Origin of the sequence: Paenibacillus sp. M2 (genome assembly GCF_046713495.1) — a bacterium.
In the GTDB taxonomy this organism is placed as follows: domain Bacteria; phylum Bacillota; class Bacilli; order Paenibacillales; family Paenibacillaceae; genus Paenibacillus; species Paenibacillus amylolyticus_B.
Window position 1 is genome coordinate 5,584,166 of sequence record NZ_CP169648.1, and the last position, 57,671, is coordinate 5,641,836.

The following is a 57,671-nucleotide window of genomic DNA, read 5'->3' on the forward strand; positions in this document are numbered from 1 at the left end:
AGTGCACTGGACTGTTGTCCAAAGGTTGGCTCCGGTAACGCTTTCCGATCAATCTTTCCATTGGGTGTAAGTGGAAATTCAGACAACTGGATTAAATTCTGAGGAACCATGTAATCCGGAAGTGCTTTTGCCAAAAGACGCTTCATCTCCAGTTCGTCATAACTGCGCTCCGCTGAGTAATAGGCTACCAGTACCTTTGTTCCTTGCATGTCCACTTTATCTATAACGACAGCCTGCTTCACGCTAGGAACTGTAGATAATCGGCTTTCAATTTCTCCAAGTTCAACCCGATACCCCCTGATTTTCACTTGGGAATCCCGTCTGCCAAGGAATTCAATGTATCCTTCTCTTCGCAAGACTCCAAAATCACCTGTGCGGTATAAACGTCCCAATTCCGGATGATTAAAAAATGCATTGTCGGTCCTCACCGGATCATTAAAGTATCCTTCAGCCAATCCTGCTCCACCGATGCAGAGCTCACCAATGACATCGACTGGGCTCAGGCTACCCGTGTAATCAAGCGTATAGAATGTCTGATTCGCAAGTGGTCTTCCATAAGGAATGCTCTTCCAATCAGACTTGACAGTATCAATGGGATAATAGATAGACCAAATGGATGCCTCTGTCGCACCTCCCAAGCTGATAACCTGTGCCGAAGGAAAACGCCCATGTACTTGCTCTGGCAATTTCTTCGGTATCCAGTCCCCACTGAGCAGGATGAGTCTTAATTGTTCATTGGTTTGGTCGGTTACGTAATCTGCCATCAGTTGCATAATGGCTGGAACTGAATTCCAGATGGTTACTTTATGCTGTTGTATCGCGTCGTACATGTCATGAATATCACGTTGGTCAGCAATGATCACAAGTGCTGCACCCGTCGCAAGTGCACCGAAAATATCATAGACTGACAGATCAAAGCACATTGAAGAGATACCAAGCATCCGATCTTGATCCGTCACTTCAAACTTCATATTGATATCCCGAATGGTATTCATTGCCGGGCCATGGGCAGTAGCTACCCCTTTTGGAGTTCCCGTGCTGCCAGACGTATAAATAATGTAGGCAAGATCGTCAGGTGCTGCATTATTTTCCAGTGGCTCCACCGGCAATTCAGCCAGTCCCTCAAACGTATAAAGTTTGGGTAATAACAGCATTTTGCAGTTACTATTTTGTAAAATGTATTGCTGACGATCTTCGGGATAATCGGGATCAACAGGCACGTATACCGCTCCTGCTTTGAGAATGCCGATGGTATTCACAATTGTCTCCATACCACGTTTGGCTAACAACCCCACCCGGTCTCCCCGTGTTATTCCTTGTTGCGTCAAGTAATGAGCGAGCTGATTGGAACGTTCATCCAGCTGTTGATAAGTCAATTGCTGATTACCGTAAATCAATGCTGTCTGGTAAGGAGTCTTGGTCGCCTGCTCCATAAAAGACCCATGCAGTGTAGATATAGGAAATGATTGTGCTGTTGCATTAAATGCATTCCAGATGGCCTTATCCTGTTCAGGCAATTCTGGTAAAAACTCGATATTCTCTTGCTCACACAGATGAGTAATTATCGCTGTATAATCATCAAACATGGCGGAAAGTGTATCGTAATGAAAAAGATCCTGAATATAGTCCCAGTTAATGGTCAGTCTCCCGTCAGTCTCCATTACCTGATTATCAAGGTAGACTTGGGAGGTCTGACTGATACCCATTTTCAGATCTCCGATATGCTGCCAGCTTCCGATGGCATCCACAAATAATGTGCTGGTATACACAATCGGCATAATGGCGGAAGTACCCGCTTCTCGATGACGGGCCAGTTCTCGAATGAATTCCACGCCGTCATAATGTCGATGTTCCAACATATTGAGCATGCCACTCTGCACGTCTCTTGCTTGTTCCCAAAAAGGTTTGTTTTTTTGTTCGTTAATTTCGAGCAACATGATGGATGTAAAATCACCGATAATTTGATTGGTTTCTTCATGAAATGGAAAGCGGTTGAACGCCGCCAGATTGATGGCAAGTCGATCCTGATTGCTCCAACGGGCCAAAACTCGAGCAAAGGCAGTACATAGAAGCGCGGAAGGTGTTACATTTTTTTGCTGCGCCTTATGCTTTAGTTGCTCCCACAGATCTTGTTCCAATACCCAGCTTAGCCGTGAAAATTGCGGTTTCTTGATATGTCTGGGCTCCTGCTTCAGTGGAAGTGCTGGAGCGGAAGGGAATGTGTCTAACTGATCCATCCAGTACTTCTTGTCACGTGCGTACATCTCACCCTTTTTCAGTTCTCCGTATGCCATCATATAATCCTTGAACGAAAACTTGAGTGCAGGAAGTTCCTTTTCCGGCTCACGGCAATAATGCACCAGGTCCTCTCCAAGGATCTGGATACTCGCACTGTCACAGATCAGCAGATCATAACCAAATAATAGGTAATGCCGTGTATCATCTATTTTAAAAGCTTTGAATTCAAACAGCGGCCATTGGCTCGGCTCAAACACATGATGGGACATTCGATCCCGTTCCACCTCAATGTGTTTCCACTTTTCCTGCTCATTCAGATGGCACACATCAACGATTTCCAGTTGATAGTCTGGTACCTGTGGCAATATTCGTTGTATGCCCTCCGGCAATATGACCGCTCGCAGCATTGGATGACGCTGAATCACTTTTTGCAATGCTGTCTGGAAATGCGTCATGTTCAATTTGGTTTCCAATTCCAGATAATAGTGAGTGGATGTCCCCCCCATCTCAAACCGCTCGTCTCGACCTAACAGATAAGCCATCTGTACTTCTGTCAAAGGGAAGTCCTCATACAGGGTCGCCGGTTCCGGCTCTTGCTGGGGATACTCGGATATCGCACCAGCTTCCTTGAGTGCACCAATCAGATGAACTGCAAGCTTCGCCAGATTCATACCTTCAAAGAACGTGTGGTAGTTTAGGTGAACATGGTAGCGTACCCGTATTTCAGTAATAATGCGCATCATTGATATTGAATCAACGCCGAGTTCAAACAAGTTGTCGTATACATCTAACCCGGTAAACCCGAGAACATGTCCCACCAGTTGGGCAAGTTCCTTCTCCTTAGTTGTATATATACCGTTATCTCGTCCGTGCAGTTCAACCTTTTGTTCATATTCAGTTCTCGTCAGCTGGTTGTTATGATAATTCAAATGATTACGTTCCTGTTGAATTCGAGCTGTCATGGCTTCCGAAAATTGAATAACCCTTGATGACTCTATCAACGGTAGGAGTTCACTCGCATAATTGGGCTCACCGATCAACACTCGGCGTATACGACGGCTCAATACCATGTCAAAAGCACTGATCGCTTGATGAGTCGCTAACGTCTTGAATGCTGTATCCACATTCAGACCAAATCTGGCAGCCATCCCGATTTCCTTCCAGGCCGGCCAGTTAATGGTTAGCGTTCGGCCCGATCCATTTGCGCGGTAAGACGCAAAGCTATCCAGAAAACAGTTTGCAGCAACATAATCGCTCTGTCCCGGTTCTCCTAACATGGATATGCCAGAAGAAAACATAACGAAGAAATCGAGTGGTTCCTGCGCTGTTATTTGATTCAGAACCCAGGTTCCCTGAACCTTCGGTCTCAGAACCTCTTGGAATGCAGTCTCTTCCTTACGGATAATCAAGCCATCATTGGCAACACCAGCGCTATTAATTACCCCATGGATTTGTCCATATTTTGTTCTCAACCTCTGCACAACCTGAGTCATCTGCTCCAGATCGGAGATGTCTGCACTGATTAATTCAACACTTGATCCTCCGGCTTCAAGCTCCATAATGGTTTTCATTCGTTCAATCATTTCTATGGATATTATCTTTGGATCTTCTTCTTGAATAAGCTTGTCCCACACAGTGCGATCAGGCATCGCCGTACGACTGATTAGTGCCAGACGAATGCAGCGTTCATCAGCCAGATGCTTCGCGAATTGCAAACCAATTCCGCCTGTTCCACCAGCAATAAGATATAAACCGTTCTCACGAATAGTCACTTCCTCATGACTGGCTTCCAGAATATTGGCAATATCCAATTCTTCTACGTATGACTGATTATGTCGATACGCCACTTGGAAACGGTCATGGGAGCCATTCAATTCTGCATAGATCGTATCCGCATCGGTATCTGAATCCACATCAATGAATCGGCAGGATATCTCCGGATACTCCTGTTCAATGACTTTTGCGAATCCGTTAAGCGTTGCATTCTCCGGTCTTACCTGACCTTCATAACCCGTAACTGCATTTGCTAGAGAGGATATGAATTGAAGCTGCAGTCCCTCTGTCATATGATGATGTAGAAGGGCACGGGTCAAGTAGAATGCACTCTGAATTCCACGGTCCTGGCTTAACTTCAATTGTTCCTCGCTTTGTAAATAATCATCTGAATCATTCTCTGCCAGAGTAAACCCGTGAATGATACGGGTTAGCCCCTGACCCTTCATATCATCCAATAACTGAATGTAGTCACTTTCATCGCCACGAATCACATAGTGCGAATCATCATACTTCTCGTAACGATCCCCCCAGGCTACCTGAATGACTCGTGCTTCGGGCTCACGCTCCAATCGGACCGTCAAGGCAGCATTGACTTGATCGTTTCCGCGGAAGAGAAGTACGGTGCCTTTCATTTGTGAGACGACAGAATCTCGAGATACGGGCATATATCGTTGCCATACAGCTTGATAAAACATGCCCTCTGCCTGTACCTTTTCTGATCTTCTGTTACGTTTTGGAATGTCGATCCAACATCTGTGCGTCTGAAATGCGTAGGATGGCAAACTGACCTTGAATACACTCTGATTCGCATAGAGCGCTTCCCAGTCAGCATCGCCCCCAGAGACATAGAATGAAGCAGCCTGATGTAACGCATTGACGTCTTGCTGCCCACTGTTCATGAATTTTCCAAGAGCTTGTCCCAGCGATACGCTCATCTCACGCCTGGATGAGAGCGACATTCTGAATTCCTGATCCGCTGCCTCCTCATCTTGAACCAGCTTGTGAAAACCGGTGTAGATGTGCGAACCATGTGAAGTACCAAATAGCTGCTTTGAACGCTCCAGCTGGATAAGTTTCTGATGCAAATCGATGTTGCTGTCCATTATGATTGCTACCCGATATGGGAATTTCCCTCTTCCCGTGTTGGCGGTATAACATATATCTTGTAATGTTGGCAGTTCATCTTTTTCAAGAAAATAGATATACTTACTGATCATCTGACGCAGCGATTCCTCAGACTTGGCGGACAACGTCAGAATGGATGGCTCTGTTACAGAAGTGTTCGCTTTATGCTCTGCATTTGCCCGATCCGGCGCTTCCTCAAGCACAAGATGGCAGTTGGTTCCCCCAATTCCAAAAGAACTGATACCACACCGTCTTGGGGTTGTTCCATCCGTGGTCCACTCTCGCAGTGTAGTATTCACGTAAACGGGTGATCCACTGAAGTCAATCGCTCTATTTGGCTTTTCAAAGTTCAAGGTTGGAGGGAGTTTTTTATTTTTCAGCGCCAGAATTGCTTTAATTAAGCCAGCAGTTCCAGCCGCTTCGTACAGATGACCGATATTGGTTTTAACCGAACCAATCGCACAAAATTGTTTCTTGGAAGTATATTTCTTAAACGCGTTCTGAATTCCCTTAATCTCAATGGGATCTCCCAATTCTGTCCCCGTCCCATGCGGTTCGAAGTACGAGATCGTTTCGGGATCGATGTTACCGTCCTCCCACGCTTTTACAATCAACTCAGCCTGAGTGGACGGATTTGGTACAGTCAATCCGCCAGAACTTCCATCCTGATTGACGGCCAAACCTTTAATTACCGCATAGATCTGATCACCATCACGCATTGCAGCATCTAGTGGTTTCAGCAATAAAGCAGTGACTCCTTCGCCCATTCCCGCCCCATTTGCAGAATCATCAAATGTTTTGGTCCGATAGTCTGGAGATTCCATCCCGATTTTCTCATTCTGATTCTCGCGTGTCATGAGATGAAGTTTCACACCGCCCGCGATTGCCATATCACATTCCTTGTTCCGTATGGCCTGACATGCCATGGCGACAGCTACGAGCGAAGAGGAACACGCTGTATCAACAACAATACTCGGTCCCTTCAGATTCAGAAGATACGAGATTCGATTGGATAATATGGAAGCCAAATTTCCAACGATGGACAGTGCACTCGTCTGCATCGTTTCGGTAATATATCGCATATACATATCTTTGATATTGTTGGAAAAACCTACATAGACACCTGTATTGGTGCCCGATAATTTATCGTTACCGTATCCTGCATCCTCCATGGCATCCCATGCCGTCTCCATAAACAAACGCTGATTAACATCCGTTAAACTGGCTTCTTTGGGAGGTAAACGAAAGAATTCATGGTCGAATTGGTCAATATTGTCCAGGTATGCCGCTTCGTAATATTGAATATCTCCCTCAGGTATATCCATATAAGAGAGAATAGCGTCCATATCCGATTTTCGTGTCTTGGGAATGGGACGTATACAATCTACACCACTCTGGATATTATCCCAGTAGTCATCCAGTGTTTCCATATTGGGCAACTTGGCTGAAATACCGATGATGGCGATATCCTTGACGGGTTTCTTTTCCCCTTCTTTTAGCATTTTCACGATCTGAGCCGCCGTTGTTTTGTTCATCTTCTGGTCCTTGACACTCTCTACCAGGAGCTTCAGAATTTTCTCCACGCTTCACGTCCCCCTACATCTTTTGAAGGTTGATGATTGCTTCATCCAGATCCATTGCTCCACGTTCGATCTCATCGAACAGATTCTCAAGATCTGTATCCCGTTCCTCTTCGAAAGTTTCCTTATGAGGAGACTGGTGAGGCTTCTGCTTTTCTGTGGTGCTCATATAAGTAGTTAGTCTGGAGATACTTGGATATTCGAACAGATCGGTCAGTATGAGTTTTCCAGGGTAAGTTTTGTCCAATTTCAAGAAAATCTGCTTAATCATAATAGAGTCTGCACCGAGTTCGAAAAAGCTGTCATGTACATTCATCTCTTTAATGCCTAAATATGGTCCAACTATATTCGCAATAGTCCGGTCCATCTCCACGGAAGGTTCCAATTCAAGTTCATACTCTTCCGCTCGGATCTGAACAGTAGAAGCGGATTCCTTCTTCATTGATATTTGCTTTGCACTCTCCGGTTTTCTCATCAATTTTTGTAACCTTTGTCCGATGTTGGCATCAAGATGAAAGTGGTAGTTATTCAAAATGTTTAAATAGGGTGAATTCCAGTTCATTTCCCCCACCAGCAGACGGTCGGTCTGTTTTCCCATTATTTCGAACAATCGATCCAATGCCCACTCTTTGGGCATCGCTTTGAATAAGGTGTCAAAATCAAACCCGGCTCTGGAAGCCATGCCTACCTCTTTCCAGGTAGTCCAATTCAGCGTTATTGTACGCATCCCTTTGCGGTTCCGCATCGGGGCATAGGCATCCTGATATGCATTCGCGGCGGCATAAGCAGCCTGTCCAGTAGAACCAAATAACGTAGCGACGGACGAGAACATGACTAGAAAATCTGGCTGATCTTCGGCTGTTAACTGATCCAGCAGAGGAGTCCCCTTCACTTTCGGAGCCAGCATTGCTGTAAACTCTTCCTCAGTCATCTGGTCAGCTTGTTGTGTACTCCCAACGCCTGCTGCATGGATGATGCCACGTATACATCCAAATCGACTTCTTAATTGATCAATGGCATGACTTAACTGATCTGGATCGGCAACATCAGCTCCAAGATACATCATCTGTCCGGCCCGTTTCTCCATATCAAGCAACCGAAGAAGCTTACTTTTTAGAGCTGGTGAAGTATTTTTTGCATTTAGAATGATGTCCCAATTGTGACGTTTGGGCAGTGGCGTTCTTGCAATTAAAGCCAGATTCATACGTCCTAATGACAGTAAGCGTTCAGCAATCTCCATCCCCAGACCACCAAGTCCACCTGTAATAATATATACGCCGTCTTCTTTCCAGTTCATCTCAGCATCAGGCATGGAACAGACATCAGCAGGTGCGAATTCAGCTTGATATGCTTGTCCTTTTCTAATCGCCAAAGACTTCTTCTCCAACGGCCCCAAAATGTAACGCATATACTGAGAGGTATCCCAATCTTGGTCAACATCTATACAGAAGCATTCGAGATTCTGAATCTCACGCTGTACTGTCTGTCCGAAAGCCAGCATCGCCGAATTCTCCGGATACAGAACTTTCTCGTCACCCGTCACTTCATTAGCAAAGCTTGTCACCAAAATCATCTCAACCGGCTCTGCAATGACGTGTGAGCATGCCTTGGTAAGTCTCCATACAGACATAAGACCTTTGCCCAGCCTGTTTTCCTTAGTTTCTACATGGTCAAGTGATGCTATATGCACGATCCGATAGGGCCCTCCAAAGGACACTTCCTGCAAAAGTTTGATATAATCACTCTCGTTATTCCGAATTACATATGTCTGTGCATCCTGTTGAAGGTAAGATGTTCCCAATATCACTTCGATAACTGCTACTCCAGCTTCACGAATTTGGTTCACCAACTGGGTTGCATGTAGCTGTGTATCATCTCGTATTAATAAAACACGTTCAACATTATGGATGCTGGATGAGTTAGTCTTGCCGATCTCGCTCCAAGGCTTCCATGACAATGAATAATACATTGCTTCTTCCTGAGTCTGTACCGAATTATCGGTATTAGTATCGATCCAGCACTTACTCTCCTCAAATGAATATGTGGGCAAGCTCAACTTGTTATAGGTCACATCTGGATAGATTCTTGACCAATTGATTTGAGCTCCACCTTGATAATGTGTGCACAACTCCTCTAGCACGGTTGCTCTATCGTATCCTTCGATATGCCACTTCGTGATAAGTTCTTCCGAAGTGAATATCTGATTACTTTTCCTGAATGTATCTTGTTCATATTTACCGGTCTTGGGTTCTGCAAGAAAGGCGTTTAAATGCTGCAGCAATTGATCCAACGAACTGACCACCCACACCGCTCGGTGTGCATGATGCTGTCTTCCAGTAGCTGCTGTGCAGCATACATCCCTCACATCGGCCTTCGGGTTCTCATTGATCCACTTCACATATGATTGCACCTGACGGGAGAGATTTCCGGATGATACACTTGAGATCAAAAAGGGATAATGGTCATCGCGCACCAATTCCACTGATATGTTCGGAGCTTCTTCCAGTACGACATGGCAATTGGTGCCGCTTAACCCAAATGAACTGACTCCACATCTTCGAGGAGTGGCCGCTCCTTCCCACTCTCTTGAAATGACATTGACATAGACTGGTGATTTATCAAATTCAAATTTTGGGTTTGGCTTATTAAAATGAAGTGTAGAGGGAATACGCTTGGATCTGAGTGCCATAATCGCCTTCAACAGACCCGCTAACCCTGCACTGTCGTACAAATGGCCCACATTGGACTTAACCGATCCTATCGCACAGAATTGTTTTTTGTCCGTAAATCTGCGAAAAGCCGATTGGATTCCTTCCAGTTCAATCGGGTCCCCAATGAGCGTACCTGTTCCATGTGCTTCCAGATAGGAAAGACTCTCTGGATGAATTCCAGCATCACGCCAAGCATGCGTCAGTACTTTTTCATGAGCTACCGCATTGGGCGTTGTGATCCCTGCCGAATACCCATTCTGATTCACGGCTGTGCCTTTTATGACTGCATACACATGATCATGATCCCGCAATGCCTGTTCCACAGGTTTTAGTACAACACTTACTACACCCTCACCCATTCCCGATCCATCCGCATCTTCATCAAAGGTTCTTGTTGTCCCATCACTGGATTCAATACCGATTTTGTAATACTCTTTATCCAGTGGAATCATATTCAGCCTGATCCCTCCAGCGATAGCCATATCACAACTTCCTTCACGTAACGCACGTACTGCCATATCCAGAGCAACCAGCGAAGAGGAACATGCTGTGTCTACAACCATAGCCGGCCCCGTCAGATTAAGTAGATACGCAATTCTTGCAGGAATGATGGACGAAAGATTACCTACGGTGGCGATTGGTAACATGTCCGGACTTAATTCCTCGACCATCTGTTTGTACTTGTAACCTTCTTGATCTCCGATTACACCCACGTACACCCCTGTTGAACTTCCAGCCAAACGGTCACCACCATAACCTGCATCTTCAACCGCACGCCATACCGTTTGCAAAAACAATCGTTGGACCGGACTCATCAGCTTGGCTTCCTGTGCACTCATACGAAAGAAGGAATAATCAAATTCATCGATTTCGTCCAGATAAGCTCCGTTCAAATAACGTACATGCTCCAATGAACCTTGCTTGTGAAGCAAGTATTGATCCAACTGGGCCTTTCGATGATTGGGCAATTCACGTATACAATCAATTCCGTAATCAAGCATCTTCCAAAATTCATCCAGCGACTCTCCGGTCGGCAACTTCGCACCGATACCTATAACAGCTATATCATGTCTATTGTCTGTTGTTATATCCAGTTCAATAGCAGTGTCCTGGTCATCTTCTTCCCATTGCTCTCTGTCGAACAACTGATCAAGCATGGCCGTCCCCCTATGAAATTTCATTTCATTTCCGGTTGTACCAATAGTTGAAGTCCTCTCACATAATTGGCAATAAGACGTTTCACACGGCTCTGTTTTAATTTACGTCCATTAAAACGACAATTGCACTGCAGAATATCATCACCTTCGTCAGACACTAGGATAATCAGATCGTAATAGTTCAGTATATCGTCCGATGCCTTGAACAGATGCTGTTCACCATATAAAGGAATAATTGCCCACTCCGTGCTGCTTGTTCTGATCTGGCTCATCTGCTCGACAGGAAACGCTCGATCCGAAGGCATGGTTATGATCTGTTGATGAACATTTTGAAAGAGCTCTTTCATTGTCTTGTATTGATCGAAATTCAATCGTACAGGTGTAATCATTCTCGCTGTACCATAGGATACGTGCATATCAATAGCGGGTTTTTCTGACAAAGTGTGTAACAAGTAAGCATACATAGCTGATGCCAATACATGAATACTGATCGCTTCAGATTGTGCAATCAGTCGCATATCCTGTACCAATGAAGCTGGGAGAGTGAATTGATACGACAAGGCTTCGTAACCTCGATCCGCATGGAAGAAGCTCCGATCCATCCGTACAGGCTCCAGTTCCACTCTGTCTTGTCTGATCAGATTCCCCCATGAGACAATAGAGGTATGTGAATACAAGCTGGAAATTGCCATTTTGCCTGGAAATGCTTCATCGATTGCCTGATGAATCTGCGTTACTTTTAGCGAATCGAATCCAGCTTCAGCCAGGTTGTCCGTTACTCCGACATTCCTAAGTCCCGCTACGGATTCAACAATCTCAATCAGCTTTTGTTCGATATGATCACGAGCTGGTTGTACTTCTTTGATCTCATGCTTATGACTTAACATGCTCTGAATGGATTGTTCCATTTCACTAAATTCTCCTGCTTCGTACCGCTCCTGAAGCCTGTAACGTTGAAATTTTCCACTCGTCGTTTTAGGAATTTGCTTAATGGGTAGCACGGACTTGAGTTCAATCCCCATCCGCTGTTGAATATGTGCTTTTGCTTCTCCAACTCTTGGAATAAAAGATGGCAAGTCCTTTTTATACAGTACAAACATTACAACGCTTTCCGATCCTGTAAGCGGATTGTAGACACCACATACAGCGACTTTCCCCAGATCAAATTGCTCCAGTTCCTCCGTTACACGTTCAATATCATGCGGATATACGTTTTGACCATTGATGAAGATAATGTCCTTGGTTCTGCCCGTAATGACTATTGCGCCATCATTCATAAATCCAATATCTCCAGTACGAATCCATCCATCGGCTGTACTTGCTTTTTCCGTAGCTGCTGCATTGTTGTAATAACCGCTTGTTACACTCAATCCTTTAATTTGAATACTGCCCAGCACCAATTCCTCGACCGGCTTATCATCATCATCACATATTCGTACATCACAGTATTGAACCGGCTTGCCTACTTCGACAAAAGAAACAGCATGCTCCGAGCCCGGTTCAACTTCTATGAAGGATTTCCCGGTCTCCAAATATCGTCTGTCCAGTACATAACAAGTCAAATCACCGACGTTACCAAAGGAAACACCAACGGTTGCTTCGGCCAAACCGTACGCCGTCAGCATTGTATTGGAGGCCAGTCCATAAGGACTCATCGCCTCCAAAAAATTGAAACATAGTGCCGGAGATATCGGCTCAGCACCGTTCATAATAAAACGTACCGAAGACAAATCCGTTGATGAAAAGGTTAGTGGATTATATGAATCCAGAAAATATTTATAAGCAAAATTTGGAGCATATAGTTGGGTGACACGGTGTTCAGAAGTTTTGGTTAACCATAATGTAGGGTGACGGATGAATAAGGAAGTCGGCATAATAAATTGTTGCAGACCTTGGAAGGTACTTGTAAGATGAAACGCAATCAGACCCATATCATGGGTCAGGGGTAACCAACTCAAAGAACGGTCATTAGAGGAGATTTGGGTTGCTATATTCATAGATTGTATATTTATCATGACATTGCGGTGTGTAATTACTACACCCTTGGTTTGTCCTGTAGAACCTGACGAAAATTGGATAAAGGCTATGTCATCCGGCTGGATGTTAGCTTCAATTCCCTCAACAATAGGTTCTTCTCGTACGTTCGAGATGCCCTGTACTATAAAGATTCGGGCATGCATTTCGCGGACAACCTCTTCCAATCCATTCTTCCGGGCAAACTTGTCCAAACTTTCCGTGAGATCCTGATCAGCAGCAATAAACGGATGGTTCAACGTTTTCCACACATTGTAAAGCTTCATTCTTTGCTCCTGATTTCCGCCTACGGTTATCGGAACCGGTATGATTTTTCCAAGCGTGCAAGCCCAAAAGGTGACAATAAACTCTTCTTCCGAATTCAGTTGGAAGATCAATTCATTACCCGGCTGCATCCCAAATGCCTGAAGTTCTCCTAACCGGATTTTGGCTGATTGCAGAAGGGATTGGTACGATACAACCTTCTCTTCTTTGCTGCCATTCAGAAAAGTAATACCTCTGCCTGTGACTGAACCAAGGGAGTTAAATAATTGAGCCAAGTTATCCATGCTCATAACTGGAACACACTCCTTGTCAACTAGATTACGTAAGGTTGCAGTTTTTCATTTATAATTCTCGTTGTTTCCTGAATATTTTCCTGGATATAGAAGTGTCCTCCATCTAATTTAACAATGTCACATTGTGAACCAGCATACTTTTTCCATCCGATCAGATCGCTAGATTTCACTCGAGTGTCGCTTCGGCCAGTTAACACGGTAATATCACTCTGAACCTTGAAAGGCTTAGGTTGAAAACGATAGAGTTCGACAATCCTGAAATCGGCTCTGAGTACAGGGGCAAATAACGAAAAGAGCTCTTTATTAGTAAAGACCTCATCCGACGTTCCACCCATGTTCTGAATCGTCTCTCTGAACTCTTCGTCTGGTAATGCGTGAATATTCTCATCCTTGAAAATATGGGGTGCACGATTGCCTGAAAGCATCATATGTTCAGGCAATTGTTTCGTTGACTGTGCAAGTCGGTAATATAGTTCGAGCGCCATCCAGCTTCCCATGCTATGTCCGAAAATAGCATAAGGCCCATGAATTAGCGAGGAAACCGCAGGGTAGATATCTTCAATCGCTTCTTCAAAGCTTTCATAGAACGGTTCTCCCACTCGAGCGCCTCTTCCTTTTAATTCGATCGGTATTACGTCAATAAAAGGGCTTAAAGATGATTTCCAGCGATGAAAAATCATGGCTGATCCACCTGCATGAGGCAAACAAAAAAGTTGAATTTTCTTCATTAGCCCTATCATTCCTCGTATTCTTATTTTTATCGTAATTTATCATTTTACGTAAAAAAATACAATATTTTCTGTGTTATTGAATACATTATGTAGATTGAATAGATAGGGGGAAATCTCCCTTGTTGCTTCTGAATTGATTGCGATGTTCGGTTGGACTTTTGCCCACTTTTTTCTTGTACATTGCACTAAATTGTGTACTAGAACTGTACCCTAGCTTCGTCGTAATTTCAGAGATTGGAAGATCCGTCTTGGTTACGTACTCCTGTGCCTTATCCACCCGAATCTGCTGTAGGTACTTCAGTGGCGAAACATTGAAAACCTTAGAAAACAGATTACACAGATACACTGGATTATAACCAACCATATCCGCCAGAAATTGCAGAGTAATTGGCTGCTCATAATTGTTTTGGATATACTTGCATATCATGACCAAGTTCCGTTTGACCGAGTCCTCCCGATCCGTTTCCGGTCGCATCAAATTAGCCAGATTCGTTTGATAGTAACTGGAGTATACTTCAAGAAAATCTCTTTCAGCTATTTCGATGTCTTCTCTACTCTCTACCGTTCGGTTCAACAGACTTACAGCAAGATCATAGTGTTTACTACCATTCTCACTTAATATGTGACAGCTTGGCAGTCTCTCAAGCAGATCCGATCCAAAAATAATACCTCTCATTTTCAGAACAGGTTTATCGTAGTTTTGCAGTCTTATTTTATTTGCCAGCAGCACAGCCCCTGCCTTAACCTGCACCGTTTTGCTAAACACACTGATTTCCAAGGCATCCATAACCTCAAATATGGCAATCTGTCTTCTGAGAGACAAGTCAAATAGATGTTTTTTTTCACGGACGACCATATCATAAGAAACAACAGAACGTAGTTGGAAATCCATTATCGTTAACCTCCTGATTGTTTTTCGGACGGTTTTGACAAGTACGGTGTTATACATTCATTCCTAATCTTGATCTAAGTTGTGTTGAATTTTTTAAGCTGATTACGAATGTAATCCAATAAATCCTTTTTTTCCTCAGGTGGTATCCACTCCGTTAGTCTGGCTGCAGCAATGGGAAGAACCCATCGATGTATCTCGCGAATGTCCATGCCCGAGAGAGACAAGTAATACTCGATATACGCTTTACTCATCCTGCTTTTGATTATCTTCAGCAGAACTTTCATCATCAATGGAGCGCCTTTGGGCAAATTTCCGTATTTTAATAATACTAGCGTCCTTGCCACATCTGCTGCTGGACAGCCCGATGCGCCTGTCATCCAGTCTATGATCCAGGATTCTTTGCCTGTAATCACATTATTAGGATGGAAATCCCCATGACATAGAGATCTGCCTTCCGGCAAACTATGTACATAGTCCATAATCTGTTGTTTCTCAATGTCCGATAGATCGCTTGCGTTTGATATATTCTTCTCTAATACAGTCTTATGCTTTTGTTGAATCTGTTCACCCGATTGCTGGTGTATTTGATGATGAAGTGCTGCCATCTGCCTTGCTCTGCGCTCAATAGACCATGGTTTAATAATCATCTCTTCCAAAAGTGTCCTTCCACTGGCCAACTCAAATATGATACCTTTACGATTATTGATCGTCACCATATCGATTGTTTGTGGGCATTTAACTCCAAGTTCCAAAACGATTCGAGTATTATCAAACTCATGCTGAATCGCTTCCGCAGAGAAATCTTCTCTGAAAAGTTTCAAAATTGAAGTTTCACCATGTCTGAATATTTCCGCTGTCTGTCCCTGCCCAATCCGTCTCAATCCTAATCAACTCCGTATCTTTCCTAAATCAATTATGGTAAAACATCAAAGAACCTAATGATCAAGCCCTTTTTTCATAGCATAATGAATGATCCTGCCTAATGCAAAAAAAGGGCTCTTCCTTAGGTCCTGCAATGCAAAATCTAAACGTTTCGATTCGCGCTATCCTTAACTTTTTCTGCTTTATTTGAACGTCTCATTTCACGGCGGTGTGTTACAACCTCCTGTGTTGCGATTAAAATCTCATGCATTTGAGTCGTACCTTCGATAATTTCATTGATCCGGGCATCCCGATAATATCTCTCTACGGGATAGTCTCGATGGCAACCATTGGCACCATGAATCTGCACCGCATCACTGGCAACTTTGTTCACCATGGTTGAAGCAAAGTATTTGGCAGTCCAAGTTTCCATAATGCTCTCTGGATCACCCACATCTCTTAAATATCCTGCTCTGTAACACAGCATCCGTGCCGCTTTCATATTCACTGACATTTCAGTGATCATTTTTTGTATCATTTGATTCTCTCGTATAGCTCTTCCGAATTGGATTCTGGAATTGGCATAATGTACCGATGCATCCAGACATGCCTTGGCTAAACCTACACAGCCACAAGCGATCGTGTATCTTCCATAATCCAGACAAGGTAAAGCAACATGTGATAACCCTGTACCGACTTGACCCAGGAGGTTTTCCTTCGGAATACGACAAGAATCCATTTTCAGTTCAGCAATCATCGATGCTCTCGCTCCAAGCAACCCGCTCATAGGTTCAACGCTGAACCCAATGGAATCTCTCTCCACGATAAACGCTGTCGGCTTGTTCTCACATTGGGCAAGAATCAAAAATACGTCTGCGAGCTGCCCCATGGTTATCCATTTTTTATGACCGTTAAGTATGTATTCATCTCCGTCTAATACGGCCGTTGTTTCAATACTTTTGGCATCGCTTCCAACACTCGGTTCTGTCAATCCGAATGAACCCAAAGTTGTTCCCGTAGCTAATGCAGGCAACCAGTACTGTCTTTGTTGCTCCGTTCCCCAACGCAAGATGGCTAAACCCACCATCCCCTGAACGGTTAACAAACTTCTTACAGAGGAGCACCCACGTCCAACCTCTTCGTTAAGAATCCCGATAGTGATATTGTCCAGTTCCATCCCGCCATATTCTTTTGGCAACATGGAGCCCAGATAACCAGCCTCTGTTATTTTCGCAAGGAGTTCCGGGTGAATTCGTTCTTCGCTGTCATTTAAACTAGCATATGGAATAATCTCGCTGTCTACAAAATCCTTGAATTGTTCCTGCCACATCAATTGCTCCGCATTCAGTTCAACTTTCATCACATATCACTCCTGATTTTGAGGTTATAAGTCCAATAAACGGAACTCGATGCTGTGATTGTCTGATATGAGCTTGTGTCGTCATTTTCCTTTTATGACTCATTGGGAATCTCATAATTGATGCACTTACGCAAACTGTCTTTCAAATGTTGCAATGTTGTGAAGTTCTCCAATTCAAGATACTCATCGTCCATCTCAATATTGAATTCGTTCTCCAAGGCAATGATCAGTTTGATAAATGAAATGGAGTTTAATCCAAGAACTCTTAAATCCTCATCTAACGCACCTACATCCAGCTTTTGTTCAGAAAACATTTCCACGACCTGATAGAAGTGAATATCAAACTGATCATAAGCCACAGGATATTCTTGCAAAAAAGATTCCTCCTCCATGTGAGACATGTAATCTTTGAAAATCCATTTTTGTGACACCATTTCTGTGATCAGATTCTGTTCGAACGTTTGCCTAAGAGTATAGGAATCGGAACAAGAAAAGTCCTACATTTTGTAAATATTCCATATATTCTCTGACTTCGATACTATCATAATCTTCCTGAGTCAAGCAATCACTATTGCCATGTATTCACAAATATTTAATAGGTTTCCACCTTCGAGATGATATCCCTATCTTGCAACAAGGATTCATTCTCTCAAAGGTGCTTTGACATAAACACATCGACCTCATCTTCACTGTCCAATATAAATCCAAATCGTTCATACAATCGCCGAGCAGGGCTTCCCTGCAAAACATTTAAAATAATCCGTTTCCCCTGAACTTCATCCTGTTCCAGCAGCATGTTCAGTACCTGAGTTCCAATTCTTTGGCCTTGATAATCGGGATGTATATAGAAATGTTCCAATAGATATGCCTCAGACTTGGGCTTCAACGCTACACAACCTACCATTAAACCCTTCACTTCAATAATCTGTGTATGGGCAGGATTGAATGTATTCCGGAAACGTTCACGCACCTTCACATCATCGTACCTTCCCAGCCTGGTTAGATCATCGTACAGTACCAAGGCTCGCAAATCAGCGAGTTGCTCTTGGTCTGCCTGTACAGCTTGACGCATTGTTATTGGGTTCATTTGTTGAATTCCTTTCCATTAGAGACACGTTAATTTTTGAATGTCTTATCGCACTTTAGGGGTAGAACACTAAAAATCATACCTTTGGCAGCTCACTTGAGCAACATCGGATTTTAGAATACACTATTTTTTTCAAACCTATTAAACTCCTCAAAAAATAAAAAAGCCCAAAAAGGACGGTGCAGTCTTGCTTATACAAATAAGCGAACCCGCAGCCATCCCTTCTGGGATGTAGATTATTATAGAAAACTAGGAAACATGTGAAGCTTGTGCTGCATGTTGCAATGCTTCCAGTCCCAATGCTAGCGCACCACACAAACCTGCATGCTGGCCCAATCCGGGCTGGACGATATATTGGTCAATATGTTGTGTGATTGGGGCTGCATTCACATAACCATTGAGATTCCGCACTACCTGCTCCCGGATCATAGGAAACAGATGATCTTGCTGCATCACACCACCGCCCAAGATGATTTTCTGCGGCGAATGAAGCAAGATGGCCGTAGTAATCGACTCCGCAATGTAAAAGGATTCGATCTCCCACGCCGGATGATCTGCCGGCAGTTCACTGCCAGGGATCTGCCAGCGAGCTTCAATGGCTGGACCTGCTGCCATTCCCTCCAGGCAATCGCCATGATACGGGCATAATCCGGCAAAGTGATCGTCTGGATGGCGTCTTGTGCGAATATGTCCACCCTCGGGATGTAACAATCCGTGTACTCGTTGGCCCCCTGCCACAAGTCCGACACCAACTCCTGTGCCAATCGTGTAATATACACAGTTATCCAGCCCTTGCGCCGCTCCCCACGTCACTTCACCGAGCGCGGCAGCATTCACATCCGTATCCCATCCAAAAGGGACCGGAAATTCATGCTTCAAGGTTCCAATCACATTACAGTTTCCCCACCCAGGCTTAGGTGTGGTCGTAATATAACCATAGGTGGGACTATCCGGTTGCAGATCAATCGGACCAAAGGAGCCAATCCCTATGGCTTCCACATCTTTATCCCTGAAATAGTCGATTACCTTGGCAAGAGTGGTCTCTGGATGTTCTGTTGGAAAGCTGATCCGATCTTCAATCTGTCCATGCTCATTACCTACACCACATACAAACTTCGTTCCGCCCGCTTCTATAGCTCCAATACGCATCGTTTTGGGCTCCTTTCCTTCATTACAATTAATCTTTAGCCTTGGTTGATGATATCTCATAGATATGAAGTGAAGAGAAGACCAGATCGGTATTTTCCGCATGAGCAGAGATGCCTTGGCAATCCGCATCCGGATAGATCAGATCCGTGATAACCGCCTGACCATCATTTGCAAATACCTCCACAGATGATTGATCTACAAAGATACGCAAACTTTGATTCGCATTTACATCTTTTAACTCAGCTGTATGGCGGCTCAGGAAATGTTCATGAAAATCGCCGATACCCGATCCACTACGATCGATATATACTTCCCCTCGGTTGGCGTCTACACCAACGAGCGTTTCGTTACCAGCTCCGCTTCTTAAGGCAAAATGGAACGACTGATCTGGAGTCCACTCTGCATGGATCTCATAGTTCACTAGTTGCAAAGCGTTCAACTGCTCACTCACTTGCTGAATCGAAGCATCCTGTAGGGACAATAATGGCGTACGGGCTTGATCAAGTTCACGCGCAGGACGTTGAATCAGTATTACTTCTCCGGCTCTTGTCTCCAGTGACAGCTCCCGCGCAATGGTCATTGCTCCACGATAATCATTGGTTGGCGTCTGATTGGCATACATCCAGTTGCTCATCCACCCCATGAACAAGCGTCTGCCGTCTTCAGCCGGAATGTCAGACCAACTAACTCCCGCGTAGTTATCCCGGCCATGATCAATCCAGCGAATCGCATGGGATGCTTCATCTGGGACAAATGTACTTCCATCAAAATCTCCGGTAAAATATTGTGTTCTGGAGCCTTCAATAAAAGCAGGATCTGCACCGATGCTAACGAGCATCACCCATTTCACCTGCTCTGAGCTTCCATCCACTTCAAGCGGGAACAGGTCCGGGCATTCCCACACACCATCGTGTGAACCGATCCCTTCGCCAAATTCACTTCCTAGTGTCCAATCCTTCAGATTGGGAGATCGGTACAGACATACCGTTTGACCACAAGCGATAATCATAATCCATTCCTTGGTCTGCTCATGCCAGAACACTTTGGGATCACGGAAATCAACAAAGGACTCATGCGTTAATACTGGATTACCCTCGTATTTAGTCCAGGTTCTGCCATTGTCTTTGCTATACGCCAGACTCTGACGCTGAATAGGATGCTCATTTGGTACTTCCAAATGATGTGTAAAAATAGCAACCAACCCCGGCTCATCTTCGAAGAATCCGGAAGTATTATTCCAATCCACCACCGCACTGCCGGAGAAGATCATGCCATGTTCATCCGGTGCCAGAGCTACAGGAAGTTCCTCCCAAGTGATGAGATCTCGGGTTACCGCGTGCCCCCAATGCATCGGCCCCCATGTCGTACCAAACGGATGATACTGATAGAACAAGTGATACTCCCCATTGAAAAACACCATGCCGTTCGGGTCGTTCATCCACTTCTCTTTCGGTGAAAAATGGTATTCATTTCTGTAATCTTGTTTAAGAATTGTTGACATTATGGTTTCTCCTCCGTACTTTTCTTTATTTGTTATTACGGTCATATCCCGCTTGTTTAATCTGTAGCCATTCTTGCAACCCAAGGCGATCCAGCTCTTTCAAGTAAGCATCCCATTCCTGATCTATTTTCCCGTTCTGATACCATTCTGTACGCAGACGTAACACGTAAGCGAAGAGATCGGTCTCAATCGTGGACAATCGATCCAGTTCATCAATGGAGAAGAACACACTTGGATATACGTTCTCCGCTTTCATATGTGGAACCATTACCTTGTCGAGAAGTTCCATCCGCCAAGCCGCATCTTCCGGTTTGGTTGTGTATTTGTCATAATAACTGTCGAGAATGGCCAATGGTCCTGCGATACTGGTTTTTTGTCTGAGTTCCACAGGTGCAGATCCTTCCAGTGGAAGATGCTTCAGCATGCCTTTGGCTTCATCGAATTCAAAAATATTTTGCTGACTCTCGTCTCCATAGGTACCCCAGTTGTTCTGCACAGATTGCAGCGGATCGTACAGTTGGTCTACCCACTTCGCTGTGGATTCCAGGTTTTTATTGCTGCTGGTAATGACCATGCGACCACGATCAAGCCCAATTCCGTTTGTTCTTGTGACATTGACCTCTCCGTTAGGCCCGGCAACCGGAGGCAGAACATCATACGTATCATTCATGCCTGTAATGTTAGCCTTATCCCATGTGAAGTACATGCCGTACTTGTTATCCTTGCCTTTCGCAAGATACGTGTTCCAATCCTGCTGGTACGATTCGACATCCACGAGGCCTTCCTGAACCAGCTCATGAATGTATTTAACTGCTTCCTTGTAGCCTTCATCAGCTGCCGTGAAGACCACTTTCCCATCATTGGTCACCACGGTATGATCCCAGTTCTCTCCGAGTCCAAATGCCGCAAAGAGAAATGTCAGATCTTCGCCCCCCGGTTTGTTAATGAAAGATAACGGAATTTCGTCTGCCTTACCGTTGCCGTTTGGATCTTGAGTTTTGAACGCGATCAATACTTCTTTCAGTTCTTCGGTTGTTGTTGGCATCTTCAGTCCAAGCTTGTTCAACCATTCCACATTAATCCAGGGCAAGTTATCCACTGCCTGAATCCGTTGTTTGCCACTTCCGAGTTCTTCAATCCATGGGAATGAATAGATATGTCCGTCTGGAGCCGTGATCATGCTCTTGTATTCGGGAGCTTCCTCCAGCACCTTTTTCAGATTGGGCATGTGTTGTTCAATCATGTCCTCAAGTGGAATGATCGCCCCGTCTTTCGCCAGTTTCAGGAGATCATAATCCCCGTAACCTGCATCAAAAATGGCATCCGGCAAATCACCGCTGGCAACCGCCAGATTTCTTTTTTCTGCAAACACATCACTCGTATAGTTCTTCCAGTTGATATGCACATTGGTTTTCTCTTCGAGTCGCTTGTTAATCAGCTTGTCGTTTGGATCAGCGGGAGCCAGCGGAGAGCTCTGTGTTATAAAGTTCAATGTCACCTTGCCATCAGGGGATTGCGCCTCACTTGCCGCGCCGCCTCCACCCCCGCCACAGGCGGTTAAAAAGAGCATTGCAGATAACATGGAAATGGATGCCGTTGTAACGGCTTTTCTCGACTTGTTCACTTTTTTCATAATAATGACCTCCATGAGTTGGATTGGATCAACTTACTGTATCGCAGGCTGTTCACTATTTGAGGGAACCGACCATGACACCTTTTTCGAAATACTTCTGGAAGAACGGGTACATGATGATGAGTGGCAGACTCGAAATGACAATCGCTGAGTATTTAATCATCTCGGAGAGCCGTTTCAGTTCTGCCATCGCGAGTTGATCACTGATCATGCCCGGTGCAGCCTGATTCTGAATCAGAATGGAACGCAGAACGAGCTGTAACGGATGCAGGTTCGGATTATCGAGATAGATCATTGCATCAAAATAGGAATTCCATTGCCCAACAAATGCATAAAGTGCGAGTACAAAAATGATCGGTTTCGACAACGGTATGACGATCTGGAAGAAAATTTTCATTTCAGAGGCGCCATCCACGTTTGCAGCTTCTTTCAGTTCTCGAGGGACTCCTTTGAAAAAGGTTCTGGAGAGAATGATGTTCCAGACGTTAACGGCTCCAGGGATAATGATCGCCCACACCGTATCAAGCATGCCGAGATTACGTATGAGTAGATACGTAGGGATTAATCCCCCGCCGAAGAACATCGTAATGATAAAGATAATCATGAAAAATCCACGTCCCGCTAGCCTATCATCCGACAATGCATAACCTGCAAATATGGATACGGTCACGGTGATCAGTGCAAAGGAAACCGAGTACAATACCGCATTTGCAAACCCCCGGATCATGGCTGGATTGGATAAAATCATCTGATATCCGTCCAGACTCCAGTCCGATACATTAAAGGACAGTCCACGATTCAGTAGCACCGTGGGGTCCATGAATGAGGCGATAACAATATAAATCAGGGGAACAACCACAACCAGTACAGCACAGGTGAGAAAGATGGCATTAAGTGTGAGGATCAATCGATCCATTCCCGTGTGTTTAACAACCATGGATAATACTCCTTTCCTAATAGAGGCCTTCGCCTTCATTCAATTTCTTCACAATCAGATTCACCGTCACCAGCAAAATCACATTGATAACCGAGTTGAACAATCCAACTGCCGCAGAATAAGCGTAATCTCCAGACTGTAACCCCACCTTGTAGACATACGTGGCAATAATCTCGGAGGAAGGCAGGTTCATGGACGTCTGCATCAGATAGGCCTTCTCAAATCCAATGGACATAATCCCGCCAGCTGCAAGGATAAAGACGATGGCCATAATCGGACGAATCGTTGGAAGGTCAATGTGGCGAATACGCTGAAGGAGATTGGCTCCATCCAGATTAGCCGCATTGTGAAGCTCCGGATCAACATTGGCCAATGCCGCGACGTATATGATGGAAGCCCAACCGGCTCCGGTCCAGATATCGGACAAAATGTAGATCCAGCGGAAATATTCCGGTTCAGACATGAACATGATCGGCTGACCTGTAATCCATGTGGCTAATTGATTAATTGGCCCTGTCGGTGAGAGGAAGATGAACAACATACCCACAACAACAACAACCGAGATGAAATTGGGTGCGTACAGAAACAATTGAATATTTTTCTTGATGCCAGCTTTGCGTACCTGATTCAGCATGAGTGCCAGTAAAATGGGCACCGGGAAACTGAATATCAATCCCAAAAAGCTGAGTTTAAGCGTATTCATTAAAATGATATCGAAATTGGGTGAAGCTATAAATTTCTCAAAATGCTTCAGTCCTACCCAATCACTGCCCATGATGCCTTTGATCGGACTGAAATCCTTAAACGCAATGATGGCTCCGTACATCGGAATGTACTTGAAGATAAGAGTCAAAATTAAGGCTGGTGCAAGCAACATATATAAAAAGTAATTTTTTTTGAGTTGCTGCAACCTATGACCGCTTGTCGTCCTCACTTTCAGTACCCTTCCTTCGCCCTTTTTGCTGTCGGCTATGTTATCCAACACGATACCCCCGTTCATTCTAGAAGTTGACAATTGTTTTCAGTAAGGGCTTTCAATATTTACAATTGCCTATTTGATAATTTACAATTTATCAGGTTTCAACGGATTTAGTCAATACGTTTTGTAAAAAAATATTTGTGCATTTGATCATTTCATCTTTGCATTAATGTAACTAAAGAGGATTAAATTTGCATATATACCGCACTGAATCGTTAATACCCGCATAGATATTCTATATCATTACTGTAATAGGTTATCATTGTTACACTAATTAACAAAACTCCTGGAACAATTGTGAAAATAGAATTCGCCTATCTAAATGTAAATGTAATTGTGCATTTGTAAAACAGAGATTGCTATTTGTCCCGTTCTATTATACATTTGACTTAGAGAAGAATATGGATAACTATTGATGATTAGAGGTGAAGCATTAGATGGCAAAGGAAAAAGTCACGATACAAGACATTGCTGATGCTTTGGGGATCTCCAGGAATACGGCTTCCAAAGCATTAAATGATAGCGGAAACATCCCGGATGAGACCCGAAATCGTGTAATTAAAAAAGCAATTGAACTTAAATATAAACAGTTTGCCTATATGGACAATGAGCATGTTCTAACCAAGGCTCCGGGCAATATCGCCCTGTTAACTGAAAACCTGCCTAATACATCTCACTTTGGTTCGTTGTTAATCAGCGGTTTGGAGAAAAGAATCAGTGCGGAGGGATACAATCTCTCGATTCATATCGTGCGTGAAGACGATCAAGATACACTTACACTTCCAAACAATTTTGATATAGCCAAAGTAGACGGCATTATTTGCATTGAATTATTTGATCTGGAATATACACAGCTGATTACCGATCTGTGCATTCCCACCATCTTTATCGATTGCGCTTCCAACATATGTTATCCCGAATTCCAAGCAGATCTGCTACTCATGGAGAATGAACATAGCATCTATCAGTTAACCACAAAATTAATTGAGAGCGGCTACACAAGTATTGGATTCGTCGGAGATTACAATCACTGCAAGAGCTTTAATGAACGATGGGTTGGATATCAGCGTGCCATGCTGGAGGCAGGGTTGCAGGTCGACCTGTCCCATTGCATCGTAGATAATGATCGCCTGTGTTTCTCCAAGCCAGGATGGTTGAACCAGCGAGTGGCAGAGCTGGCATCCCTACCTTCCGCTTACGTATGCGCTAATGACTTTATAGCAGTTGATCTGATCAGGGCGTTAAAAGACAGAAATGTCGCTGTGCCACAGGATATTGCGATATGCGGATTCGATAATGCACCCCAATCTCGAATTATTGAGCCAGCATTAACGACGGTTCATATTTATAGCAATGAGATGGGCATTAAGACTGCAGAGATGCTGTTATCCCGGATTAATAGCCCGACACAGCCATATCAGGTCTCCCACATTGTGACCAAACCCATCATCAGGGAGTCCACACCAGCAATCATGGCCGATCATTCTCAGATGGTTCATAGTTCTGCAAAATAAAAAACGTATGTCTCACGAGTAACAACTCGTGAAACATACGTTTTTTTGTGGTTTCGATTTGGTTGGATGAAAACTCTATCCTATCCATCGTGGCCTGGATAAAAAATCATCTAACGATTAGATTTCTTTCAAAATGCCTTTTACAAGTCCGATAAAGGTTGTTTTCACTTGCGCAGCCACTTCAATAACTTCATCATGACTTAACGGCTGATCCAGAATACCACAGGCCATGTTCGTCAGACAGGAAATGCCTAGTACCTTCATACCGCCATGAATGGCAACAATGGCTTCAGGTACCGTGGACATACCCACTGCATCCGCACCCATCGTACGAATCATGCGAATCTCCGCTGGTGTCTCATATGCCGGGCCACTCCACCATGCATAGACACCTTGCTGCAGGCCAACATTCTGCTCTTCTGCAACCTTAAGGGCAATGCTGCGCAGTTCGCGATTGTATACCTGTGATACGTCTGGGAAGCGCACACCCAGTTCGGCGTTATTCGGTCCCATCAACGGGTTATTACCTACCAGGTTAATATGGTCTGTAATGAGCATCAGTTGACCCGGCTCAAAGCTTGTGTTGATGGCTCCGCAGGCATTGGTGATAAGCAATTGCTCGACACCCAGCGCCTTCATGATCCGAACGGGGAAAGTCACTTCGTCCAATGTAAAACCTTCATAATAATGAAGGCGGCCTTTCATCGCTACAACCGTTTTGCCCATGAGTTCACCAATAACCAATTCATTGGCATGACCGATAGCCTCCGATTGGGCGAAATACGGAATATCTGTATACGGAATAACGGTCGCATTTTCAATCTCATCCGCGAGCGCTCCCAGTCCAGAACCCAGAATCATGCCTACGGCAGGTTTGGTATGGATTCGGTTTAATATGTAATCTCTTGCTTCCTGAATATGTGCGGATTGATGCATAATGATATCCTCCTGATGATCTGAATTGAGTTAACGAAAACTGAGTTAATGAGGTGCTACTCATCAAGTGTAATGAACAATGGTCTTGATGTAAATGGATGCTGTTCTACATACAATAAAAAAACGACCCTATGCTCCAGAATCGTTTAAAAACATGGACATACCCTAATCCAATGTATATTTATTTCTACTTTTCATGTAATCGATTGTCATAATCAGCAACAGCATGAATGTAGCAAACATCAGCGGTTTGGCAAAAGTACCTTCTTCAAAGATATAATAACTAAATGCAAAATTTCCGGCAAAAGTAATTAAATAGTTTCGGATGCAATCCATCTTCTCATCTCATTTCAGGAAAGAATTTGGTTCACCATTTCTTCAACCTTATCAAAAAATTCCATTTAGTACCACATTTTTATCATCCACACAAATCAACACCTCTATCATTCACGAGATAACCGTACTGTGTAATTATATTAAGTACAGCAAAAAATCGGCCACATCGTGACCGATTCTCTCCACTTCCCTGATGTTCAGGACATAGAGTTAATGATACGCCAAAATGATTCCTTTGGCTGCAACTGTTGATCAAAAACAAAGGGCCAATTTTTGCGTCCACGTACCGGGAAATGGTCTAACCAAGTATAATTGTCGGCCACTCCCCAGAACGTCACAGAGGTAATGGATGATTTATACTCACGGAACAAATTGAAGATTTCTTCATATCGACGCTCCTGTAGCTCAGCCATCTCCGAAGTTGGCGCGGTGAGGTCCGTTCGACGATCCTCATAACGAAACACGGACATATCCAGCTCCGTAACATGCAACTGCACATCCAGTGAAGCATAACGCTCAATAGCCATTCGGATCTCTTCAATCGAAGGACCATGAATATTCCAATGTCCCTGCATGCCTATTCCATGTACAGGTGCTCCCTTGTCCAGCAAAGACCGAACCAGATTGTATATCTTCTCCCGTTTGACCGGATCCGTCTCATTATAGTCATTATAGAAAAGAAGCGCATTTGGATCAGCTTCATGAGCCATACTGAATGCTTGCAGCAAATAGTCTTCTCCCACTAGCTGTAACCACTTCGTGTCCCGCATGAACAGGTCGGTCTTATCTTCAATCGCTTCATTGACGACATCCCATGCATATATTTGCCCTTTATATCGACCTACTACCGTATCAATATGTTGCTTCAAGCGAGATAATAGCAGCTCTCTGGAAGCAGGAGCACCTGAGGTATCCTCAAAGACCCATTTCGATGTTTGATTATGCCAGACCAAAGTATGTCCGCGAACCCCAATACCTTGAGCAACAGCAAAATCAACAATTTTATCCGCCGCCTCAAAAGTATAACGATTCTCTTCCGGGTGAATTTCTTCGAATTTCATCTGATTTTCAGCCGTGATGCTATTGAAGTGTTTGGCGATGAAATCCCCTTCGGACTGCAACATTCTGGTATGTACAGCAGCACCTATTTTGAACGTATTAGCGTACGCAGCATGTAGTGATGGAATTTCGGTTGGCATTTACAATTCCTCCCTGCCATTTTTTATCCATCATATCGTTTGTTGAATACGCTTACAATGAACAAATTATACTTCTTCCCCCTCATATTTAACTATTTATGAATCCTGGGCCCTGTTCGCAAAACAAAAACACCCCCACATTCGTTCCGCTGCTCATTGCAACAACAAAACTATTTCGTGGAAGGTGCCATGTGATTGTCATGTTCGGTTAATTCAACTCATATACGAAGATAGTATGAAGCATTATAGCTTGTCCACCTGTAATAAGGTGACTTGTTTCACTGTACATGCCGGGTTAATTTGCTCCTCGGACAGAATGTTCAGCTTGATGAGACTTTTCAGCTTATGGCTGTCTACCTTGGATAACAATCGCCAGATGTCCGGGTCTGGAAGAGAAGCATACAGCTTCTGATCATCATATTCTTTGCGGTTCTGCAGCACTGTTTTCACGGTGTAACCACCAACCTGCGTCTCATAGACCCCTTGTTCTGCACAATACGCGACAATCTCATCTCGTAGTACAGACAACTGCTGCTCAATATCTTTTTGCTGCTGCTTCAGTTCAAAGTAAGTTTGCACTTTTTGCTCCATATCGATCACGCTCCTCTACTATCATAGGTATGCGAGGATCGCTAGTTTAGGACTGGCTGTTTATTTTATTTAAACAGCAGGTGTTCATTCAAATACGGATTATGGACAGCCATGCTGTGAACCCTTTCCATTACATCCGGCCCCATGGGTACATCCCCAACGCGTCTTAACAGAATCCAGCGCAGGCAAGCTATCGCTCTAAAAACCTGCTCCTCTTCCAGCGTGTACACATAACTTGCAGAACGTGCAAATTTAGCGCGATACATGTCGCCGTAGCTTCTCCCATTATAGATGGTGATCAGAAAAACAGACCATGCCATATCGTACCTTGGATCACCATACTGCCCATTAGTCCAATCGATGATGGTGTAATGGTTGTCCATCTCAAGAATGTTTCCCAGATTATAATCGCCATGAATCAAACGGTCCTGTCTGATCTGGACCTGCTGGATCAAGATTGCCAGAAGATCATTTATATCGTCATGTAATTCAATTTGAGGAAAAAAGTATTGAACAAAATCGTACCTGAATATGTATTCTTCATCTTCTCCAGTACTCACTTCATTCACCGGATAACGATGGACCTCCATTAATCGCTCAGCCAAATGTGTCAGTTTGGTTTGTGTTAATTGGTTAAGCGGCTTTCCATCATAGCTCGTTAACAGCACTTGATTCTCTTGCTCGTCTAATCCCCAACCGTAGGGTTTGGAAACACGAATTCCACTTTGATAAAGCTTGGACAATAATCGATATTGTTTGGCGATATCCGGTTTGGAATCCTTGTCCCAGACTTTCAATACGTACTGCTGATCTTCCATTTCAATTCTCATCACACTCGCTTCCAGTCCAGGTGGCAAGGGAATGATCTGAACCTCCTGTTCGATCACCTGCTGGATACATTCATCCAGTTCTATCCAATTCATCTGGCTAAGTTGAATTGTCATCGTTTTCCTCCGTTCATTCATGTCATGCCGCTTTCTCCCTGTTAGTCAGGTATCATCAGGCCTTTGCCAATGACATTGGCGGATACAGGCTGCTTACCCAATTCTCTGGCCCATACCGACAGCTGTCCCATATGGTGAATCTCATGGGCGATCACATGTCGCATTACTTCTCCCCATGAATATGTACTGGCCTTGCCAGCTGAGCGATGATCAATAAAAGCTCTTTTTTCCATACTCGAATCCCATGCTGTAACAAATGCCTCCACATCAGGACGTAACTTGCGATCGAGTCGCCTTACTGCCTCAAAATTCTGGTAGTTTGCAAAATCTTCTGCATCATCCGGTTTGCCCTGAAGCAACTGAAGCCAGCTCCACTCTACATCAATGATATGAAATAATGTTTGTAATATGTTGCCTACTCCGCCCATGCGAGGCCGAAGCAATTCTTCAAGCGGTACATCTTCACACCACACATACCATTGCTCACGCACCATCCAGTTATAACGAAAGAATGTTTCCATTGGTATATTCCCCTTTATCAGCATATTTTTCAGAGAGATTTGATCAATTCTGTATTGGCAAAGGTATCCTCCGAATTAATTCTTGTCCATATCCCTGCCTCCCGGTGGAAGGTGGCCTTCTTCAAAACATTCTTTTACATAGTTCCGATCGTGCTCTTGTCCATCCCATTGATGCAAGTACCGACTGGTCTCATATATGGACTCAAGTTCAGGAATATCGATTCTTCCACATTTGAGATAATAAGTCGGTCTGACTTCCATTCTACTGGAAGTTGTTTCATCGTAATCACTCCATCTTTATATTCTATATAAAGTTGCACTATTGAATATTTACACTTACCACTCCGATGACAGAACAACCTTCCGATCGCTGTTATCCACAGATTTTTTTGATTCCTTTTATAAAGTTAAAATCCGGGGATAAAGGCGAACACTCCGCTTCTTCAGGTCCTTTCTGTCCTCTCCGTTTTGTGTAAATATTCAGTTCAATTTATTTAGTTAATTTCTTTTTTATATACAAGATTACATGAATACCTGCATAAATAAACAGGACATTGAACAAAAATAGAAGTACATTTAAATAGATACCAGATATAAACCAGATTGTTCCATCCGAGTTGGCATAATGATAATCCGTAAAGAATCGGATTGGGAAACCATACTCTGTTCGGAGCGGCCCATCTTCAGTATGTAAAGTTCCAGGAATACATAGGATGGCTAATACAGCAAGCCAGGCTGATAGATTCATTATTCTTTTGTTAATCGTCAATACCTCTCCTCCTTATTCAACACTAACGGTATCTTCACCAAAATACGTCCCTTCCAACTTTTGATCCATAAAGTCTCTTAAGTCCTTTTGATCAAGTATATATTTCGTATCTCTATTAAATCTGCTTTTTGTGGATACTATAATCTGTTTCCGATTGTATTGAATCGTAACTTTAGCGTTATGCTTTAATTTTAAAGCAATTCCTGCACTAATGCTTCCTGTGACATCATCTACTGGTATTTTGGCTGATTCCGGGGCTGCATTCATCCAGCCGACTATACGGCTAATGTCTTCTTTACTTAACGTAACATCGTCAATGCTAGTGTGTGCTCCACCATCGCCTGTCCTGGTGTACACAACTATGCTCATCTCTGTGCTTATCACTTGATTTCTCGAAATCGGCTTATTTGGATCTGGATTACTCGTGATTAGAAAATACAAAAACATGATTGCCGCACCTATGAAAAACCAGAATCGCCTACGTTTTCCTAGCATTACAGCGCATTCTCCGTATCCACCACGTTGGCAAACAGTCTCAGTACCGTATTGTGATGTGCAATAATCTGCTCTGCTTGAAGCGTCTTTGAATTCCATGTGCTGTGCGCATCTTGAACCAGATTGACCGTGTAACCCAGACTGAACGCTCTGCGGCAAGTCGTGTCTACACATACCTCAGTCTGCATACCCGCGAGAATCAACTCCTTCACGCCATTATCTTGCAATTTCAGATGCAGATCGGTTCTGTGAAATGAATCCGGTGTCTCCTTTTCAATAACGAGGTCACCAGCTATAGGTGCAATGGACGGATGAATGGCCCACCCCGGAGTTCCTCGTTCCAGTGGACTGCCTGCCCCTTCGCTGTGCTGGATATATATGATGGCATGCCCTGCTTCACGGGCCTTGGCAATTAACACCTGGATCTTTTGAAGCAATCGTTCCCCCTGATAGACGGGATCTGCTTCATCAAACATCGCTACCTGTACGTCAATGATTAGAAGTGCACAATGCGTTGTCATTTTGCTTTCCTCCTGACAAATCAATTTAATTCAAATCTTTCTTCTTCGTACCTTTAACAAAACTTCCAATCCCATATCAATCAGTACAAATAGGATAGCAGCAAGAACGCCAAATAAGGTCAGAACTAACGTCTCTTTGAAATCCAAGATTGCTTCTCCTTCGCCCATGACCAGATAATAAATAAACATGCCTAAAACTCCAGCACATGCATAGCCTAATATCCTCGTACATAGATACAACACATGATTAGGGAATTGTATTCGGCTGAGCAGATAGTCTAGCAATATCGATAAAGGTAGCCCGATCAACAGGATCAAGGGAGTCGCGTATACCAGATAAATAAGAATGTAAAAATCAAAACTGTAGGATTCATTCATCGATATGAGACTTGCAGCCAAAGTAAAACCAATGATGGTTAGAACGGTTGTTATCAGCTTTCTTCCCATGTTCATCTCATCACTCCAATACAGTTATCTCTATTCATTGGATGTGCTCATGCGTCAGATTTTGCCGGCTGCCATCCGATTTCTTGAGACCAACTGTGTGCTCTCTGTAATATGCTCCACACCATTGGTCCTTTTCCTTCAACATATTTGGGACGCTCATCTTTATACAGTGACATGAGTCTGTGCTTTTCTTCCGCATAGTTCAAACAATCTTCTGGGTGCTCCCTTAAATAGTCTCTGAACAGCAAGGTCATCTGCTCGGAGAAACCGCCTGCCTGTCTAACGTGTATATGTATCCTTCTGTTTCCAGGTTCTTCACGAAAGTAACGTTTAGTCTTATCCGGATTTTCTGCTCTGAATACAAATCCGACGGTTTCGATCTCATGTTTGTAGTCCAACAGATTCATATAATTAGAAACAGATAGTTGTATATCTATGATGGGTTTGGCGTCTATTCCCACAATTGAAGTGGACCCAACATGATCAATCCGCACGGCCTTTTCTCCTAACGCTTCTCTTAATTTCGAACCCGTTTCGAGAAACAAATCACGCCATGCCGGATCATACTTTGCAATTCTCCATTGATCCTCCATACAACTCCTCCTTGGTTATCCAATCAAGCTATATAATTAAATAACACGTTCTTTTAACCTTTTGTTACATGTAGATTATTTAGTGATGCCATATTGATATCATGCAAAATCATCATTGTTTATCCCTAGTTCTATTTGTTTTTTGGATTCCATCATGTATTCGTACACATCATCAATTTCTGTTATCCCTTTAATTCTCTCTTTTAACAGTTCAATAATTAATTGATTTTCACTCTCTCGCATCTTTATATCTTCCATATAGTTATCGTTATAGTCGTTCATAAAATCTAATTTGTTTTTATAAAATCGAAATCTCTCCAAAACATATACTTCCTTAAGATTAATAAATAATGCTATAAAATCCTTAATGTTTCTGGCAACTAAAGTTACTTGATTACCAAACGCCGTAGGTTGGATAAAGATAACCGGAGCTTCTTCCAAATCACTAATGGATCTGTTAAACGTGAAAAAAGCAAAATGGTCACCATCTGCCCCTGTTCTTCCAAATATAATGGCATCATCTGGCGTACAATAGTATCGATCATCATCATTGTTAAAACTAATATAAAACCCCACATAATCATGAAGGGTCGCATCATGTTGTTTACGTAATTCCTTATCTATTCGAACGATGCCTTCTAATGATTCCGGCATTTTATAATGTACTTCCACGTTTGCATACCTCTCTTCTATTGGCATTGATTAATATATCTATATTTTGACACAAATTAAAAAAAAGAGAAGGACCCTTAGGCCCTCCCCTTAACTTCTTAATGATAATCACACTTGAAATTTGTAAACTCAGCTGAAGTATCTTGCCCGCTCGCGTATAACCCAATAAGTACGCCCGTAAAACCTCCTGCCACCTCCGAGGATAGGTATCTCGTCTGTGCCGTGCCCAGCAGAATCTCTTCACCATCTGCTTGAAACAGGAAACTGTAGCGTTCTTGGCTTGAGCAGATCACCAGCGTTGCATACTGTTTATTTCCCAGATCTACTTCATGTTCTATCGATTTGATATCACCGATATTTAGACGCTCGACCACCTTATAACCGTTCTGCTGCCCACGAATAGCCACTTCATAATGATGATTCTCATCCATGTAGATCGTGATCCCGGCTTCTCCACTCGTCAGACTAACATCGACAGAAATCGTAGCATTAAAGTCTTTTTGACGTAGCCCAATGAACGTTGGGGATGCCGGAACGTCCAGCGTTACATCGGTTCCTGTTAGCGTAAGCTTATCTGATTCAAGCTGATAATGCTCTGTATTTGGATGACGAAGATAACACCAGTCGAGGTTCCAGTCTGTATTTTCAAACGTATAATTCTTCTTATCCTGCTGGATCACCGTGTCGGGAATGCGATCCGTCTCAAAACTCGTCAGCGTTGTGCCTTCATGCCCGGCTGTAAACCATCCGTCTTCACCAAACGTAATTGGAGTCAGAAATACTTCTCGACCCAGATGATGGTACGTAGCCCATTTGCCAATCTGTCGGAATCCCAGGTGAAAGAGCCACCAGTTCCCCCGATCATCCTGAACCAGATCACCATGCCCTACTCCCTGCAACTCATAACCTCCCAGATTGCGGTTGGTCAGAACTGGATTGTGCGCATAGGCTTCGAACGGTCCCGAAGAAGAAGTGCCCCGAGCATATGTAACCATATGACCATACTCGGTGCCGCCTTCGGCTGCAAGCAGGTAATAATAACCGTTCATTTTATACAGATGCGGACTTTCCAGATATCGTCCACCTGTTCCGTTCCATATCGAACAACTTGGACTAAGTTTGCGGCCAGTTTCAATCTCAAGCTCACACTGGACAATTCCGCCAATGCCTTCATCATCAACGCCATTACTCATAAACAATGTTTTTCCATCTTCAAAATACAAATCGGGATCAATTCCGCCTTGATCCACATAAATAGGCTCAGACCATTCTCCGTAAATATCGTCCGTCCAGACATAAAAATTCTGATGCGTCGTATCATTGGTTGTGACCATATAAAAACGCCCGTCATTGTGCCTGATGGTTGGGGCAAATACACCCCCGGAGCTGTTCACCGTCTCGAGTTGAATCTGGCTTTTACGAGTCAGGCAGTGACCAATCTGCTTCCAATTCAGCAAATCCTTGCTTTCAAAGAGCGGTACGCCCGGAAAATATTGAAAAGAACTACACACCATATAGTAGGTATCGTGCACCTTAATCACACTAGGGTCTGGATAAAAACCTTTTACAACAGGGTTATTGTATTTCATTACTTCACTCCACCTCTTAATATAAAATTCACATATATAAGAATTCAACTTTGTAACAACTACAAAAATTAAACACCATCGGACGTAAACTTGCAATGAATCTGAATTGCATCTTGGAGCTAATTTTATTAAATTAATATATATGTGATTTTAGAAGATTGAGGGTAGGGAGTTGTACAGATGATCAAAGCAAATGGAGAGCCCCAGTTCCTTCCTTTATATGAGGCGCTGGCAAGCGAAGTCAGATGGGAAATCATGGACATAATTGCAGATCGCGAAATGAATGTGAAAGATATTGCCGCAGTATTAGAGCTTAGCCCCTCCATCGTCACGATGCATATTCGCAAACTGGAGGATGCGGGTCTAATTGGGAGCAGACGAGTTCGGATCAACGGAGGGACGCACAAATTATGTTACCTCAAGCAAAATCAGATTGAGATCGAGCTGCCATCCGCAAGTCAAACTTCACGAACCAGAGAACAGACGATAGCCGTTGGACACTACACTGCTTTTGATATTCACCCTACCTGTGGGCTAGGAACACTTGAGAAAGAAATCGGCGTATGGGATGATCCACGTTACTTCCTTGATCCTGAGCGTGTACACGCCGCTATCTTGTGGTTTGGGAAGGGCTATGTTGAATATAAAACACCAAATTTTGTCCTTCCTGATCAGACAACCGATGCGATTGAAATTTCGATGGAACTGGCGTCTGAAGCTCCGGGATTGCGAGATCATTGGCCTTCCGATATTCGTTTCACCTTCAATGGCATTTCTCTTGGAACGTGGACAAGCCCTGCCGACTTTGGCAGAGCAGCACGCGGCAAATATACGCCAGAATGGTGGCATCGCAATGTGAATCAGTATGGATTGTTGAAGACTATTCGTATTGATGCCTACGGTACCTATATGGATGGTGAGCAAATGTCAGACGTTACTCTCGCGGATATTAAGCTTAGCGAGCCGTTCTGGACGCTTCGTTTTACGGTTGACGAGGAAAGCCCCAACGTAGGAGGATTAACGATCTATGGTGCCGGTTTTGGTAACCATGATCAGGATATTGTTATTCGTGTATTGGGTTGAATTTTTTAACCTAATCGATTAACTTGATTTTCTCAAAAACTTTATATTTCTCCAGATCTGAAGTAATTGCATAAGGCAGGTAATGATATAATTCAGATCTGGTTGCCCACTTGTATTCACTATGTTCTTCTGAAAGATTCACTTGATGATCTTTAGTTCTACACAAATACATTAGAAGAATGACCTGTCGATGAGGATCGGTAAAGAACGTATTGGCAAACAGTAATTCATCTATTTGAACTTTAATGCCAACTTCCTCTCTAGCTTCACGAATCAGAGCCTCTTCCAATTCTTCTCCGAAGTGAAGTTGCCCCCCTCTGTCTCCCAACTTCCGGCGCCTACCTCATCCACTAGTGAGCGCTTAACAATTAACACTCTGCCTTCATTCTCGATTAGTCCTTTTATGACAGTTACCATTTTATTTTCCAAGTGTTTAATCGCCCCCCCATTTTTGTATTAACAATCAGTTTATGTTTGGAACCATCTTCTTAACTGATTAATATGAGCTTGATGATAACGGTTATGGTCAGCCATGTGCCATAATCCCCAACGTATCGTAGCTTGCTTTTCGTTCTGATGTCCAAAAGTAACGACTCGATCTAGATCAGCATCCGCTAAATGTGTGCATGTCTCTTTTAGAAGGGTTAATACACCCTCATATTGAGAGATAAGTGTGTCACGTGCCAGACCTTGAACCAGCGGAAGTCTATCATTTTCATCGATCATAGGGCCATATTGCTCTATTAAACGCTGAGGAAGGACAGATCCCTTTATTCTATACACCCAATTCATATCAACGAACGTAATATGTCGGATTAATTGAGCTGTACTATTAAACTGATTGTTTTCCCCTTTGTAATCCACTTCTTCTTGCGACATACCTTCTGTAATTGATTTAAGTCGTTGGCTATTTTCTGTTACAGCGGATAATAACATCCCCACAACAGGTGTCATATTGGCTTCCCCTTGTAGGTCGTGAATCATAGTCATCACTCCTCCTTTACCTTCGCTCTTTCAATAAGTCCTTTATTTCCCTTAACTCTGATAATATTTCTTTGGTGTGCTGACTATTTTTTGAGTTATCTATTCCAACTTTCACAACATAAATACCGAGGAACAGATAAACCACCAACATAATGATCATTCCCATGTGCATTTCTCCTTCCCAAAAAACAAAACGCTGTTACGAGAATCACTCTCCCTCATACTCTCTTTCCAACTGATTCCCGTGAAATGCCTTCAAAAGGAAAGCAAGATCCGGAACGTTCAACCGTTCATACGACTGCAGATACTCTCTGTTGTCATATGGAACGCCAATGAATCTCACATTCAGTTTGCCCTCTTGAAGATCCACAATCCCATATCTGGCAATGGCAAGATCGTTACAGCCTAAAGCTCCCGGATTCATATATACTCTTTGATCTGTCCTATAATAATGAAGAATATGATAATGACCAAAACAAACCAAATCATGGGCCGTCCCCTGATACTTCGCGTCCAGTTTGGTCCCTGATGGTTCTTTATCGATGACATCCAGCTTGTCGTTGTTCATATGATAGTGAGTCAAAAGGAATCGACGTCCTTCAACCTCTTTTTCAACAAACTTCGGTAGAGCCTGAATTCTCTTGATCGACTCTGCACTTAGATGTTGACCTATCCATTCGTGGTGTTCAGCCATGCCTTTGTGCCCTTCTAATGGTCCCTTATGTTGGAGCAAACTCAATACGGCCTCTTCGTGATTCCCTGAAATCGCTATCATATTTTTACGGTTGTACAACATCTGGATTACTTCATTGGAGTAAGGGCCAATACCGATCATATCCCCTAAACAAAATGTATGCTCAATGTCTCCTCTGGAATCCATATCAGCCAATACCGCTTGAAGCGCGGGAACATTCCCATGAATATCGGTTAAGATGGCAACCTTCATTGTGATTCATCCTCAGGAATATACATCGTCTGAATCTCCTGCACACCCGGAATAAACCCCAGATTCAGATACACGGACTCCGCATCATTTCCTTGCATCACATACAATCGCAGAACGGGATACTTACCCTTTAGTTCATTTAATGCTCTCTGTAACATCAGTGTAGCAAGCCCTCTACCCCTATATGTCGGCCGAACCCCTATGCTATATACAGCAGCCTGATTATCTTGCAAGCACAAGCGACAATTTGCAATAAGCTGTCCCGTTTCCTCGTCATATACAAGCGTGGATGCTTGGGTCAGAATTTCATTGGTATAATTAGGGTCATCACTTGGTATAAAATCTGCAAGAGTGGTATGTTTTCTTCGTGTAGCTTCAAGACTTCCTGCAAAACTCTCCAGGTCACATTGAGCAATCTCATCTTCATTCACATATTTTCTATTGCCGGTTTCACTTTCAATAATCTCTGGACTCTTTACGGTTACCCTGCTGTCCCATTCGACTTCAAAATGATCTGTAGGCCGCTGCATCCAGCGGCATCTGAACTCCACTGGCCAGAATCCAGCTCTTGCGTATATATCAACTTGGTCTGGAAGAATCTCAAAGGTCAGAATGCGTTTGGTGCGATCGGACCACTGTAGTAATTTATGCTTCAGAAGCTTCAATACCTCAAAGCACTGCTGGAACGGCGGGATAAAAAATAAATGATACATCCGGTTAGGCTCCATTCTCACGCCACCTATTTTGCTTTCCCCTTTGTAAATCCAGTAGGCACTGATCTTGGAAGAACTGAACTCTTCTTCCCTGAAAAATCCGACATAACGCATATCATAATAAACCGTGCAAAATAATCCCCATTCGGCAAAATCAGCTCTGCGAATCGAATATTCATCCGACAGATCATATTGAAGTATATCTATGGACCATTCTGTTAAACTCATACGTCATTCCTCCTCAATTCTAATTACATGTACAGCAATCAAAGAGCCTTTCTATACGCCACCCCGTGAACATGAATTAACACATGCTGTGTCTCCATACGTTCGAAGAAATCCAACATGTCCTTAAACGGATTCTCGAAATACGAAGTCAGATATGCAAGCTCTGGCGTTGTTTTTATGAAATTGTAAAAAAAGTAAGGGTCCATGTTACCCACATCCTCTGGACTACCAAGGAAAACCTCTAATGTCTGCCCTGTTTCTGTATTCTTGAACATACAGTGCTCGCCGTGAACATCAAAATACCAGTTCCCCGTTAATTCTTCTTCTCCTTGGATTACATCCGCATTGGACAACAAATGGTACGCCCCTGCGAGAATTTCCGTCCGATCAGGCTGATCGGTTTCCAATATCAGTTGGTCGATTAATTGCCGCGCGATTCTTTGGTACATATCCATCACAGCCAACAATTCTTCCGTAATTTCCTGCGTTATCGCCTTCATAGTTTCAGATCCTTGCCCTTTCAAATGGAATAATTAGTTGCCCGACCTTGCGGTTAGCAAAGATACGATAACGTAGCCAAAAAGTTGAACCGTAAATACAATGGCGACAAACTCAACCATTATGCTGTTCGCTGCATTAAAATCATTCACAAGATCCACAAAGATCTTCCCAGGTCGGGATAATACATCCCACGAATTCCACCGATTAAATCTACCAATGTAGACCCCTATACTGCTCAATAGCAAAATAACACCGACAACCATCATACTAATTGACTTATTTATTAATTGGTTTAACATTCCGTGGATTTGAATGATCGAACAAGTCGAGAGCAGCAATCCGATGATCGCTACGGCAAACGTCAGGGTGAGTCCATACCAAAAATCAATATTAACCCAAAATTGAACCTCCCCTTGAGCATCAAAATATCGGAATGAATGCAGAATCTCCGTAAAAAGGTAGGCCGAATTCGGCAGAAAAAAGAGCCAAACTGCACACATCAACCACATACATATAACGCTCGTTGTGGTTACTTTCTTATGAAATATGTATCTAATGCAGGATGAGATGATGAATGGTACCCATGCCAGGAACATATCCCAACTTAAAAAGCGATACATATTCGTATCTGTTTGGGCCCGTAAATACATCACAACACCTAAACAACAACAAGTAGCCACGAACAAGGTAACGATGAGTCGGAGATCTTGCACCGGATGTTTGTTATCTTTCATTTCTTTGCTTCTACTTCCTTTTCCCTAATGAATGTTATAAATACTTTTTAAATGCCTTGCTGGATTCTCCGTCGTACCCCAATTTCGTATAAAAGTGATGTGCTTCATGTCTGGTTGATCCACTGGTAAGAAACACCTTCACACAATTTTTCTGTACACATACGTCTTCCACATATTTCATCAATTCGGAACCATATCCCTTGCTCTGCACATGTTCCGTAATAATAACCCGCTCAACTACGCCGAAGGGTCTATTTTCCACCAAAGCATCCAGACAAATATGTAAATGAGCCGTGCCGATCACCTGATCACCCAGTTCATAAACGCACAAGAAACTGTTTGGATTATTCCGAACCTCTTCAATACGCTCTGCCAATACCTTTGTGTTCAGGTTGTTCGGCAATAATTCTCTATACAACCTTTCGATAACTGCTGCATCCCTGGCTTCCGCCTCTCTTATCATCGAGCTTGCCCCCCCTGTTACCTCACTTGATAACTTAAAATGATATCACCGTTGTCCTCGAATTCACCCGTGTCCTGAAATCCGCACCGCTTATACAGCGCATTTGCCGCACTATTATGCGGAACATGCGATACCCTGATTTGCTGGCAATCACTTCTCTCTTGCAACATACGAATCACTTCTTGAATAGCAAGTTTGCCGTAACCCTTCCCCTGGTACTTCTCGTCAACCATGAAGCGCAGAATCCAGTAATACCCGTCATTGTAGATCTCGTTATCAAATAAAATAAAACCGACCATCTGATCCTCTGCCAAAATACCGTATGGCTTGGACGTAATTTCCTTCGTTGCATGAATCAATGAATCCGCATTGCTTGCGACCAACTCCAGCTGATCTTCCCGTGGTTTAAGGTGGATGCACTCAAGTTCATTTTCTTTGGTTATGGGTTGTAGGGTTACTTTCTTCACATCCACAATCATCTCTCCTTGCAGCTTACTTACTATATTTTCTTGATCAATATAATCTCCAGAGGTTGTGTATCCAGCAACAGAGCCCCTGCATCAACATACCCCAGCTTTCGATAGAAATGTTGGGCATGTTCGTCTGATTGCGTTGAAGTCATCACGGTATCGAAGCCTTGTTGCTTCATTAGACTTTCCCAGTGATGCACTACTTTTTTGCCATATCCGCCGTTTCGATAGGTTTCATCTATCCAGATCATATTCATGAAGGGAAGGTTGTCCCAAAAGTAACCGTACCTCATCCATCCAACTCTTGATCCCTCGTCCTCATTCCAGAGGATGAATATTTCTTTCTCATTGATCTTGGTTTTCACAAGTGCATGATGGATATGCCGATCTCTATCCATGATATAGTCGTAGTCAGCTTCCGTTGCAAATTCAATCTTCATTCGTATTGCTCCCTTCATTAACTATGTCCATCATAACCCAAAATGTGGTAGTTGCGAACAGTTCTTTCCTCTTTTTTTCCCATGCCAAAAAACCACGGTTTCCCGTGGCTGCACCCGCTCTATTGTCCTCAATGCGATATCGATCCGCTCACCAATTGCCCCTTGTACCATACGGCCTGCCGCGCAGATCGCCGCGCAACGGCTTCCGCCGAACAACTCGCATGCACCAATACAAAACTCGCGGTGTCGCCTACCTTCGGCCAGACTTGTTCCCCTTGTGAATCCAGCGGTGTAATACCGCCTGTTACCCATGCCAAAGATTGAGATAAGGACAGTTCGTCACTATATCCGTACAGTTCTGCGAATCGTCCCGCTTTCTCAAGCAGATCCCCATTGCCAAAAGGAGACCAATGATCCGTCAGGCTGTCTGTGGCCAGCTTCACGTCCACGCCCATACGATGGAGCATGGGAAGTGGCATCATCGTTCTGCCAATGGGCACCGTGGAAGCAATGCTCATCCCAAGCGAAGCCATTCGCTGCGCCATATCTTCTGCTTCCTGCTGCTCTGCGCGGGCGAACCAGAACGCATGACTTATCGTAACTTTACCTTGAAGCCCTGCTGCTTCTGTCAGATTTGCGAGTTCCAGCAGCGTTTGTTTGCCGGCCTGACCTCCATCATGCAGATGTATGTCAATGCCCGCCTGGTGCTGAACAGCCAGTTCAACCATGGCATTCAGTGATTTCTCGATGTCTTCGTCCACGGTATGGGGATCGAGTCCACCCACATGTGTTGCACCTTCCTGCATCGCTTGGCCCATAAGCTCCACTGAATTCGAGCGAAGTAGTCCATGCTGCGGGAAAGCCACGATTTCCGAAGAGATTTTCCCCGAAAATGATTCCAGAGCCTGCCGCGTCGCTTCCAGTCTTTTCAAGCCACTGACAGGTTCAATATTGCAATGGCTACGTACATGAGTGGAGCCGTACCCCTGGATCAAGGTCAGAATACTCTTCGCTTGACGCTGGGCATCTGGCAGTAGCTTGGGTAACAGAACCTTTTCTTCTTCAATACGTTCGAAAATACTGGAGATACGCTTAACGGCTGTCCACGGCCCATCGTAGTAGGTTTTATCCAGATGAATATGTGCCTCCTCGAACGAAGGCAGCAGCAGAAGTCCCTTGCCATCTACTTGTGGTAGATCGCTAGACAGCGGGTTGTTTCCTTCCACAATCTCCGCGATCACTCCATCTTCAATCCGTAGATGAGCGGGGCTTGTCCGCGTCCCCGTCACCTGTTCTCCCTCCCGAACATACCCCCGCTCCACAGTCACGTTGGTTAACCAATAAGCCTGCTTCATCATGTCATCCCTCTTTTCTTACCCGGCATTACGTCCCCCGGATACCGATTGATCTATGATCCATGGTACCATACGGTTTCACCGGGCAAAAATACGTAAAACGTTGGTGTTCCATATGCGGAACGTTTGCATTACGCTACATTAATACATGCAAAAAAACAGGCACAATACGTGCCTGTCCCCTCCAATCACCTTAATCTTCTTGATTACGCGAGTCTATTAAAAATGAAATCGTGCATGCCCTCCATCGGTCACGCCTTCAATCTGTTCAATATCCAGCAGTCTGCGCTTCATCTCCAACCCTCCACGGAACCCCGTCAGCTTGCGATTAGCCCCGATAATACGGTGGCAGGGTAACAAAACCGGAATTGGATTGGCCCCATTTGCAGCCCCAACCGCTCGCACAGCCGAAGGTCTTCCAATTGCAGCGGCAATGTCTCCATAGGTCCGAATTTCACCGTAAGGCACACGCCCTAGCTCTCTCCATACCTCTTGTTGAAAGTTCGTTCCGATCAAGTCCAGTGGGATTGCATCTGTATAAGCCATGGGTTCTCCTGCAAAGTAGGACTGCAACCAGTCCATCATACCTGTTTGTTTCAGAGCATGCTCGTTCTCTTCCAGTTCCACGCCAGGTGCTACTTTCTGTATCCAGCCGTTCCAATCCTCCAGTGTTTCGTTGGGCATAACCACTCGGCACAATCCCTGTTCCGTAGCGAGCAGCACCCATGGACGACCGTCCAACTGCATCGTGGTGTACATCAACTTTTTTCTCATTCGTTTATCGCCCTCTCCCCGGTGGAATGCTTAATGCTAGAACTAGGAGATAATCTGCTTCTTCACCTTACGTTTCATACTGCGGATGATCTGCTTGCTCTCCGGATCCACGCGATAAGATTCCGTGATTTTCTGAAGTGCCTTATTATACGTAAAATCGTCCAAGGTATTATGCCTCAGATAACGCATGGTCACCTCAGGTTGTTTCACATAGGCCATTGAGATGGCCCAAGCCACTGCCATTTTCACATAATACGCCTCGTGTCTAATGTGATCCAATGCGGATAGAACCTGATCAATATATCTCTCATTCAGATAAAAATTCAACAGCATGACCACACCAAACCGGATCTCATATTCCTGATCTGATCTCAAATACGGCTGCAAGAACCCCCACATGGGCTCCGAATGAACCTTTGTATATTTCAGTCCCGCACAGAAGCTGTCACACACCGACCAGTTGTCAATCTTCGGTACAAATGTTTCAATAGCCTTTAACAGTTCGTCCAGATCAGCCTGGACATGTCCAATGACCATTGCTTGTAACATCACTTCTTCAAAATATTCGTCCTCTGCCGTTTCCAGATACGTGCGCCAGTCCCCCGCGGCAAGCTGCTTGGCAATTTTTCGTAAGGCTGGCAACCTTACACCAAGTACATTCGTGATGTTGGGAATAAGTGCAGCCGAGAATTTCTGATATTCCGGCTCAACCATGCTGAACAATTGTGTTCTGATATCTACTTCCACTAGCGCATGTCCTCCTCGTCTGTTGCTGTACAACAAGTATATCCTTGCAGCGGCTGTTTGTAAGCCCATATCGAATGTTTGAGCAAGATTACAATATCATTTTGGGACTCTCATTTTTTCTCCATTTGTTTAACTGCCAACCCATTTCGTTTAAAAATATGAAGCTGAACGTTTAGAAAGGAGTTTCGATATGAACGGACCTCATACCAAGAAAGATTTCTCCGTGGAGGAGATCACCGAACAACTCGTGCAGCATGTACAATCCCGGAACCTTCCCGATTTTTATAAATTGGTGAAAGAACTGCATCCCTACGACCTCTCACTTGTATATAAAAAGTTCCCTGAAGAAGAAACCAATCGGTTTCTGCTCCTGTTCAAACCCGATGCTCTGGCGGATCTCGCCGAGACCTTGAAGCTGCACGAACAGATTCAACTGTTTGAACGACTTGGGCCGGAACGAACACTTGAAGTCATGCAGCAGATGGACAAAAGTGATTTGATCCGGTTCATGCACGATTTGCCTGCAAAACGCAGAGAAGAATTGCTGTCCAACATGAACCTGGATCACTCTGCTATTATCCGATCCGTGCTTAATTACCCGCCGGAGACGGCAGGGCGTATCATGACAGATCAATATCGGACCCTGCTCGCTCATGAGACAGCCAAGGAGGCCTTACGACAATCGCAAGGTACTATGCATATCTCAGCCTCCAGTTATCTCTATGTAACCGATAATGAAGGCAAACTGGTCGGTGTCGTGAGTTATCGATCCCTTGCCTTGGCTGACGATAAGACCCAGGTTGAAGAACTAATGACCCGGCGGGTGATCCATGCAACGGTAGATATGGACCAGGAAGAAGCAGCACAGCTTCTACAGCGTTATGAGTTTATTGCACTTCCGGTGGTGGATGAAAATCACAGGTTATGCGGTATCATTCAGATGGATGATGTCATCGATATTATTATGGATGAAGCAAGTGAAGATTTGGCCAAGATGGGGGGCGGCAGCAAGGATATCGACTTTGATACCAAACCACTCGTGGCCGTCAGACGCAGGCTTCCCTGGCTCATTCTATTACTGCTGATTGGCCTAATCTCGGGAAGCATCGTGGATTTTTTCGAGGATACACTGAATCAGGTTGTCGCACTGGCATTCTTTATGCCGATGATCGCGGGTATGACCGGTAACACAGGAACGCAATCTCTGGCTGTCGTAGTACGAGGACTAATCGGACGCAAGCTCGACAAAGCCACCGTACTCGCACTGATTGGCCGGGAGATCAAAGTAGGCACAATGATTGGCTTGGTATGCGGATTACTGATCACCGTCATTGCTTATTTCTGGCAAGGGGACTGGCTGCTGGGCGCGATTATTGGGGTATCTCTGTTTCTCACTCTTGTCATTGGTACGCTGACCGGTACATGCATCCCGCTTCTGCTTAGTCGTTTCAAAGTCGATCCGGCTGTTGCCTCTGGCCCATTAATCACCACATTGAATGATATATTGTCCCTGTTTATCTATTTTGGAATCGCCACACGTTTCCTCGATGCCTTGATGTAACTAAGTTGTGCATACAGCAAAACAGACCTGATCCTGAGATCAAGGTCTGTTTTTTCATTTTACCAAGTGTTACGCTGATCTTTTATTTTTATTATAGATATCAAATGCTACAGCCAGCAGCAGTACCAATCCCTTAATCCCCTGTTGCCAGTCAATACCGAGACCAATCAGGGACATCCCGTTATTCAACACACCCATAACCAAACCACCGATGATGGCACCAAATACCGTACCTATCCCCCCTGAAGCGGAAGCACCACCGATGAAGCAGGCCGCAATGGCATCCAGCTCAAAGTTGGTACCTGCTCTTGGCGTAGCCGCATTCAGACGTGCGGCGAAGATCAACCCGGATACCGCGGCAAGCGTACCCATGTTCACGAAAACCCAAAAGGTAACCTTTTTTGTTTTGACCCCAGACAGACCTGCGGCCTTCTCATTACCTCCAAGCGCATACACATGCCGTCCCATGACAGTACGATTCATAACGAAGGAGTACACAACGATCAGGACAAACAGCAGGACCAGAATATTCGGAATTCCCGCGTAACTCGCGAGTACAAATGTAAACAGATTGGTCACGGCAGCCACCACAATCAACTTGAGCAGAAATAGTCCCTGTGATACAACCTCGAATCCATATTTTCGCTGGGAACGTCGTTCCCGCAGTTCATTGACAATGTACCAGACGGTGAGCACAAGACCCACAATAATGGATACCAGACCGAAGCCTGAGAAGTGAATATCCGGCAGGAAACCCGAGCTTATTTTCTGGAATCCACCCGGAAAAGGAGAGATCGACTGTCCCTCCAGCACAATCATCGTCAAACCGCGGAACAGAAGCATCCCTGCCAGCGTCACGATAAATGCCGGAATTCGTACATATGCGATCCAGAAGCCTTGCCATGCACCGATCAAAGCGCCCACCAGCAAGGATGCGATGACTGCAAGCCAAGCCGGAAGCTGCCAATCAACCATCATAATTGCGGCAACAGCACCAACAAAGGCTGCAATGGAACCAACAGACAAGTCAATATGTCCGGTAATGATGACCAGCACCATTCCGATCGCCAGCACCAGAATGTAGCTGTTCTGCAAAATCAAATTTGTAATATTAATCGGCTTGAGCAACAGCCCGCCTGTAAGTACCTCGAACAAGAGCATAATCACTACCAGGGCAATAATCATGCCGTATTGACGGATATTATTTTTGAACAGTTTTGTTATCATTTCCATGCTTGCCGCCTCCAGACTTGGTCATATATCTCATCAACGTTTCCTGCGATGCTTGCTCCCGGCTGACTTCACCGGTGATTCGTCCGGCATTCATCACATAGATCCGGTCACACAGGCCAAGAACCTCCGGAAGCTCGGATGAGATTACCAGTACGCCCTTGCCTTCAGCAGCAAGCCGATGAATAATCGTATAGATTTCGAATTTCGCTCCCACATCAATACCGCGGGTAGGTTCATCCAGGATAAGAATATCTGGTCCGGCAAAAATCCATTTGCTGAGCACCACTTTTTGCTGGTTGCCACCACTCAGATTACCGGTCTTCTGCAAAATACTTGGTGCTTTGATATTCATGCTTTTCTTCATCTCTTCCGCGACCAGCACTTCTTCGCGCTCGTTCACTACCGCGTTTCGCGTCAGTTTGCTGAGGCCCGTTAAGGAGATATTCCGCTTGATATCATCCATTAGAATGAGTCCATATTCCTTGCGGTCTTCTGTCACATAAGCAAACCCATTCTGAATAGCCTCTGTGACGGTATTGTTGTGGATCGGTTTACCATTCTTAATGAGTTGACCCGAAATATTCCGGCCATAGGATTTGCCAAAGATACTCATGGCAAGTTCGGTACGCCCAGCGCCCATCAGGCCGGCAATACCTACAATCTCACCACGTCTGATATTCATATGGATCTGATCCAGTACTTTCCGCTCGGCATGATGTTCGTGATATACCGTCCAGTCCTTGACCTCAAGGATAACTTCACCAATGGTCGCATGACGCTCCGGATAACGGCTGGTGAGATCACGTCCTACCATTCCGCTAATAATCCGGTCCTCCGTCACTTTTTCCTTCTTCATATCCAACGTCTCAATTGTCTTGCCATCTCGTAAAATGGTCACTGAATCGGATACCTTGGATACCTCATTCAGCTTGTGTGAGATCAGGATACAGGCGATGCCCTGTTTCTTGAATTCCAGCATCAATTGCAGCAGATTTTCACTGTCGTCCTCGTTCAGCGCAGCGGTTGGCTCATCCAAAATAAGCAGCCGAACCTTTTTGGAGAGCGCCTTCGCAATTTCGACCAGTTGCTGTTTGCCTACCCCGATGCTGGATACCAGCGTGTTTGGATTTTCGCTCAGTCCCACCTTCGAGAGCAGTTCTCGTGTACCTACAAAAGTTTCCTTCCAGTTGACAATTCCTCTGCTGGCACGCTCATTGCCCAGATATATATTTTCCGCGATTGAAAGGTAGGGAATCAGGGCCAACTCCTGATGGATAATGACAATCCCCAGATCCTCGCTCTGCTTAATATCCTTGAACTCACAATTTTTGCCCTGAAATAAAATGTCGCCTTCATACGTGCCATGTGGATATACACCACTCAGTACCTTCATCAACGTAGATTTACCTGCGCCATTTTCACCACATATGGAATGAATTTCGCCTTCACGGACTTTCAGATTGACATTTTCCAGTGCTTTAACGCCAGGAAAGGTCTTGGTGATGTTCTTCATTTCCAGAATGATTCCGGCCATGGGATGTGCTCCTTTCATATATTATTTCAGTCCTATCTCTTCCTTCGTGTAATACTGGGTACCCACGATATCCTGTTCCACATTGGTACGATCCACGGAGATAGGATCTAGGAGATACGCTGGAACAATCTTAATTCCGTTGTTATATGATTTTTCATCATTAACTTCCGCCTGTTTCCCTTGCAAAATACTATTGGCCATCTCTACCGTCTTCTCCGCTAGCTTCCGCGTATCCTTGAACACCGTCTGCGTCTGTTCCCCGGCCACAATCGACTTGATCGAAGCAAGTTCGGCATCCTGTCCTGTAATAACGGGCAACGGTTTGTTCGAAGTACCGTAACCGATCCCTTTCAAGGATGAGATGATACCAATACTGATTCCATCATAAGGAGATAATACTGCATCCAGATTATCACCCGAGTAATACGCACTCAGCAGGTTATCCATCCGTGACTGGGCCAATGCACCGTCCCAGCGCAAGGTCGCAATCTGGGCCATCGTCATCTGCTTGCTGCGCACGACCAGTTTGCCGGAATCGATGTATGGCTTCAGCACAGACATCGCACCGTCGAAGAAGAAATAGGCGTTATTATCATCCGGAGAGCCACCAAACAGCTCAATGTTATATGGTCCTTTTCCATCCTTGAGCCCAAGCTTTTGTTCGATGTAGGAGGCTTGAAGCACACCCACCTTAAAATTGTCGAACGTGGCATAATAGGTTAAATAGGGCGTATTGCGAATGAGCCGGTCATACGAGATCACCTGGATCCCTTCGTCATGCGCTTTCTTGATTACATCCGTTAATGTATTGCCATCCACGGACGCGATAACCATCACATCCACACCTTTGGTGATCATGTTTTCAATCTGTGAAATCTGATTTTCAACCACATCCTCAGCATACTGAAGATCGGTTTTGTACCCCTGCTCCTGAAACAGACGGACCATGTTCTCCCCGTCTCCCACCCATCGCTCTGATGATTTGGTTGGCATCGATATACCGACATATCCCTTTTCTTTGCTGCCTGGGCCACTCTCTGCCAGATTACAGGCCGAGAGCATCAAGGTCATCACCAGAAGCCAGATGAGCATTGCTCCTTTTTTCATATGAAGTTCCCCTTTCCTCACGTCATACGGTTCTGAATGAGTTCTAAGATAACGCTTACAATGCATATGGTACATTCTGTTGCTTGGTGTTCCTGTCTGAGACCAATGGTAGCATTGGAGAAGCCGTAAGGTCTTTGCACGTTTTGAACCTTTTTTATAAAAATTTAACTTTTGATGGAAACGCTTAAAATACAAGTGTGACCCATGAGATACCATACCAGAGTCAAAAAAAAAAGGACATGCTCCACTTCGCTTCACACGAAGTAGAACACATCCATTTCAATTATCACACGTCTGAATGAACAACTGTAATACGATATTTAATTCGCAGAAGGATGATAGGCCGTTCCCCCGTTCTTTCGATACTGCACTGGCGAAATGCCCATTGTTTTCTTAAATGCAGTGCTGAAATAATGCTGGGTATCATAACCTACACGCTCAGCTATGGTGTGGATCGGCAGTGTTGTTGAATCTAAAAGCTGTATAGCCTTGCGAATGCGAGCATGCGTGACAAGCGTGACAAAGGAATCATTCAACTCTTTCTTCAGCACACGGCTAAGATATACGGCAGATACTTGTAGACGGGAAGCGAGCGATTCCAGGGTCAGTTCCCGCTCGGCATATTCTTCGTGAATAAGTTGTCTTGCCCGGCGAACCAGAGGCGACAACTGCACTTCTCCGTATACCCGTTCACGGCAATGACGGTACGTATCCGGCGTTTCTTCCAGTGTCCCTGCATGTATCTCCACATGAGCATGAATGGCAATATTCAGGCAAGAACTGATCTGCTGTTCCAGAAGGGACTCTATTTCTTCAGGGGCTTCCTTCCACAGACATATGCCGATCAACCCGCTTACGTCCCGAAACAGGACATGTGGAACGTCCCCCAGCAGTTCACTGATTATATTTTCCACTGCATACAGAAACAACTGACGATCATTCTCTCTCAGTATCGTCTGACGCGCTTCAGCGGCAGGCCAGCGCACGACCCCGATCTGCACAGGTGGGACGGCGGGTAACCGCAAAAACACAAGCTGCTCGGTCAGATCCCTCCCTTCAGCCTGCCCCTCCAGCCACTCCAGCATAAATCGCTGGCGAAGCAACGGAATATTACGTTCAATCTGATGAGCTGCCTGTTGTACATATGCCATCCTCTGGTGCTCTTCAGTAAGTCGCTGATGCAATCGCTCAAGTGCAGCATGTAATTGTTCTGCTTGCACAGGTTTTAAGATGTAATCCTCTACGCCAAGACGAACCGCCTCCTGCGCATATGCAAATTCATCATGTCCCGAGATGATCAGGTAACGACAGCCCGGGCACTTCTGCTGAAGGGCACGGATTAGTTCGATTCCGTTCAGAAATGGCATATTCATATCAACGAGAACAATATCCACACCCAAATCAGCCGCCCGTTCCAGCGCTTCCTCCCCATCTTCCGCTTCACCAACAACCTCCATCCCGAGAGTTGTCCATTCAATGGCATCCCGAATCCCCTCACGAATGATCGGTTCATCATCAGCGATAAGCACGCGGTATTTCTTCGCCACATGGCTATCCGGCGTAATCTCCATTACTGTAGTCAATGCCGATGTCTCATCTGTTTCAGTGGAAGTTGTCACGGTCGACTTCATGAATTTTTCCATTCACTCTCCTGCCTCTCTTCGTTACTGATTTGCTTGGTTGCCGGGAGCTCTCGCATCAACGGATGAATAATGGTCACACTAGTTCCTTCCCCTTCCTGGCTCTCCAGCACAATACCGTATTCATCGCCAAAGGACAGCCGGAGACGGGCCTGCACATTCAACATTCCATAACTTTTGCCTGTCATCCCAGGCGATGACGCTTCCAAACTTGCCAAAGGAGCTTTGAGCAGCTGCTGCATCTCGGCAAGCCGTTCGTTGGACATGCCTGCTCCATTATCCTGAACGGTCAGCAGCAGTCGGTTATGTTCCAATCTGGCCTCCACCCGAATGTGTCCCGGCCCACGCCTGCCCTTGATTCCATGATAGATTGCATTCTCTATCAGGGGCTGAAGCAGCAGCTTTAACACAAAAAGATGCCGCAGTTCATCTGGAATATTCAATGTATACTGAAGACGATCGCGGTATCGTGTCTGCTGAATTTGCATATAGCTGGTCATATGCTCAATCTCGGAATGCAGCGGAATGTAATCCTGTCCTTTACTAAGTCCTATACGAAATAATCGAGATAACGCACCAACCATGCCGGATACATCTTCTGCACCCTCTTTGCGTGCCATCCAATGAATTGTATCCAGGGTATTGTACAAAAAGTGTGGTTTGATATGCTCCTGCAAACTTCGCATTTCAGCGTCGCGTTTCTGCCGCTCCCGCAATTCATTTAGTGATATCAGTTGTCTAATCTGCGCGAGCATTCGGTTATAACTGTTACCAAGCATGCCAATCTCATCAGCGCGATCGCTCCAGCGTCCTGGTCTGAGATTGCCGGTCTCCGCCCTGCGCATGTAGGACATGAGCCGGAAAATGGGCTGAGCAATGGAACGGGAGAACCATGAAGAGGCGCTCAGGCCAAACAAACACACCACAAATACAAAGCTAACCACGTAAAACTGGATTTGGCGTACTTCGGATATGGAGTCTCTTGTGGGAAATACTCCTACCGTTCTCCAACCCGTAAAGGTAGACGACTGATACATGAATAATAACGTTCCACCTTCTGTTTCGGCGGTAAATGTTCCACTCTCACCGGAGGGGAACCAGTCTGTGGGAATGTGTTCTATTAGCGGGTGCTCCGGCTTGTATACACTTTGACCTTCTGCATCCGTCACCATCACATAACCGGATTTCCCCAAGGTTACATTACGGGCAGCCTGAGAGACGGACCTTAGTTTAAGATCAATCATAATAACGCCTCGCACACGCCCTGACGCTTCATCCGTGATGGAACGCGCAACCGATACAATCTCATCATCCTTGTACCGTACATGTGTCGTGAGATTACGCTCTTTTGGCTGGCCCAATACCATGAATATGCCCGGATTGGCCGAAGCTTTTTGATACCAATTTTCCTGAATCAGGCTCTGCTCTGCTCGGGGATACATCTCGTTGCTAATATAGTCACCAATTGCATTGACGAGAACAATCCCGGCGATTTCAGGATACAATGTTGTGAATCCCTGCAAGGTTTGTTTGATGCCATATAACCGATTTTGCTCCGTTTCGGCAATTGTGCCCATGTTTATCGGCTCACTGTCTGCATCATCATTCAACGGCATTTTGTCGTTCATAAAAGCATCAATATCCGGGTCAAATGCAATCAGATAGGTCATATTCTGCAAATTCTCCATTTTGCTGTTCAGAGCTTCATTCACTTTGCCAATCAGTTGCATGGTATGCCCTTCAACCTGTCGTTCAACTACCCGCTCCACCGTCCAGTTCACAAGCAACCCAAGCCCTACGGAAGGTACAATGGCAAATAGCAGAAAAAGCAGCATCAGCTGGTACCGAAGGGGCATATTACGCAAGCGTAAACGCCGAATTCCATTCTTAAAAGTTGAGAGAATTGCTCTCCTGCTCCAAGGTCTTGGACTCTTGAAATCCTCCTTGTTATTTGGCATAGTAATCATCCACATCCGAGCGTGTCACCACAGAGATCCCTGTGTCCACCATCACGGGAAGCGGTGCATTTTCACCGGATGAGGATGGGGCAGGAACCGTTAACTGGTGATGCAGATGGAACAAATATTGGAGTGACCAATATCCCATATTCCAGGTTCCCTGTGCAATTGTAGCTGAGATCGTACCGTTCTTGATCATATCCAATGTGGCCTTATTTGTATCAAACGAAATAATCTGCAATGGATGTCTGTCCCCGGCAGTTTGAACAGCTTCCCCCGCCCCTGCTCCTCCGGTGGCTTCAGTCACAAAAATACCCGCCAGCTCGGGATGTTCCTTCATCATTCTCTGTGTTTCGTCTCTGGATACCATCGCATCACCGTGTCCGTCTGCAACTTCAACGATCTGCATGGAAGGGTATCTCTCCTTGATCGTATCGCGGAAGCCCTTCGTCCGCTCTTCATGATTTTGTTGCCCAGGCAAGGTTAATACCGCGACCTCTCCCTCACGCCCCAGCAGTTCAGCCATTTTATCGGCAGCCATTACACCTGACTTGTAATTATCTGTCCCTAGAAAAGAATAGGCCTGGCTATCAGGTGCATCCGCGTCGAATAAGACAACAGGGATATCTGCGTCGACTGCCTTGTTGATCGCTGGTACTAGCGATTGAGGATCGATTGCAGATATGGCAATGCCTGCGGGTTTACGAGCGATAGCCTGCTCGATTACCATGGTCTGCTCCTTCGCATCATACCGGGTAGCCCCGCGATATTCTACGGTCACGCCAAGTGCATCCCCGGCATCCTCGAAGCCTTTAAGTGGGCTCTTCCAATACTCCAGCCCGGACTGGAATGTAATCATGATATACGTCTCTCCGATATCGCCGCGCAGCCCACGGTCCTCCCATGAACTGTTTACCTGACTGGTGTATTCGAATCTCAACACATACAACGCAAATGCTGAGATTAGCAAAATGTAAACAAGCAGCATTTTTTTCATTCCGTTCACTTCCTCAAGTTGTCTGATCACCTTGTACTTCGTTTAAATTGTAAACGCAATCATTCAAAAAGAAAACTCCCCCTTATCTTTTTAAAAGGAATCTCCTGTTGCTAACGGTGTACCTGCTGCAATAATGTACTATATGGTTTCTCCCTCTGGACGTATGATCATGGAACTAAACTACAACTAGAGGAGAGCATCATCATTATGAATCTTGCATCTTTTTTAATCTACTGCATCGTTGTTACATTCACCCCTGGCCCCAGCAATATCGTAATTCTTTCTTCTACACAGATCGTTGGCGCACGAAAAACAATGCGCTATGTCTGGGGAGCTACGTTGGCATTTGGTCTGCTGCTTACCGCTTCAGCTTTTCTTAATCAGCTTCTTGCGGGAGTGTTACCTGGAATTCTGAAGGTGATGCAGATTGTCGGCGGCCTTTACATGGTGTATCTGGCGTACCAGATCTACAAAATGGGTACCACCGAGGATGCACCGAAACAAGTTACCGGATTCTGGAACGGTTTTATCATGCAATTTGTGAATCCAAAGGTCGTCTTGTTTACTTTCACTGTCATTCCAAGTTATGTATTGCCCTTTTATCAAAGTTCATTTTCTTCGTTCCTGTTCGTGCTGCTGATTACATTCATTGGATTTCTGGCCTATTCCAGTTGGGTTGTTTTTGGCACGGTTTTCAGAACGTTGCTGAATCGCCACCAAAAATTACTGAGTATTCTCATGGCCCTTTTTTTGTTATACTCAGCCATTATAGTATCCGGATTAATCTAAAGCTTGGGAGGTGTGCTGCATGGAACGGTTCAACTATAAAAAGTCACAAGACGTGCTGGCACTATCCGCCAGCTTTACTGATTTTGCATACAAAAAACATTGCCATGAAGAGTATGCGGTCGGCGTAACCCTGCGTGGCATTCAACAATACAACCTGGACGGACAATATCAGGCGTCTCACCAAAATGGTGTCATGTTATTCAACCGCGAACAGTCTCATGATGGAAGCTCCTATGATAAGGCTGGCATTGACTATGTGATGCTGTATTTGAAGCCGGATTTGGTAGAGGAGATTATAGGTAAAAAGGAATTGCGTTTTGGAAGTCCCATCGTCTATGACCCCGAGCTTGCACGTAACATTCTGATGCTGAACGATGCCGTTCAACTCAGACAGGACGAAGCCGAGTGCAGCGAACGGGTATTCGATCTGGTTCACCTGCTGGCTCAGAAGGAAATGGACACCAAGCTCTGGTTGCCTCAGGACAACCTGGTCCGCAAAGCCAAGGAAATCATGTTTTGCAGCACCGAAGATGTGCTCAAGCTGGACAACCTGAGTTCCGAATTTGGCATGTCCAAGTTTCAATTTATCCGTGAATTCAAGGCACATGCAGGCATATCCCCCTACCAGTTTTTCTTAAACTGCAAAGTAGAGCGTGCCCGTCAATCCATTGAAAAGCAGAAGGACGTATATACTGCTGTTGCCGATTGCGGATTTGTTGATCTGACCCATCTGAACCGTCATTTTAAACGGGTATTTGGTGTCACAGCTTATGAATACATGTTACAGCTGAACTAGTTTCATAAAGATTGATAGTCCCAGCTCCAATTGGATAAACTTTTGACACCACTCCTGAAAATCCCCGTATAGAACGTCAAAGTTTTCTTAACGCTCTGTACGGGGATTAGTTTTTTTTCGTCATACAAAACTTATGTTATACAATCCAACTTTCAATTTACATTAGACCTACAATCACACTCTTTTCTTTCTTCTCCAGACCCACACAACTGCCAACACTGCTAATAAAATGACTGTACCGTATAAGATGAGATAGAAAGGCCCACTTTGCCCACCACCCTCATTGGCTACTTCAAAATCTTCTTTACTTATAACCTTGCCCGCGCCCAGCAATTTCAAATCGTCTCCGGCTTGTTCAATTGGAACATTGCCACTGCACAGATTCGTATGCAGTCTGTTGTCTCGTTCATCCAGACTGGCAAAGATCAGGTAGGACTGATTCTTCTCAAATTCAACTCCGCAGGAGCCAGACCCTCCGTCACTCCCTATGATCTTCATTTTTTTGGCATGAACTCCCTTCCATGCCGTATCTACATCAAAGGTATACTCTCTTAATAAGCCATCATGTTTCGATTGCTGAGACTCGCCTTTTTTCACCACTTCTCCTGTAAATACCGTGGCATAGCTCTTCAATCTCTCTTGAACATTACTCTCTACACAACTGCAAGCATACACTTTCTCTCCGGGAAATAGAGCTAACCCAGATGTAACCAACAGTAAGATCAACATAAACATCACCAAACGTCGTTTCATTCCGACCGCTCCCCTCCTACATTCTCTGCTTGAATAAGCGTTGTTAAGGTTACATATTTTTATTGCTGCTATATTTATTGTAAAATTATAGCACAATACAAATATCGTTATGTCCAACATACGCAAGGAGACAACATACGAAATCAACCATCACGGAGGATCTCAACACTTGATGCACAACTGGAAAAAAAACATCTCATTCCCGCTGCTCTTTGCAGCGTTATGCATGATCGCTTTTATAAGCATCGCCCTGTCCATCAGCGACAACCAGATTCATCGATTTGATGATACGCTGATCGGCTGGATTCAGGGGTTGGAATCCCCCAGCATGACGCAATTCATGCAGTTTTTCACCTGGATCGGCAGTGAAATGCCTGTAGTTTTCATTACAATCATTTCCATGATTGTGTTATACGTTTGGCTGCGACAC

55 protein-coding genes (2 of these 55 running past the window's edge) are annotated in these 57,671 nt (G+C 44.5%); 6 read left to right on the top strand and 49 right to left on the bottom strand.

The genetic code is table 11. The features are described 5' to 3' along the window. From ACETMN_RS25630 to ACETMN_RS25695, 14 genes are all read right to left on the bottom strand, one after another. A protein-coding gene (locus ACETMN_RS25630; protein WP_411735303.1) for an amino acid adenylation domain-containing protein crosses the window boundary here: on the bottom strand, positions 1-6,722 show its 5' portion. Its footprint begins 5,221 nt before the window's first position; the window shows 6,722 of its 11,943 coding nt (coding positions 1-6,722); it begins with the start codon at positions 6,720-6,722; its stop codon lies beyond the left edge, outside the window. A 13-nt stretch (positions 6,723-6,735) separates the two neighbouring features. Continuing rightward, positions 6,736-10,611, bottom strand: coding sequence for an SDR family NAD(P)-dependent oxidoreductase (locus ACETMN_RS25635; protein ID WP_411735304.1), 3,876 nt, complete (start codon positions 10,609-10,611; stop codon positions 6,736-6,738). Further along, the gene (locus ACETMN_RS25640; protein WP_411735305.1) at positions 10,608-13,175 is read right to left on the bottom strand and encodes a non-ribosomal peptide synthetase; all 2,568 of its coding nucleotides are present in this window, start codon (positions 13,173-13,175) and stop codon (positions 10,608-10,610) included. The genes ACETMN_RS25635 and ACETMN_RS25640 overlap by 4 nt, the downstream gene beginning before the upstream one ends. A 23-nt stretch (positions 13,176-13,198) precedes the next feature. Then, positions 13,199-13,906, bottom strand: coding sequence for a thioesterase II family protein (locus ACETMN_RS25645; protein ID WP_167483659.1), 708 nt, complete (start codon positions 13,904-13,906; stop codon positions 13,199-13,201). An 88-nt stretch (positions 13,907-13,994) separates the two neighbouring features. Further along, entirely contained in the window at positions 13,995-14,801 is an 807-nt protein-coding gene (locus ACETMN_RS25650) for a helix-turn-helix domain-containing protein (protein ID WP_181155579.1), read from the bottom strand. 74 nt (positions 14,802-14,875) lie between these two features. Beyond that, a complete protein-coding gene (locus tag ACETMN_RS25655; protein ID WP_411735306.1) occupies positions 14,876-15,682 on the bottom strand; it encodes a phosphotransferase family protein in 807 nt (268 codons plus the stop codon). 143 nt (positions 15,683-15,825) lie between these two features. Then, positions 15,826-17,022 carry an acyl-CoA dehydrogenase family protein gene (locus ACETMN_RS25660; RefSeq protein ID WP_047843977.1) on the bottom strand — a complete coding sequence of 399 codons (1,197 nt, stop codon included), beginning with the start codon at positions 17,020-17,022 and terminating at the stop codon, positions 15,826-15,828. Between the two features lie 92 nt (positions 17,023-17,114). Continuing rightward, positions 17,115-17,396: an acyl carrier protein gene (locus ACETMN_RS25665; protein WP_165790030.1), complete on the bottom strand. Its 282-nt coding sequence runs from the start codon at positions 17,394-17,396 to the stop codon at positions 17,115-17,117. A 275-nt stretch (positions 17,397-17,671) separates the two neighbouring features. Further along, positions 17,672-18,109: a GNAT family N-acetyltransferase gene (locus ACETMN_RS25670; RefSeq protein ID WP_091020279.1), complete on the bottom strand. Its 438-nt coding sequence runs from the start codon at positions 18,107-18,109 to the stop codon at positions 17,672-17,674. 249 nt (positions 18,110-18,358) lie between these two features. Beyond that, positions 18,359-19,258 carry an ROK family protein gene (locus ACETMN_RS25675; RefSeq protein WP_411735307.1) on the bottom strand — a complete coding sequence of 300 codons (900 nt, stop codon included), beginning with the start codon at positions 19,256-19,258 and terminating at the stop codon, positions 18,359-18,361. 28 nt (positions 19,259-19,286) lie between these two features. Beyond that, positions 19,287-20,759, bottom strand: coding sequence for a glycoside hydrolase family 32 protein (locus tag ACETMN_RS25680; protein ID WP_411735308.1), 1,473 nt, complete (start codon positions 20,757-20,759; stop codon positions 19,287-19,289). A gap of 25 nt (positions 20,760-20,784) precedes the next feature. Next, entirely contained in the window at positions 20,785-22,392 is a 1,608-nt protein-coding gene (locus tag ACETMN_RS25685; RefSeq protein ID WP_017686933.1) for an ABC transporter substrate-binding protein, read from the bottom strand. A 55-nt stretch (positions 22,393-22,447) separates the two neighbouring features. Then, positions 22,448-23,329: a carbohydrate ABC transporter permease gene (locus tag ACETMN_RS25690; protein ID WP_036617174.1), complete on the bottom strand. Its 882-nt coding sequence runs from the start codon at positions 23,327-23,329 to the stop codon at positions 22,448-22,450. A 16-nt stretch (positions 23,330-23,345) separates the two neighbouring features. Continuing rightward, the gene (locus ACETMN_RS25695; RefSeq protein ID WP_223200008.1) at positions 23,346-24,206 is read right to left on the bottom strand and encodes an ABC transporter permease; all 861 of its coding nucleotides are present in this window, start codon (positions 24,204-24,206) and stop codon (positions 23,346-23,348) included. 539 nt (positions 24,207-24,745) lie between these two features. Between ACETMN_RS25695 and ACETMN_RS25700 the strand changes: the two genes are divergently transcribed. Further along, a complete protein-coding gene (locus tag ACETMN_RS25700) occupies positions 24,746-25,822 on the top strand; it encodes a LacI family DNA-binding transcriptional regulator (RefSeq protein WP_411735309.1) in 1,077 nt (358 codons plus the stop codon). Between the two features lie 117 nt (positions 25,823-25,939). Here the strand turns inward: ACETMN_RS25700 and ACETMN_RS25705 are convergent, their stop codons facing one another. From ACETMN_RS25705 to ACETMN_RS25770, 14 genes are all read right to left on the bottom strand, one after another. Beyond that, positions 25,940-26,758 (bottom strand): purine-nucleoside phosphorylase, encoded by an 819-nt coding sequence (locus ACETMN_RS25705; protein WP_036617166.1) that lies wholly within the window; start codon positions 26,756-26,758, stop codon positions 25,940-25,942. Positions 26,759-26,923: 165 nt separating this feature from the next. Then, positions 26,924-27,094 carry a hypothetical protein gene (locus ACETMN_RS25710; RefSeq protein ID WP_167483657.1) on the bottom strand — a complete coding sequence of 57 codons (171 nt, stop codon included), beginning with the start codon at positions 27,092-27,094 and terminating at the stop codon, positions 26,924-26,926. A gap of 197 nt (positions 27,095-27,291) precedes the next feature. Then, positions 27,292-28,293, bottom strand: coding sequence for an endo-1,4-beta-xylanase (locus tag ACETMN_RS25715; RefSeq protein WP_411735310.1), 1,002 nt, complete (start codon positions 28,291-28,293; stop codon positions 27,292-27,294). 243 nt (positions 28,294-28,536) lie between these two features. Further along, positions 28,537-28,884 (bottom strand): hypothetical protein, encoded by a 348-nt coding sequence (locus ACETMN_RS25720; protein ID WP_081746078.1) that lies wholly within the window; start codon positions 28,882-28,884, stop codon positions 28,537-28,539. A gap of 65 nt (positions 28,885-28,949) precedes the next feature. Beyond that, on the bottom strand, positions 28,950-29,828 hold the full coding sequence (locus tag ACETMN_RS25725; protein ID WP_411735311.1) for an aminoglycoside phosphotransferase family protein: 879 nt from the start codon (positions 29,826-29,828) through the stop codon (positions 28,950-28,952). 41 nt (positions 29,829-29,869) lie between these two features. Next, positions 29,870-30,349 carry a DinB family protein gene (locus tag ACETMN_RS25730; protein WP_411735312.1) on the bottom strand — a complete coding sequence of 160 codons (480 nt, stop codon included), beginning with the start codon at positions 30,347-30,349 and terminating at the stop codon, positions 29,870-29,872. A gap of 75 nt (positions 30,350-30,424) precedes the next feature. Next, positions 30,425-30,610, bottom strand: a complete 186-nt coding sequence (locus ACETMN_RS25735; RefSeq protein ID WP_411735313.1) for a hypothetical protein — start codon at positions 30,608-30,610, stop codon at positions 30,425-30,427. A 229-nt stretch (positions 30,611-30,839) separates the two neighbouring features. Next, complete coding sequence (locus tag ACETMN_RS25740; RefSeq protein WP_091020292.1) at positions 30,840-31,118, bottom strand: hypothetical protein; 279 nt, start codon at positions 31,116-31,118, stop codon at positions 30,840-30,842. Positions 31,119-31,130: 12 nt separating this feature from the next. Next, positions 31,131-31,613: a hypothetical protein gene (locus ACETMN_RS25745; RefSeq protein ID WP_411735314.1), complete on the bottom strand. Its 483-nt coding sequence runs from the start codon at positions 31,611-31,613 to the stop codon at positions 31,131-31,133. After that, complete coding sequence (locus ACETMN_RS25750; RefSeq protein ID WP_411735315.1) at positions 31,613-32,134, bottom strand: cysteine hydrolase family protein; 522 nt, start codon at positions 32,132-32,134, stop codon at positions 31,613-31,615. The genes ACETMN_RS25745 and ACETMN_RS25750 overlap by 1 nt, the downstream gene beginning before the upstream one ends. Positions 32,135-32,164: 30 nt before the next feature. Continuing rightward, positions 32,165-32,587: a hypothetical protein gene (locus ACETMN_RS25755; protein ID WP_411735316.1), complete on the bottom strand. Its 423-nt coding sequence runs from the start codon at positions 32,585-32,587 to the stop codon at positions 32,165-32,167. Between the two features lie 41 nt (positions 32,588-32,628). Beyond that, on the bottom strand, positions 32,629-33,174 hold the full coding sequence (locus ACETMN_RS25760) for a GrpB family protein (RefSeq protein WP_411735317.1): 546 nt from the start codon (positions 33,172-33,174) through the stop codon (positions 32,629-32,631). 99 nt (positions 33,175-33,273) lie between these two features. After that, a complete protein-coding gene (locus ACETMN_RS25765; RefSeq protein WP_411735318.1) occupies positions 33,274-33,846 on the bottom strand; it encodes a hypothetical protein in 573 nt (190 codons plus the stop codon). Positions 33,847-33,944: 98 nt separating this feature from the next. Then, complete coding sequence (locus tag ACETMN_RS25770; protein ID WP_411735319.1) at positions 33,945-35,435, bottom strand: glycoside hydrolase family 43 protein; 1,491 nt, start codon at positions 35,433-35,435, stop codon at positions 33,945-33,947. 180 nt (positions 35,436-35,615) lie between these two features. Between ACETMN_RS25770 and ACETMN_RS25775 the strand changes: the two genes are divergently transcribed. Beyond that, a complete protein-coding gene (locus ACETMN_RS25775; protein WP_091020303.1) occupies positions 35,616-36,518 on the top strand; it encodes an ArsR/SmtB family transcription factor in 903 nt (300 codons plus the stop codon). Positions 36,519-36,528: 10 nt separating this feature from the next. On the opposite strand, the gene ACETMN_RS25780 is transcribed toward ACETMN_RS25775, so the two are convergent. The 14 genes from ACETMN_RS25780 to ACETMN_RS25845 form a co-directional block, all read right to left on the bottom strand. Then, positions 36,529-36,807: an NUDIX domain-containing protein gene (locus tag ACETMN_RS25780; protein WP_258170185.1), complete on the bottom strand. Its 279-nt coding sequence runs from the start codon at positions 36,805-36,807 to the stop codon at positions 36,529-36,531. Further along, on the bottom strand, positions 36,792-36,947 hold the full coding sequence (locus ACETMN_RS25785; RefSeq protein ID WP_411735320.1) for a hypothetical protein: 156 nt from the start codon (positions 36,945-36,947) through the stop codon (positions 36,792-36,794). The genes ACETMN_RS25780 and ACETMN_RS25785 overlap by 16 nt, the downstream gene beginning before the upstream one ends. A 39-nt stretch (positions 36,948-36,986) precedes the next feature. After that, positions 36,987-37,502 (bottom strand): DinB family protein, encoded by a 516-nt coding sequence (locus ACETMN_RS25790; protein WP_091020305.1) that lies wholly within the window; start codon positions 37,500-37,502, stop codon positions 36,987-36,989. Positions 37,503-37,518: 16 nt separating this feature from the next. After that, positions 37,519-37,668, bottom strand: coding sequence for a hypothetical protein (locus ACETMN_RS25795; RefSeq protein WP_167483655.1), 150 nt, complete (start codon positions 37,666-37,668; stop codon positions 37,519-37,521). 42 nt (positions 37,669-37,710) lie between these two features. After that, positions 37,711-38,448 (bottom strand): metallophosphoesterase family protein, encoded by a 738-nt coding sequence (locus ACETMN_RS25800; protein ID WP_091020307.1) that lies wholly within the window; start codon positions 38,446-38,448, stop codon positions 37,711-37,713. Then, the gene (locus tag ACETMN_RS25805) at positions 38,445-39,389 is read right to left on the bottom strand and encodes a GNAT family N-acetyltransferase (RefSeq protein WP_091020309.1); all 945 of its coding nucleotides are present in this window, start codon (positions 39,387-39,389) and stop codon (positions 38,445-38,447) included. Before ACETMN_RS25805 ends, ACETMN_RS25800 begins: the two co-directional genes overlap by 4 nt. A 38-nt stretch (positions 39,390-39,427) precedes the next feature. Next, positions 39,428-39,889 (bottom strand): DUF6896 domain-containing protein, encoded by a 462-nt coding sequence (locus ACETMN_RS25810; protein WP_091020311.1) that lies wholly within the window; start codon positions 39,887-39,889, stop codon positions 39,428-39,430. Between the two features lie 33 nt (positions 39,890-39,922). Further along, positions 39,923-40,624: a DUF1361 domain-containing protein gene (locus ACETMN_RS25815; RefSeq protein ID WP_091020313.1), complete on the bottom strand. Its 702-nt coding sequence runs from the start codon at positions 40,622-40,624 to the stop codon at positions 39,923-39,925. Positions 40,625-40,658: 34 nt separating this feature from the next. Further along, positions 40,659-41,087: a GNAT family N-acetyltransferase gene (locus ACETMN_RS25820; RefSeq protein WP_091020315.1), complete on the bottom strand. Its 429-nt coding sequence runs from the start codon at positions 41,085-41,087 to the stop codon at positions 40,659-40,661. 17 nt (positions 41,088-41,104) lie between these two features. Then, on the bottom strand, positions 41,105-41,560 hold the full coding sequence (locus ACETMN_RS25825) for a GNAT family N-acetyltransferase (RefSeq protein ID WP_179198672.1): 456 nt from the start codon (positions 41,558-41,560) through the stop codon (positions 41,105-41,107). 26 nt (positions 41,561-41,586) lie between these two features. After that, complete coding sequence (locus ACETMN_RS25830) at positions 41,587-41,997, bottom strand: GNAT family N-acetyltransferase (protein WP_091020319.1); 411 nt, start codon at positions 41,995-41,997, stop codon at positions 41,587-41,589. Positions 41,998-42,125: 128 nt separating this feature from the next. Beyond that, a complete protein-coding gene (locus tag ACETMN_RS25835; protein ID WP_091020491.1) occupies positions 42,126-43,352 on the bottom strand; it encodes an amidohydrolase in 1,227 nt (408 codons plus the stop codon). Positions 43,353-43,571: 219 nt separating this feature from the next. Further along, positions 43,572-44,126: a methylated-DNA--[protein]-cysteine S-methyltransferase gene (locus tag ACETMN_RS25840; RefSeq protein WP_091020321.1), complete on the bottom strand. Its 555-nt coding sequence runs from the start codon at positions 44,124-44,126 to the stop codon at positions 43,572-43,574. Between the two features lie 42 nt (positions 44,127-44,168). Continuing rightward, a complete protein-coding gene (locus ACETMN_RS25845) occupies positions 44,169-44,873 on the bottom strand; it encodes a DNA alkylation repair protein (RefSeq protein ID WP_091020322.1) in 705 nt (234 codons plus the stop codon). A 190-nt stretch (positions 44,874-45,063) separates the two neighbouring features. Between ACETMN_RS25845 and mgtE the strand changes: the two genes are divergently transcribed. Then, positions 45,064-46,434: a magnesium transporter gene (mgtE, locus tag ACETMN_RS25850; protein ID WP_091020324.1), complete on the top strand. Its 1,371-nt coding sequence runs from the start codon at positions 45,064-45,066 to the stop codon at positions 46,432-46,434. A 69-nt stretch (positions 46,435-46,503) separates the two neighbouring features. On the opposite strand, the gene mmsB is transcribed toward mgtE, so the two are convergent. The 6 genes from mmsB to ACETMN_RS25880 all read right to left on the bottom strand — a co-directional run bounded on the left by mmsB (position 46,504) and on the right by ACETMN_RS25880 (position 54,903). Then, on the bottom strand, positions 46,504-47,667 hold the full coding sequence (gene mmsB, locus ACETMN_RS25855; RefSeq protein ID WP_091020326.1) for a multiple monosaccharide ABC transporter permease: 1,164 nt from the start codon (positions 47,665-47,667) through the stop codon (positions 46,504-46,506). Continuing rightward, the gene (gene mmsA, locus ACETMN_RS25860) at positions 47,636-49,201 is read right to left on the bottom strand and encodes a multiple monosaccharide ABC transporter ATP-binding protein (RefSeq protein WP_091020327.1); all 1,566 of its coding nucleotides are present in this window, start codon (positions 49,199-49,201) and stop codon (positions 47,636-47,638) included. Before mmsA ends, mmsB begins: the two co-directional genes overlap by 32 nt. A 21-nt stretch (positions 49,202-49,222) precedes the next feature. Beyond that, the gene (gene chvE / locus ACETMN_RS25865) at positions 49,223-50,308 is read right to left on the bottom strand and encodes a multiple monosaccharide ABC transporter substrate-binding protein (RefSeq protein WP_091020329.1); all 1,086 of its coding nucleotides are present in this window, start codon (positions 50,306-50,308) and stop codon (positions 49,223-49,225) included. 320 nt (positions 50,309-50,628) lie between these two features. Further along, positions 50,629-51,927 carry a response regulator gene (locus tag ACETMN_RS25870; protein ID WP_411736438.1) on the bottom strand — a complete coding sequence of 433 codons (1,299 nt, stop codon included), beginning with the start codon at positions 51,925-51,927 and terminating at the stop codon, positions 50,629-50,631. A gap of 8 nt (positions 51,928-51,935) precedes the next feature. Further along, the gene (locus ACETMN_RS25875) at positions 51,936-53,804 is read right to left on the bottom strand and encodes a sensor histidine kinase (protein WP_411735321.1); all 1,869 of its coding nucleotides are present in this window, start codon (positions 53,802-53,804) and stop codon (positions 51,936-51,938) included. 91 nt (positions 53,805-53,895) lie between these two features. Beyond that, the gene (locus ACETMN_RS25880) at positions 53,896-54,903 is read right to left on the bottom strand and encodes a substrate-binding domain-containing protein (RefSeq protein WP_091020332.1); all 1,008 of its coding nucleotides are present in this window, start codon (positions 54,901-54,903) and stop codon (positions 53,896-53,898) included. A gap of 207 nt (positions 54,904-55,110) precedes the next feature. On the opposite strand from ACETMN_RS25880, the gene ACETMN_RS25885 reads away from it, so the two are divergent. Further along, positions 55,111-55,692 carry a LysE family translocator gene (locus ACETMN_RS25885; RefSeq protein ID WP_091020334.1) on the top strand — a complete coding sequence of 194 codons (582 nt, stop codon included), beginning with the start codon at positions 55,111-55,113 and terminating at the stop codon, positions 55,690-55,692. A gap of 19 nt (positions 55,693-55,711) precedes the next feature. Continuing rightward, positions 55,712-56,488, top strand: a complete 777-nt coding sequence (locus ACETMN_RS25890; RefSeq protein ID WP_411735322.1) for an AraC family transcriptional regulator — start codon at positions 55,712-55,714, stop codon at positions 56,486-56,488. 174 nt (positions 56,489-56,662) lie between these two features. Here the strand turns inward: ACETMN_RS25890 and ACETMN_RS25895 are convergent, their stop codons facing one another. Further along, on the bottom strand, positions 56,663-57,241 hold the full coding sequence (locus tag ACETMN_RS25895) for a hypothetical protein (RefSeq protein WP_411735323.1): 579 nt from the start codon (positions 57,239-57,241) through the stop codon (positions 56,663-56,665). Between the two features lie 172 nt (positions 57,242-57,413). Between ACETMN_RS25895 and ACETMN_RS25900 the strand changes: the two genes are divergently transcribed. Continuing rightward, positions 57,414-57,671 carry the 5' portion of a phosphatase PAP2 family protein gene (locus tag ACETMN_RS25900; protein ID WP_411735324.1) on the top strand. Its footprint extends 408 nt past the window's final position, so only the first 258 of its 666 coding nucleotides appear in the window; the start codon lies at positions 57,414-57,416; its stop codon lies off the right edge, out of view.

Bases quoted from the DNA above. Each gene is read 5' to 3' on its own strand.
- ACETMN_RS25790 (WP_091020305.1), bottom strand. From the start codon at position 37,502: ATGATTCACGACCTACAAGGGGAAGCCAATATGACACCTGTTGTGGGG.
- ACETMN_RS25890 (WP_411735322.1), top strand. From the start codon at position 55,712: ATGGAACGGTTCAACTATAAAAAGTCACAAGACGTGCTGGCACTATCC.
- ACETMN_RS25635 (WP_411735304.1), bottom strand. From the start codon at position 10,611: ATGAAATTTCATAGGGGGACGGCCATGCTTGATCAGTTGTTCGACAGA.
- ACETMN_RS25895 (WP_411735323.1), bottom strand. From the start codon at position 57,241: ATGAAACGACGTTTGGTGATGTTTATGTTGATCTTACTGTTGGTTACA.
- ACETMN_RS25685 (WP_017686933.1), bottom strand. From the start codon at position 22,392: ATGAAAAAAGTGAACAAGTCGAGAAAAGCCGTTACAACGGCATCCATT.
- ACETMN_RS25670 (WP_091020279.1), bottom strand. From the start codon at position 18,109: ATGAACCCAATAACAATGCGTCAAGCTGTACAGGCAGACCAAGAGCAA.
- ACETMN_RS25840 (WP_091020321.1), bottom strand. From the start codon at position 44,126: ATGAGAAAAAAGTTGATGTACACCACGATGCAGTTGGACGGTCGTCCA.
- ACETMN_RS25720 (WP_081746078.1), bottom strand. From the start codon at position 28,884: ATGGAGCAAAAAGTGCAAACTTACTTTGAACTGAAGCAGCAGCAAAAA.
- ACETMN_RS25700 (WP_411735309.1), top strand. From the start codon at position 24,746: ATGGCAAAGGAAAAAGTCACGATACAAGACATTGCTGATGCTTTGGGG.
- ACETMN_RS25745 (WP_411735314.1), bottom strand. From the start codon at position 31,613: ATGCTAGGAAAACGTAGGCGATTCTGGTTTTTCATAGGTGCGGCAATC.
- ACETMN_RS25810 (WP_091020311.1), bottom strand. From the start codon at position 39,889: ATGAAGGCGATAACGCAGGAAATTACGGAAGAATTGTTGGCTGTGATG.
- ACETMN_RS25650 (WP_181155579.1), bottom strand. From the start codon at position 14,801: ATGGATTTCCAACTACGTTCTGTTGTTTCTTATGATATGGTCGTCCGT.
- ACETMN_RS25885 (WP_091020334.1), top strand. From the start codon at position 55,111: ATGAATCTTGCATCTTTTTTAATCTACTGCATCGTTGTTACATTCACC.
- ACETMN_RS25725 (WP_411735311.1), bottom strand. From the start codon at position 29,828: ATGACAATTCAACTTAGCCAGATGAATTGGATAGAACTGGATGAATGT.
- ACETMN_RS25815 (WP_091020313.1), bottom strand. From the start codon at position 40,624: ATGAAAGATAACAAACATCCGGTGCAAGATCTCCGACTCATCGTTACC.
- ACETMN_RS25760 (WP_411735317.1), bottom strand. From the start codon at position 33,174: ATGGAGGATCAATGGAGAATTGCAAAGTATGATCCGGCATGGCGTGAT.
- ACETMN_RS25695 (WP_223200008.1), bottom strand. From the start codon at position 24,206: ATGTTGCTTGCACCAGCCTTAATTTTGACTCTTATCTTCAAGTACATT.
- ACETMN_RS25750 (WP_411735315.1), bottom strand. From the start codon at position 32,134: ATGACAACGCATTGTGCACTTCTAATCATTGACGTACAGGTAGCGATG.
- ACETMN_RS25660 (WP_047843977.1), bottom strand. From the start codon at position 17,022: ATGAAAGTTGAACTGAATGCGGAGCAATTGATGTGGCAGGAACAATTC.
- ACETMN_RS25755 (WP_411735316.1), bottom strand. From the start codon at position 32,587: ATGAACATGGGAAGAAAGCTGATAACAACCGTTCTAACCATCATTGGT.
- mmsA (WP_091020327.1), bottom strand. From the start codon at position 49,201: ATGGCCGGAATCATTCTGGAAATGAAGAACATCACCAAGACCTTTCCT.
- ACETMN_RS25730 (WP_411735312.1), bottom strand. From the start codon at position 30,349: ATGGAAACATTCTTTCGTTATAACTGGATGGTGCGTGAGCAATGGTAT.
- ACETMN_RS25680 (WP_411735308.1), bottom strand. From the start codon at position 20,759: ATGTCAACAATTCTTAAACAAGATTACAGAAATGAATACCATTTTTCA.
- ACETMN_RS25710 (WP_167483657.1), bottom strand. From the start codon at position 27,094: ATGGATTGCATCCGAAACTATTTAATTACTTTTGCCGGAAATTTTGCA.
- chvE (WP_091020329.1), bottom strand. From the start codon at position 50,308: ATGAAAAAAGGAGCAATGCTCATCTGGCTTCTGGTGATGACCTTGATG.
- ACETMN_RS25820 (WP_091020315.1), bottom strand. From the start codon at position 41,087: ATGATAAGAGAGGCGGAAGCCAGGGATGCAGCAGTTATCGAAAGGTTG.
- ACETMN_RS25640 (WP_411735305.1), bottom strand. From the start codon at position 13,175: ATGAGCATGGATAACTTGGCTCAATTATTTAACTCCCTTGGTTCAGTC.
- ACETMN_RS25800 (WP_091020307.1), bottom strand. From the start codon at position 38,448: ATGAAGGTTGCCATCTTAACCGATATTCATGGGAATGTTCCCGCGCTT.
- ACETMN_RS25675 (WP_411735307.1), bottom strand. From the start codon at position 19,258: ATGCGTATTGGAGCTATAGAAGCGGGCGGAACGAAGTTTGTATGTGGT.
- mgtE (WP_091020324.1), top strand. From the start codon at position 45,064: ATGAACGGACCTCATACCAAGAAAGATTTCTCCGTGGAGGAGATCACC.
- ACETMN_RS25690 (WP_036617174.1), bottom strand. From the start codon at position 23,329: ATGGTTGTTAAACACACGGGAATGGATCGATTGATCCTCACACTTAAT.
- ACETMN_RS25775 (WP_091020303.1), top strand. From the start codon at position 35,616: ATGATCAAAGCAAATGGAGAGCCCCAGTTCCTTCCTTTATATGAGGCG.
- ACETMN_RS25645 (WP_167483659.1), bottom strand. From the start codon at position 13,906: ATGAAGAAAATTCAACTTTTTTGTTTGCCTCATGCAGGTGGATCAGCC.
- ACETMN_RS25770 (WP_411735319.1), bottom strand. From the start codon at position 35,435: ATGAAATACAATAACCCTGTTGTAAAAGGTTTTTATCCAGACCCTAGT.
- ACETMN_RS25735 (WP_411735313.1), bottom strand. From the start codon at position 30,610: ATGGAAGTCAGACCGACTTATTATCTCAAATGTGGAAGAATCGATATT.
- mmsB (WP_091020326.1), bottom strand. From the start codon at position 47,667: ATGGAAATGATAACAAAACTGTTCAAAAATAATATCCGTCAATACGGC.
- ACETMN_RS25880 (WP_091020332.1), bottom strand. From the start codon at position 54,903: ATGAAAAAAATGCTGCTTGTTTACATTTTGCTAATCTCAGCATTTGCG.
- ACETMN_RS25875 (WP_411735321.1), bottom strand. From the start codon at position 53,804: ATGCCCCTTCGGTACCAGCTGATGCTGCTTTTTCTGCTATTTGCCATT.
- ACETMN_RS25795 (WP_167483655.1), bottom strand. From the start codon at position 37,668: ATGGGAATGATCATTATGTTGGTGGTTTATCTGTTCCTCGGTATTTAT.
- ACETMN_RS25715 (WP_411735310.1), bottom strand. From the start codon at position 28,293: ATGCCAACCGAAATTCCATCACTACATGCTGCGTACGCTAATACGTTC.
- ACETMN_RS25805 (WP_091020309.1), bottom strand. From the start codon at position 39,389: ATGAGTTTAACAGAATGGTCCATAGATATACTTCAATATGATCTGTCG.
- ACETMN_RS25830 (WP_091020319.1), bottom strand. From the start codon at position 41,997: ATGAAGATTGAATTTGCAACGGAAGCTGACTACGACTATATCATGGAT.
- ACETMN_RS25835 (WP_091020491.1), bottom strand. From the start codon at position 43,352: ATGAAGCAGGCTTATTGGTTAACCAACGTGACTGTGGAGCGGGGGTAT.
- ACETMN_RS25705 (WP_036617166.1), bottom strand. From the start codon at position 26,758: ATGCATCAATCCGCACATATTCAGGAAGCAAGAGATTACATATTAAAC.